General features: G+C 62.5%; 55 protein-coding genes and 3 pseudogenes (1 of these 58 only partly in view). 20 read left to right on the top strand and 38 right to left on the bottom strand.

The window, feature by feature from the left end; translation table 11 throughout:
- The 3 genes from MUU56_RS17445 to MUU56_RS17435 all read left to right on the top strand — a co-directional run.
- Positions 1 to 413, top strand: the 3' portion of a protein-coding gene (locus tag MUU56_RS17445; protein ID WP_244768557.1) for an ABC transporter permease. The gene continues 277 nt to the left of window position 1, outside the view; the window shows 413 of its 690 coding nt (coding positions 278–690); its start codon lies off the left edge, out of view; its stop codon occupies positions 411 to 413.
- Positions 410 to 1,102 carry an ABC transporter permease gene (locus tag MUU56_RS17440; RefSeq protein ID WP_244768556.1) on the top strand — a complete coding sequence of 231 codons (693 nt, stop codon included), beginning with the start codon at positions 410 to 412 and terminating at the stop codon, positions 1,100 to 1,102. The genes MUU56_RS17445 and MUU56_RS17440 overlap by 4 nt, the downstream gene beginning before the upstream one ends.
- A 75-nt stretch (positions 1,103 to 1,177) precedes the next feature.
- Complete coding sequence (locus MUU56_RS17435; RefSeq protein ID WP_244768555.1) at positions 1,178 to 2,140, top strand: arginase family protein; 963 nt, start codon at positions 1,178 to 1,180, stop codon at positions 2,138 to 2,140.
- A gap of 270 nt (positions 2,141 to 2,410) precedes the next feature.
- Here MUU56_RS17435 and MUU56_RS17430 read toward each other — a convergent pair whose 3' ends face one another.
- The 7 genes from MUU56_RS17430 to MUU56_RS17400 all read right to left on the bottom strand — a co-directional run bounded on the left by MUU56_RS17430 (position 2,411) and on the right by MUU56_RS17400 (position 11,089).
- Positions 2,411 to 3,601 carry a serine hydrolase domain-containing protein gene (locus tag MUU56_RS17430; protein ID WP_244768554.1) on the bottom strand — a complete coding sequence of 397 codons (1,191 nt, stop codon included), beginning with the start codon at positions 3,599 to 3,601 and terminating at the stop codon, positions 2,411 to 2,413.
- A gap of 36 nt (positions 3,602 to 3,637) precedes the next feature.
- Positions 3,638 to 4,567, bottom strand: coding sequence for a MurR/RpiR family transcriptional regulator (locus tag MUU56_RS17425; protein ID WP_244768553.1), 930 nt, complete (start codon positions 4,565 to 4,567; stop codon positions 3,638 to 3,640).
- Positions 4,568 to 4,579: 12 nt separating this feature from the next.
- Positions 4,580 to 6,031 carry an amidase gene (locus tag MUU56_RS17420; protein WP_244768552.1) on the bottom strand — a complete coding sequence of 484 codons (1,452 nt, stop codon included), beginning with the start codon at positions 6,029 to 6,031 and terminating at the stop codon, positions 4,580 to 4,582.
- Between the two features lie 4 nt (positions 6,032 to 6,035).
- Positions 6,036 to 7,682, bottom strand: coding sequence for a dipeptide ABC transporter ATP-binding protein (locus MUU56_RS17415; RefSeq protein ID WP_244768551.1), 1,647 nt, complete (start codon positions 7,680 to 7,682; stop codon positions 6,036 to 6,038).
- Positions 7,679 to 8,530 (bottom strand): ABC transporter permease, encoded by an 852-nt coding sequence (locus tag MUU56_RS17410; RefSeq protein WP_244768550.1) that lies wholly within the window; start codon positions 8,528 to 8,530, stop codon positions 7,679 to 7,681. Before MUU56_RS17410 ends, MUU56_RS17415 begins: the two co-directional genes overlap by 4 nt.
- Before the next feature lie 11 nt (positions 8,531 to 8,541).
- Complete coding sequence (locus tag MUU56_RS17405) at positions 8,542 to 9,480, bottom strand: ABC transporter permease (RefSeq protein WP_244768549.1); 939 nt, start codon at positions 9,478 to 9,480, stop codon at positions 8,542 to 8,544.
- A 61-nt stretch (positions 9,481 to 9,541) separates the two neighbouring features.
- Complete coding sequence (locus MUU56_RS17400; protein WP_244768548.1) at positions 9,542 to 11,089, bottom strand: ABC transporter substrate-binding protein; 1,548 nt, start codon at positions 11,087 to 11,089, stop codon at positions 9,542 to 9,544.
- 532 nt (positions 11,090 to 11,621) lie between these two features.
- Between MUU56_RS17400 and MUU56_RS32700 the strand changes: the two genes are divergently transcribed.
- On the top strand, positions 11,622 to 11,756 hold the full coding sequence (locus tag MUU56_RS32700; RefSeq protein ID WP_263194077.1) for a hypothetical protein: 135 nt from the start codon (positions 11,622 to 11,624) through the stop codon (positions 11,754 to 11,756).
- 84 nt (positions 11,757 to 11,840) lie between these two features.
- Here MUU56_RS32700 and MUU56_RS17395 read toward each other — a convergent pair whose 3' ends face one another.
- On the bottom strand, positions 11,841 to 12,155 hold the full coding sequence (locus MUU56_RS17395) for an HPP family protein (RefSeq protein WP_244768845.1): 315 nt from the start codon (positions 12,153 to 12,155) through the stop codon (positions 11,841 to 11,843).
- Positions 12,156 to 12,193: 38 nt separating this feature from the next.
- Entirely contained in the window at positions 12,194 to 12,553 is a 360-nt protein-coding gene (locus MUU56_RS17390) for a LysR family transcriptional regulator (protein ID WP_244768547.1), read from the bottom strand.
- 162 nt (positions 12,554 to 12,715) lie between these two features.
- Here MUU56_RS17390 and MUU56_RS17385 point away from each other — a divergent pair, with 162 nt between their 5' ends.
- Complete coding sequence (locus MUU56_RS17385; RefSeq protein WP_244768546.1) at positions 12,716 to 13,165, top strand: NUDIX hydrolase; 450 nt, start codon at positions 12,716 to 12,718, stop codon at positions 13,163 to 13,165.
- A gap of 86 nt (positions 13,166 to 13,251) precedes the next feature.
- Here MUU56_RS17385 and MUU56_RS17380 read toward each other — a convergent pair.
- The 9 genes and pseudogenes from MUU56_RS17380 to MUU56_RS17340 form a co-directional block, all read right to left on the bottom strand.
- Positions 13,252 to 13,572 (bottom strand): annotated as a pseudogene (locus MUU56_RS17380) (IS3 family transposase); the annotation flags it as partial.
- A 115-nt stretch (positions 13,573 to 13,687) separates the two neighbouring features.
- Positions 13,688 to 15,193: an aldehyde dehydrogenase family protein gene (locus tag MUU56_RS17375; protein WP_244768545.1), complete on the bottom strand. Its 1,506-nt coding sequence runs from the start codon at positions 15,191 to 15,193 to the stop codon at positions 13,688 to 13,690.
- A gap of 146 nt (positions 15,194 to 15,339) precedes the next feature.
- Positions 15,340 to 15,687, bottom strand: coding sequence for a cupin domain-containing protein (locus tag MUU56_RS17370; RefSeq protein WP_064333342.1), 348 nt, complete (start codon positions 15,685 to 15,687; stop codon positions 15,340 to 15,342).
- 29 nt (positions 15,688 to 15,716) lie between these two features.
- On the bottom strand, positions 15,717 to 16,079 hold the full coding sequence (locus tag MUU56_RS17365; RefSeq protein WP_244768544.1) for a cupin domain-containing protein: 363 nt from the start codon (positions 16,077 to 16,079) through the stop codon (positions 15,717 to 15,719).
- The gene (locus MUU56_RS17360; protein WP_244768543.1) at positions 16,072 to 17,364 is read right to left on the bottom strand and encodes a nucleotide disphospho-sugar-binding domain-containing protein; all 1,293 of its coding nucleotides are present in this window, start codon (positions 17,362 to 17,364) and stop codon (positions 16,072 to 16,074) included. The genes MUU56_RS17365 and MUU56_RS17360 overlap by 8 nt, the downstream gene beginning before the upstream one ends.
- Before the next feature lie 17 nt (positions 17,365 to 17,381).
- On the bottom strand, positions 17,382 to 18,428 hold the full coding sequence (locus MUU56_RS17355; protein ID WP_244768542.1) for an ABC transporter ATP-binding protein: 1,047 nt from the start codon (positions 18,426 to 18,428) through the stop codon (positions 17,382 to 17,384).
- On the bottom strand, positions 18,425 to 19,216 hold the full coding sequence (locus MUU56_RS17350) for an ABC transporter permease (RefSeq protein WP_244768541.1): 792 nt from the start codon (positions 19,214 to 19,216) through the stop codon (positions 18,425 to 18,427). The genes MUU56_RS17355 and MUU56_RS17350 overlap by 4 nt, the downstream gene beginning before the upstream one ends.
- Entirely contained in the window at positions 19,213 to 20,013 is an 801-nt protein-coding gene (locus MUU56_RS17345; protein WP_244768844.1) for an ABC transporter permease, read from the bottom strand. The genes MUU56_RS17350 and MUU56_RS17345 overlap by 4 nt, the downstream gene beginning before the upstream one ends.
- A gap of 174 nt (positions 20,014 to 20,187) precedes the next feature.
- The gene (locus tag MUU56_RS17340) at positions 20,188 to 21,246 is read right to left on the bottom strand and encodes a polyamine ABC transporter substrate-binding protein (RefSeq protein ID WP_244768540.1); all 1,059 of its coding nucleotides are present in this window, start codon (positions 21,244 to 21,246) and stop codon (positions 20,188 to 20,190) included.
- A gap of 204 nt (positions 21,247 to 21,450) precedes the next feature.
- On the opposite strand from MUU56_RS17340, the gene MUU56_RS17335 reads away from it, so the two are divergent.
- Both MUU56_RS17335 and MUU56_RS17330 read left to right on the top strand, forming a co-directional pair.
- Entirely contained in the window at positions 21,451 to 22,383 is a 933-nt protein-coding gene (locus tag MUU56_RS17335) for a GntR family transcriptional regulator (protein WP_244768539.1), read from the top strand.
- A gap of 6 nt (positions 22,384 to 22,389) precedes the next feature.
- Positions 22,390 to 23,691 (top strand): glycosyltransferase, encoded by a 1,302-nt coding sequence (locus MUU56_RS17330; RefSeq protein ID WP_244768538.1) that lies wholly within the window; start codon positions 22,390 to 22,392, stop codon positions 23,689 to 23,691.
- Here MUU56_RS17330 and MUU56_RS17325 read toward each other — a convergent pair.
- From MUU56_RS17325 to MUU56_RS17315, 4 genes are read right to left on the bottom strand one after another with little or no spacing between them, the layout of a single operon-like run.
- Positions 23,594 to 23,962 (bottom strand): shikimate kinase, encoded by a 369-nt coding sequence (locus MUU56_RS17325; protein ID WP_244768843.1) that lies wholly within the window; start codon positions 23,960 to 23,962, stop codon positions 23,594 to 23,596. The two genes, MUU56_RS17330 and MUU56_RS17325, sit on opposite strands and share 98 nt — an antisense overlap.
- Positions 23,962 to 24,603, bottom strand: a complete 642-nt coding sequence (locus MUU56_RS32695; protein WP_263194071.1) for a GntP family permease — start codon at positions 24,601 to 24,603, stop codon at positions 23,962 to 23,964. Before MUU56_RS32695 ends, MUU56_RS17325 begins: the two co-directional genes overlap by 1 nt.
- Positions 24,600 to 25,007 (bottom strand): GntT/GntP/DsdX family permease, encoded by a 408-nt coding sequence (locus tag MUU56_RS32690; RefSeq protein ID WP_263194068.1) that lies wholly within the window; start codon positions 25,005 to 25,007, stop codon positions 24,600 to 24,602. Before MUU56_RS32690 ends, MUU56_RS32695 begins: the two co-directional genes overlap by 4 nt.
- Before the next feature lie 35 nt (positions 25,008 to 25,042).
- Positions 25,043 to 25,555, bottom strand: a complete 513-nt coding sequence (locus MUU56_RS17315) for a mannitol dehydrogenase family protein (RefSeq protein WP_244768537.1) — start codon at positions 25,553 to 25,555, stop codon at positions 25,043 to 25,045.
- Between the two features lie 701 nt (positions 25,556 to 26,256).
- Here MUU56_RS17315 and MUU56_RS17310 point away from each other — a divergent pair.
- Positions 26,257 to 26,871 (top strand): annotated as a pseudogene (locus MUU56_RS17310) (arsenic resistance protein); the annotation flags it as partial.
- A gap of 2 nt (positions 26,872 to 26,873) precedes the next feature.
- Positions 26,874 to 27,204, top strand: a pseudogene (locus MUU56_RS17305) (ArsC/Spx/MgsR family protein).
- Between the two features lie 169 nt (positions 27,205 to 27,373).
- Here MUU56_RS17305 and MUU56_RS17300 read toward each other — a convergent pair.
- Positions 27,374 to 28,597 (bottom strand): metal-dependent hydrolase family protein, encoded by a 1,224-nt coding sequence (locus tag MUU56_RS17300; RefSeq protein ID WP_244768536.1) that lies wholly within the window; start codon positions 28,595 to 28,597, stop codon positions 27,374 to 27,376.
- Between the two features lie 8 nt (positions 28,598 to 28,605).
- A complete protein-coding gene (locus MUU56_RS17295) occupies positions 28,606 to 29,592 on the bottom strand; it encodes an amidohydrolase family protein (protein WP_244768535.1) in 987 nt (328 codons plus the stop codon).
- A gap of 115 nt (positions 29,593 to 29,707) precedes the next feature.
- Here MUU56_RS17295 and MUU56_RS17290 point away from each other — a divergent pair, with 115 nt between their 5' ends.
- The gene (locus tag MUU56_RS17290; protein WP_244768534.1) at positions 29,708 to 30,673 is read left to right on the top strand and encodes a LysR family transcriptional regulator; all 966 of its coding nucleotides are present in this window, start codon (positions 29,708 to 29,710) and stop codon (positions 30,671 to 30,673) included.
- Positions 30,674 to 30,798: 125 nt separating this feature from the next.
- Here the strand turns inward: MUU56_RS17290 and MUU56_RS17285 are convergent, their stop codons facing one another.
- The 11 genes from MUU56_RS17285 to MUU56_RS17235 all read right to left on the bottom strand — a co-directional run bounded on the left by MUU56_RS17285 (position 30,799) and on the right by MUU56_RS17235 (position 44,192).
- A complete protein-coding gene (locus MUU56_RS17285; protein ID WP_244768533.1) occupies positions 30,799 to 32,022 on the bottom strand; it encodes a sugar ABC transporter permease in 1,224 nt (407 codons plus the stop codon).
- The gene (locus MUU56_RS17280; protein WP_244768532.1) at positions 32,015 to 32,815 is read right to left on the bottom strand and encodes an ATP-binding cassette domain-containing protein; all 801 of its coding nucleotides are present in this window, start codon (positions 32,813 to 32,815) and stop codon (positions 32,015 to 32,017) included. Before MUU56_RS17280 ends, MUU56_RS17285 begins: the two co-directional genes overlap by 8 nt.
- 63 nt (positions 32,816 to 32,878) lie before the next feature.
- The gene (locus MUU56_RS17275) at positions 32,879 to 33,952 is read right to left on the bottom strand and encodes a sugar ABC transporter substrate-binding protein (protein ID WP_244768531.1); all 1,074 of its coding nucleotides are present in this window, start codon (positions 33,950 to 33,952) and stop codon (positions 32,879 to 32,881) included.
- A gap of 342 nt (positions 33,953 to 34,294) precedes the next feature.
- Entirely contained in the window at positions 34,295 to 35,902 is a 1,608-nt protein-coding gene (locus MUU56_RS32840; RefSeq protein WP_244768530.1) for a GMC family oxidoreductase, read from the bottom strand.
- Positions 35,903 to 36,171: 269 nt separating this feature from the next.
- Positions 36,172 to 36,831, bottom strand: a complete 660-nt coding sequence (locus MUU56_RS17265) for an HAD family hydrolase (RefSeq protein WP_244768529.1) — start codon at positions 36,829 to 36,831, stop codon at positions 36,172 to 36,174.
- A 2-nt stretch (positions 36,832 to 36,833) separates the two neighbouring features.
- Positions 36,834 to 38,279 (bottom strand): aspartate ammonia-lyase, encoded by a 1,446-nt coding sequence (locus tag MUU56_RS17260; protein WP_244768528.1) that lies wholly within the window; start codon positions 38,277 to 38,279, stop codon positions 36,834 to 36,836.
- A 119-nt stretch (positions 38,280 to 38,398) separates the two neighbouring features.
- A complete protein-coding gene (locus MUU56_RS17255; protein WP_244768527.1) occupies positions 38,399 to 39,880 on the bottom strand; it encodes an aldehyde dehydrogenase family protein in 1,482 nt (493 codons plus the stop codon).
- Between the two features lie 35 nt (positions 39,881 to 39,915).
- Complete coding sequence (locus tag MUU56_RS17250; RefSeq protein WP_244768526.1) at positions 39,916 to 41,001, bottom strand: ABC transporter ATP-binding protein; 1,086 nt, start codon at positions 40,999 to 41,001, stop codon at positions 39,916 to 39,918.
- Between the two features lie 12 nt (positions 41,002 to 41,013).
- Positions 41,014 to 41,853, bottom strand: a complete 840-nt coding sequence (locus MUU56_RS17245; protein WP_244768525.1) for a carbohydrate ABC transporter permease — start codon at positions 41,851 to 41,853, stop codon at positions 41,014 to 41,016.
- Positions 41,854 to 41,864: 11 nt separating this feature from the next.
- Positions 41,865 to 42,812 (bottom strand): carbohydrate ABC transporter permease, encoded by a 948-nt coding sequence (locus MUU56_RS17240; RefSeq protein WP_244768524.1) that lies wholly within the window; start codon positions 42,810 to 42,812, stop codon positions 41,865 to 41,867.
- Between the two features lie 60 nt (positions 42,813 to 42,872).
- Positions 42,873 to 44,192 (bottom strand): ABC transporter substrate-binding protein, encoded by a 1,320-nt coding sequence (locus MUU56_RS17235; RefSeq protein WP_244768523.1) that lies wholly within the window; start codon positions 44,190 to 44,192, stop codon positions 42,873 to 42,875.
- Between the two features lie 178 nt (positions 44,193 to 44,370).
- Here MUU56_RS17235 and MUU56_RS17230 point away from each other — a divergent pair, with 178 nt between their 5' ends.
- The 8 genes from MUU56_RS17230 (at position 44,371) to MUU56_RS17195 (ending at position 51,563) form a co-directional block, all read left to right on the top strand.
- A complete protein-coding gene (locus tag MUU56_RS17230) occupies positions 44,371 to 45,417 on the top strand; it encodes a LacI family DNA-binding transcriptional regulator (RefSeq protein ID WP_244768522.1) in 1,047 nt (348 codons plus the stop codon).
- 108 nt (positions 45,418 to 45,525) lie between these two features.
- Positions 45,526 to 46,560 carry a proline racemase family protein gene (locus MUU56_RS17225; RefSeq protein ID WP_244768521.1) on the top strand — a complete coding sequence of 345 codons (1,035 nt, stop codon included), beginning with the start codon at positions 45,526 to 45,528 and terminating at the stop codon, positions 46,558 to 46,560.
- Positions 46,561 to 46,569: 9 nt separating this feature from the next.
- The gene (locus MUU56_RS17220; RefSeq protein WP_244768520.1) at positions 46,570 to 48,315 is read left to right on the top strand and encodes a choline dehydrogenase; all 1,746 of its coding nucleotides are present in this window, start codon (positions 46,570 to 46,572) and stop codon (positions 48,313 to 48,315) included.
- Positions 48,316 to 48,326: 11 nt separating this feature from the next.
- The gene (locus MUU56_RS17215) at positions 48,327 to 48,842 is read left to right on the top strand and encodes a cupin domain-containing protein (protein WP_244768519.1); all 516 of its coding nucleotides are present in this window, start codon (positions 48,327 to 48,329) and stop codon (positions 48,840 to 48,842) included.
- A 48-nt stretch (positions 48,843 to 48,890) separates the two neighbouring features.
- Entirely contained in the window at positions 48,891 to 49,658 is a 768-nt protein-coding gene (locus tag MUU56_RS17210) for an alpha/beta fold hydrolase (RefSeq protein WP_244768518.1), read from the top strand.
- Positions 49,648 to 50,448 (top strand): aspartate dehydrogenase, encoded by an 801-nt coding sequence (locus MUU56_RS17205; protein WP_244768517.1) that lies wholly within the window; start codon positions 49,648 to 49,650, stop codon positions 50,446 to 50,448. Before MUU56_RS17210 ends, MUU56_RS17205 begins: the two co-directional genes overlap by 11 nt.
- A 9-nt stretch (positions 50,449 to 50,457) precedes the next feature.
- Positions 50,458 to 51,210: an SDR family oxidoreductase gene (locus MUU56_RS17200; protein WP_244768516.1), complete on the top strand. Its 753-nt coding sequence runs from the start codon at positions 50,458 to 50,460 to the stop codon at positions 51,208 to 51,210.
- 38 nt (positions 51,211 to 51,248) lie between these two features.
- Positions 51,249 to 51,563 (top strand): NIPSNAP family protein, encoded by a 315-nt coding sequence (locus MUU56_RS17195; protein WP_244768515.1) that lies wholly within the window; start codon positions 51,249 to 51,251, stop codon positions 51,561 to 51,563.
- Here MUU56_RS17195 and MUU56_RS32935 read toward each other — a convergent pair.
- Both MUU56_RS32935 and MUU56_RS17185 read right to left on the bottom strand, forming a co-directional pair.
- Positions 51,560 to 51,769, bottom strand: a complete 210-nt coding sequence (locus MUU56_RS32935) for a hypothetical protein (RefSeq protein WP_425314251.1) — start codon at positions 51,767 to 51,769, stop codon at positions 51,560 to 51,562. The genes MUU56_RS17195 and MUU56_RS32935 overlap by 4 nt on opposite strands.
- 368 nt (positions 51,770 to 52,137) lie before the next feature.
- Positions 52,138 to 52,863 (bottom strand): SDR family oxidoreductase, encoded by a 726-nt coding sequence (locus MUU56_RS17185; protein WP_244768513.1) that lies wholly within the window; start codon positions 52,861 to 52,863, stop codon positions 52,138 to 52,140.
- Positions 52,864 to 53,011: 148 nt separating this feature from the next.
- Here MUU56_RS17185 and MUU56_RS17180 point away from each other — a divergent pair, with 148 nt between their 5' ends.
- The gene (locus MUU56_RS17180) at positions 53,012 to 53,908 is read left to right on the top strand and encodes an AraC family transcriptional regulator (protein ID WP_244768512.1); all 897 of its coding nucleotides are present in this window, start codon (positions 53,012 to 53,014) and stop codon (positions 53,906 to 53,908) included.
- A 158-nt stretch (positions 53,909 to 54,066) separates the two neighbouring features.
- On the opposite strand, the gene MUU56_RS17175 is transcribed toward MUU56_RS17180, so the two are convergent.
- Complete coding sequence (locus MUU56_RS17175) at positions 54,067 to 54,819, bottom strand: SDR family oxidoreductase (protein WP_244768511.1); 753 nt, start codon at positions 54,817 to 54,819, stop codon at positions 54,067 to 54,069.
- A gap of 97 nt (positions 54,820 to 54,916) precedes the next feature.
- Here MUU56_RS17175 and MUU56_RS17170 point away from each other — a divergent pair, with 97 nt between their 5' ends.
- The gene (locus MUU56_RS17170) at positions 54,917 to 55,816 is read left to right on the top strand and encodes an AraC family transcriptional regulator (protein WP_244768842.1); all 900 of its coding nucleotides are present in this window, start codon (positions 54,917 to 54,919) and stop codon (positions 55,814 to 55,816) included.
- Positions 55,817 to 56,097: the final 281 nt, after the last annotated feature.

Raw genomic sequence — 56,097 nt, 5'->3', positions numbered from 1 at the left:
CGATTGTCGCCGGTATCGCGACGCTCGGGCTGATCTTCGGCGCCTACATGACCGAGACCTTCAAGACGGCCCTGCAGAACATTCCAAGAGGCCAGATCGAGGCCGCGATCGCCTATGGCCTCACGCGCCGCCGCATGTTCGCCTGCATCATCCTGCCGCAGCTCGTGCGCCTCGCCCTGCCCGGCTTCACCAACAACTGGCTGGTGCTTGCCAAGGCGACGGCACTGGTGTCGCTGATCGGCCTCCAGGACGTCATGTTCCGCGCGAAGGGCGCGGCGGAAGCGACCGGCATGCCCTTCACCTTCTATCTGGTCGCCGCCGGTTTCTACCTTCTCGTCACCATCCTCTCCCTCCTGCTTCTCGGGCTCGCCGCCCGCCGCTTCGAGATCGGCCTTCGGGAGCTCGCGCCGTGAACTGGACCGTCATCGCCGAAAACCTTCCCCTCTATGCCGAAGGGGCGAAGCTGACGCTGTTCCTCGCCTTCGCGTCGCTTGCGATCTCCTTCATGCTCGCCGTGCCGCTCGCCTTCCTGCGCAACAGCCGGGTTACGGCGGTACGCTATACGGTCCTCTTCTATACGCTGGTCTTCCGCGGCACGCCGCTTCTGGTACAGTTGTTCCTCGTCTATTTCGGCCTCGCCCAGTTCGAGCTGATCCGCACGAGCATCCTCTGGCCGTGGCTTTCGAGCCCGATGGTCTGCGTGCTCCTCACCTTCGTGCTCAACACGACCGCCTACACGACGGAAATCTTCGCAGGGGGACTGCGCCACATCCCCGTCGGCGAGATCGAGGCGGCGCGAGCCTACGGCATGTCGCGCCGCACGCAGGCCTTGCGCATCCTCATCCCCGCCATGCTCACCCGCTCCCTGCCGCTCTATGGCAACGAGATGATCATGATGCTGCACGCAACCTCGCTCGCCAGCACCGTGACGCTGCTGGAGACCACCGGCGTCGCGCGCATGATCACCCTCACCGACTACATCCAGTTCGAGCCCTACGTGACCGCCGCGGCGATCTATCTCGCCCTGACCTTCGTGCTGGTCTCGGGCTTCCAGGTCGTCCAGCGCCGCTGGGCCGGCTATCTCGAAAACCGGATCGGCTGAGCGCCACACGACGCCGGCCCGTCCTCTCATCCAGCCCGCTTCCCGGCCGAAGGCCGCAACACAGGAGGACCATCCATGAATGAAAAGCCCGACCTCGGCGCGCTCTTCGGCGCGGCGGCCGAGACCACGACCTTCCTCGGCCTTGCGGCCTGCCCGGACCTCGACGTACTCTCGGCGCCGGTGGCGCTGATCGGCGCGCCCTGTGCCACGCCCTATGCCTCGGTGGGCGCCTATTGCCGCAACGCGCCGGATGCGCTGCGCCGGGCCACCGGATCGCTGACGGCCAATGTCGACCGCCACGATTTCGATCACGGCGGCCCCGTCTTCCCCGTGCCGGACCTGCGGCCGGTCGATTGCGGCAACCTGCCCTTCGGCGAGGCCGACACCGCCGGCAATCGCGCGCGCATCGCCGAGGCTGTGTCGAAGGTGCTGGCCCGTGGCGCCGTGCCGGTGCTGCTGGGTGGCGACGATTCCATCCCGATCCCGATGATCGAGGCGATCGGCACTGCCGCCGGCGGGCGGAAGTTCACGATCCTGCAGATCGACGCCCATATCGACTGGCGCGAGGTGCACATGGGCGAGCGGCTGGGCCTGTCCTCCACCATGCGGCGGGCTTCCGAAATGCCGCATGTCGAGCGCATCGTCCAGGTCGGCGCACGCGGCATCGGCTCGGCGGCGACCGGCGACTACGAGGATGCGCTCGCCTGGGGCGTCAGCTTCGTGACTGCCTACGACCTGCACCGCAACGGCGTCGACGCTGTGCTCGATCTCATCCCCGAAGGCAGCGACATCATCATCTGCATCGATGCCGACGCGCTCGACCCCGCGCTCGTTCCGGGCGTCATCGGCCGCGCGCCGGGCGGCCTCAGCTATTATCAGGCCGTCGACCTCATCAAGGGGGCGGCAAAGCGCGGCCGCATCGCCGCCATGGATTTCGTGGAGTTCATGCCCGAGCGGGACGTCGACGGGATCGGCGCGCTCACCTTCGCCCGCCTGATCACCACGGCGCTCGGCGTCCTCGTCCGCCAGGCGGCTTAATCCCGCTGCGAGGCCTGCCAAGACATTCCGGCAGGCCTTGCGTCTCCTATGCCCGCGGGGTCGGGTGATGCCGGCCAGCGTGAGCGGACCAAGCCACCGGCGCGCTCCACGGCCGGAATGGCGAGCATGGCGAGCGCCATCGTCAATCTGCCGGTTGGTCACCCCAACGATGCTGCGGACCGAGCGCTCAAGTCTTATGGAACCCATGCGGCGCATGGGCTGCTGAATGCGCCCTCCGCAGCGCGATGGAGAACGTGACCTCCCCTTGGATTAGCCTGCCAGCTGCCGGCGAATGGCCCTGACGGCGGCAAGGGCTGTTCGGGTCCGTGCCGTGCTGACGAATTCCGGCCAGCTCGACAGGATGACCGCCGCGAAATCCGCTGCCGGGTCGATATAGATCAGCTGCCCGAAGACGCCGCGGGCCATATAGGCGCCGCGGGCGGTGTCCTCGATCCAGAACTGGTTGTGATAGGCGCCGGCGGGAAGGACGTCTTGATAGATGCCGTCGAAGAGCGCGGGATCGGCCTTGAAGCGTGTTCCCGCGATCCAGTCAGCCGGCACGATGCGCCTGCCGTCGATCTCCCCGCCACGCAGATGCAGCAGGGCGAAGCGCGCATAGTCGCGCAGCGTGGCGTTGAAGCCGCCGTCGCCGAGGGCGTAGCCGGCAGCGTCCACGGTGAAGCAGGCGTCCTCCTCCGCCCCCATCGGCGCCCACAATTCACGGCTGACGAGCTCGGCCAGCGGCGTGGCGGCCGCACGCTGCAGCACGAAGGAAAGGACGTCCGTCTCGATCGAGCGGTAGCGGAAGGAGGCGCCGTGCGGGCACTCCAGGTCTTTCAGCGAGAGGATCAGATCCCAGACGTGCAGCGGCCAGTCCGGGCTCTGGCGGTCCTTCCAGCCGCTAGCGGCATCCAGCAGCGCCATGTGGGAATCGAGCGCGGTATAGGTCTCGTCGAAGACCACGCCGCTGGTCATGTCCAGCACATGCTGGACGGTCGCGCCGCGATAGGCCGTCGCCTCCAGCTCCGGCAGGTAGTGCGTCAGCGGCGCGGCGGGATCGATAAGGCCCCGGCCGATCAGGATGCCCGCCACCGTGCCGACGACCGACTTGGCGACCGATTGCGACAGGTGCAGGGTGTGCGGCGCCATGCCGTTCAGGTAGCGCTCGGCGACGACCTTCCCGCCGTGGAGAACGAGGAGGCCGTCGGTAAAGCTCTCGGCGAGGAAGCCGGCGATGGTGCCCTGCCGCCCGTCCGCCTCGAAGGCAATGGCGTCGATATCCTGCGGATCGGCCGGCAGCACACTCGCCGGCCCCGCGCCGCGCCACACCCTTGCGGTCGGCAGCATCTCGCGGATGTGCTGGAATGTCCAGCGGTTCCAGGGCGCACGGTCCCAGTCCTGCCGGGGAATGAGGGGCTTGCCCGGTGCGAGGGGATCGCGGAACGGCGGCGTGACGGTCATGACGGATCTCGCTTTCGGTTGGGAACGGGCGCGCGTTCAATCGGTGCGGCGCAGGTAGCTGCCGCCGACGAACTCCCCGAACAGGCTGCCCATGTCGCTCATCATGGCGAAGTTGGCCTTTGCCTTCGGGCCGAGCCTGGTGGCGACGGCGTCGATCATCAGGTTGAGCACGACGCTGAGGCTTGCCGTGGAATCCCAGAAGGTCTTCACATGCGTATGGGCCTCGAAGGCGAAGCGCGTATAGGCGAAGGCCCAGTGGCTGAACTTGTCGGTGACGACGACGAGTGGCATCTCCATCGCCTTCAGCTTTTCCGCCAGCTTGATGCCGCGCGTGGCATAGGAGGCCGTATCGACGAAGACGACGGCGCTGTGCCTTGGATCCGCATTGAGGATCTCGCCGAACGTGCCTGAGGCATTGTCGATGAAGATGACGTTGGAACGGGCCCACAGCAGGCGGCTGGCGAAGTCCATCGCCAGCCCCTTCGAGGCCTGGAAGCCGACGACATAGACGGTGCGGGCCTTGACGAGCAGGTTCGCCGCCTCCTCCCAGACCTCGGTGGTGGTCAGCGCATAGGCCTTGACGATGGCGTCGAGCTCCAGCCGCAGGCTCTCCTGCAGCATCTGCTGGCGGCCCTCGCGCATCTGGAAGCGCGCCATGTAGTCGTCGATCTCGCTGTCCTTCTCGGCGACGGCGACGCGCAGCCGCTTCTTGAGGTCGCGCAGGTTCTCGAAGCCGAGGCCGCGCACGAAGCGCGTGACGGTCATCTCGCTGACGCCGACGGCCCGGGCGATACTGCTGCCGGTCTCGAACGGCAGGATCTGGATATTGTCGAGGATATAGGCGGCAAGGCTCTGTTCGGAGGGCGAGAAGCCGGCCATGCGGTCGCGCAGGATCGCCTCGATGTCGATCTTCTCCTCAACGCCGTTCGATCCTGCGGCATGCTTGCCGCCTCGTGCCTTCGCCACGGTCACAGTCCCCTAGAAATTGCCGGCATGCGTCGCCGGATGCCCCTGCCCCCAGATGCCGGGCGCCTCGCCTATGTCTTCCTCGATTTGCCGCGCCGCCGCAAGCAGCAGGTCTTCCCGGCCGAAGCGCGCCACGAGCTGGATGCCGATCGGCAGGCCGTCGCCGCTGCGCCCGAGCGGCAGGGAGATCGCGGGCTGCCCCGTCGCGTTGAAGAGCGCCGTGAACGTCTCCTTGGGCGCGAGGTCGTCGAAGACACCGTCCGCGTCGATGCCGGCCCGGTTGGGGTCGAAGGTGCCGATCGGCTCCGGCGCGATGGCGCTGGTCGGGGTCAGGAGCAGGTCATAGCCGGCAAGGAAGCGGCCGACCTGCCGCGTCACGCGGTCATAGACGGCAAGGGCCTCGATGAGTTCCGCGCCGCCGATGCCGCAGCCCCAGCGATAGAGGGCATGGACGCTCGGGCCGAGCGCGTCTTCCAGCCTCCGGCCCCTGTGGCGGGCCATGGCCGGCATGTGCGCGGCGGCATCCGCGGCCCAGATGACCTTCTGGGCGTGGAGGAAGGCGGGATAGTCGAAGTCGGGCGATGCCTCCTCGACATGATGGCCGAAAGACGCGAACCGCTCAGCCACCGATCGCGTCGCCGCGGCGACCTCCGGATCGAGCCGGACGCCGGACCAGGCTGTCGTGCACAGCGCGATCCGCAGCGCGCTCGGCGTGCGCTGCATGGCGTCCAGATAGGTTTGCGCGGGCGCGACGATCTCGTAGCCGTCGCCGGCATCGGGGCCGTGGCAGAGGTCGAGCAGCGCGGCGGTATCGCGCACGGAGCGGGTCAGCATGAAGGCCGTCGCCAGCCCGAGAAGCGGGGCATTGGCGTTCGGGGAGCCGGTGACCCGGCCGCGCGAGGGTTTCAGGCCGATCAGGCCGCAGAAGGCGGCGGGATTGCGGATCGATCCGCCGCCGTCGCTGCCCTGCGCGAAGGGCACGATGCCGGCCGCGACGGCGGCGGCCGCCCCGCCGCTCGACCCGGCGACGCCGCGCTGCAGGTTCCAGGGATTGCGCGTCGCCCCGTAGAGCGGCGATTCCGTCGCCGCCGGCACGCCGAACTCCGAACTCGTCGTGCGCCCGGCATTCACCAGTCCGCCGTTGCGCAGGCGCGTCCAGTAAACCGCGTCATGGGCGGCGCGGAACCCCTGCGCAAGGCGGCTGCCGAATTCCGCCGGCCGCCCCGCCTCGACCGGAAAGTCCTTGGTGAGGGTGGGAATGCCGCCGAAGGGCGTAGCGGACGCCGCCTCCGGCAGGCTTTCCAGCGCGTCCGGATAAAGCTCGATGACGGCGTTCAGCGCGGGATTGACGGCCGCGACGGCCGCCTCGACGCATCGGCCGAGCTGCCGCGGCGTGATCTCACCCCTGGCCAGCAGGCGGGCGAGGCTGGTGCCGTCGTGGGATACGTATTCGTCAAGTCGCATGGGTCTATACCGGTTGTGAGATCGTGCCTGTATGGGCGGGCAGCCGGGCAAGCGAGCCGACTAGCGCCTGCGTATAGGGATGCTGTGGCCTCGACAGCACCTGCTGCGCCACCCCCTGTTCCACGACGCGCCCGGCCTTGAAGACATAGACGCGCTGGCAAAGGCTGCTGACGACGGAGAGGTCGTGCGAGATGTAGATGAGCGTCAGCGACCGCTCGCGCTGCAGCCGCACCAGAAGCTCCAGGATTTGCGCCTGCGTCGTGACATCGAGCGCGGAGGTGATCTCGTCGGCGATGAGCAGCTGCGGCTTCAGCGAGAGCGCGCGGGCAAGGCCGACACGCTGGCATTGCCCGCCCGAGAGCTGGCGCGGCTTGCGGTCGTAGAGGCTCGCCGGCAGCTCCACCATCTCCAGCAGCGCCTCGGCCTCCTTCTGCGCCGTTTTCCGGTCGGCAAGGCCATGCCGCCAGATCGGCTCGGCAACCGCCTCGCCGATCGTCAGGCGCGGATTGAGGGAATCGTACGGGTTCTGGAACACCATCTGCACACGGCGGCGGAACGCCGTCAGCGCATCGCCGGAGAGCGCGCCGATATCCTGCCCGTCGAGGCGGATCGCCCCGCCGCCCGGTGTGTTCAGGCGGATGATCGAGCGGGCGAGCGTGCTCTTGCCGGAGCCGCTTTCGCCGACGATGCCGACCGTCTCGCCGGCGCCGATCTCAAGGTCGATCCCGTCGAGCGCCTTGAAGGCACCGCCACCGCCGAGCCCGCCGAGCAGGCCCCCGCCCGTGGAGAAGGACACCGAGAGCTTCTCCACGCTGAGCAGCGGCTTGCCGCCGTCCGGCCCGTCCGCCGTGCCGTAGGTCTTGCGGCCCGGCTGGGATTCGATCAGCAGCTTCGTATAGGGATGGCGCGGCCGGTTGATGACGTCGTCGATAGGCCCCTGCTCCACCACCTCGCCGTTGCGCATCACCACCACCTGGGAGCAGATGTCCGCGACCACGCCGAGATCGTGCGAGATCAGGATCATCGCCAGCCCGGTCCTGCGGTTGAGGTCCCTGAGCAGGTGCAGGATGCGGGCCTGCACCGTGACGTCGAGCGCGGTGGTCGGCTCGTCCGCGATCAGCAGCTTCGGCCGGCAGCCGATCGCCGCGGCGATCATCGCCCGCTGCTTCATGCCGCCGGAAAATTCATGCGGATAGGAGCGCGCGCGCTTTTCCGGCTCGCGGATACCGACATCGTCGAGCAGCGCGACGGCGCGCTTGAGGCCTTCGCGCCGGGTGATGCCGAGATGCCGGATCATCGGCGCCGCCACCTGCTCGCCGATGCGACGCAGCGGGTCGAGATGGGACGCCGGGTTCTGGAAGATCATGCCGATGTCGCGGCCGCGAATGGCGCACAGCTCGTCCTCGCCGAGCGCCAGCAGGTCTCGCCCCTCGAGTGTCACGCTGCCTTCGGCGCGGGCGGCGGCGGCCAGCAGGCGCATCACCGCGCGGCAGGTCACGGATTTGCCCGAGCCGCTTTCCCCGACGATGCCGAGGATTTCGCCCGGCCGGAGCGCGAACGAGACGTTCTTCACCGCCGCAAATTCGCCGAAGCTGACGGAGAGGTCCTTTACCTCCAGCAGCGGCGGCATGCCGTTCCTGAGCCCGCTCATGCCGTCACCCCCCTGCGCTGGAGCTGTCCCAGCCCGTCGCCGAGCAGGGCGAAGCCGAGGCCGAGGGAAATCGCGGCAAGGCCTGGGAAGAGGCAGATCCACCAGGCCTGCTGCACGAAGGCCTGCCCGTCGGCGATCATCACGCCCCATTCGGCAAGCGGCGGCTGTGCGCCCATGCCGAGGAAGCCGAAGCTGGCGCCGGCGAGCATGACCAGCACCGCATCGCTCACCGCATAGGCGATGACCGGGCCGATCGCATTGGGCAGCACATGATGGGCGAGGATGGCGGCCGGCGGATAACCGAGGCATCTGGCGGCCTGGATATATTCGCTTTCGCGGATCGTCAGCACCTGCGCGCGCACCAGCCGCGCATAGCTGACCCAGCCGACGAGCGTCAGCGCCAGGATGAAGTTCAGAAGGCCAGGCCCGAGCACGCCGACGATGGCCAGCACCAGCACAAAGAAGGGGAAGGCGACGGTCAGGTCGTAGATGCGCATGAACACGGTATCGACCAGCCCGCCGAAATAGCCGCTCAGAAGACCGATGGTCGTGCCGATGACAAGCGGCGGCAGCACCCCCGCCACGCACAGCAGCAGGTCGACGCGGCTTGCGAAGAGAACCCGCGAGAAGACGTCGCGGCCGACCTGGTCCGTGCCGAACCAATGGGCGGCGCTCGGTGGCGAAAGCATGTTCAGGATGTCGATGGCGTCGGGATCGTAGGGCGCGATCACCGGGGCCGCCAGCGCCAGCACCAGCCATCCGCCGAGGATGGAGAGCGCGACCAGCATGACGGGGGTGACCGTCCGGACGGACGGGGCGGCGATTGCCGGAGCGGGTGTGTCAGCCATGGGCGGTCTCCTCAAAGCCGGACGCGCGGATCGATGAAGGCGGTCAACAGGTCCACCGTCAGCGTGATCAGGACGGTCGAGACCGCGAAGACCAGCGTCAGGCCCTGCACGACGTAGTAGTCGCGGCCGAGCAGCGCGTTGACCATCAGCGTGCCGAGGCCAGGCACCGCATAGACGGTCTCGACGATAACGGCGCCGCCGATCATGAAGGCGACCATCACCCCGAGCAGGTTGAGCGTCGGCAGCACAGCATTGGGCAGCATGGTCTGCCAGAAGATCTGCCGCTCCGTCGCGCCCTGCGCCCGTGCGGCCGTGACGAAGTCGGCGGCGGTCTTCTCGATCAGGGCGGCGCGCAGGCTCTGCGTCAGCACCGGCACCAGCCAGATGGCGGTGGAGACCGCCGGCAGGAAGAGGTGGTGGAGATGCCCGGTGAAGCCGACGCCGTAGCCCGAAACGGGAAACCAGCCGAGGCTGACGCCGAAGAAACGCGACATCATGATGCCCAGCCAGAACACCGGGATGGTGAGGCCGGCAATGCCGACGAGGCGGATGATCTGGTCGGCGATGCCGCCCGGCCGGCGGGCGCCGAGGATGGCGAGCGCGACCGTCGGCGGGATGGCGAGGCAAAGGACATAGGCGGTCAGGAACAGCGTCGGCCACATGAACTGTTCGATGAGCTGGATGACCGGCCGCTGGAAGCGCAGCGACAGGCCGATATCCCCCGAGAGGAGATTGGCGAGATAGGTCAGGAACTGGCGCCAGAGCGGCAGGTCGAGCCCGTATTGCGAGCGGATCGCCGCCACGGTCTCGGCGCTCGCCCTTTCCCCGGCGAGAAGCCGCGCGGGATCGCCGGGGGCCATGTGCACGAGAAGGAAGGTCACGAGGCTGATGCCGGCGAGCACGCCGATAAGTTGCAGCAGGCGCCGCACAAGGAGCTGCAGAAGGGGCAATCCGGTTCTCCGCTTCGGGCGTGAAGGGCGCGCCCCGCTTGTAGGGCGCGCTTGAGACGGCTTACTGGCCGATGGACGTCTCTTCGAGCGTCCACTGCAGCGAAGGGGTCAGCTTGAGCCCTTCGATACGCCTGGAATAGGCGACCGCGTTCGGCGCGTAGTAGAGCGGGATCTGCGCCACCTCCTCGGTGGTGATCCTCTGGATCTCCTTGTAGACTTCCGCGCGCCTGGCCGGATCGGCCTCGCGGGTGCCCTCCTCCACGAGTTCATCCACCTTCGGGTTGGTGTAGAAGGTGTTGTAGGAATTCGAGCCGCAGGTGCCGCACACCGCCCAGCGGACGGCAAGGTCGGGATCGGGGGTCTCGTTGTACCACCAGTTGGCCGCCGCGTCGTAGTCGCCCTTGCCGGTGGCATCCCACCAGGCGCCGCCGTCGACATTGACGATCACAGGCTTCAGGCCGATGGCCTGCCACTGGGCCTGGATCAGCAGCGCCGTCTGCTGCGAGGGCGCATCGGCGGTCGCCAGGATCTTCACCTCGCGCCCCGCCATGCCGGAGGCGGCCAGCAGTTCCTTCGCCTTGGCGGGATCGTGGGGAATGCCCGGATAGTCCTTGTCGTGGAAATCGACGCTGCCCGGCAGCGTGGTGTTCGCCGGTTCGGCATAGCCGCGCGTGATGGCCGCGGCCATGGCCTTGTTGTCGATCGCCATGCCGGCCGCCTGCCGCGCCTCCAGGCTGGAGAAGGGCTCGCGCTTGTGGTTCAGCAGGGTCATGTAGATGGTGGTCGAGGGCTCGAGCCGCATGTCGATCGTCTCGGCCGTCTTCAGGTCGTCGACCTGCGCCCACGGCACGGCGCGGACTGCATCGATCTCGCCGGCCTTCAGCATGGCGATGCGGGTCTCGGGCGAGGCGATCTCGATCAATTCGACGGTGGCGTCCGATTTCGGATAGCCCTTGCGCCAGTAGTGCGGATTGGGTTCGAGCACGAGCCTCTCGTTCGGCTTCCACTGCTTGACGCCGTAGGGACCGGACGTGACCGGAACCGTGCCGAAGGCCTCCTCCTCGCCCCGTTTCTCCACGTCGGCCTTGGACACGATGCCCATGTTCCAGATTTCCGCATTGCCGAGGAACGGCGCGAAGGCCGACTTCAGCGTGACCACCACGGTCTTCGGATCGGCCGCCGTCACCGCTTCCACCGCGCTGAGCGGGGCCGGATAGGCCGAGCGCTTGTCGGTGCGGATGCGCTCGAGGCTGAAGGCCACGTCATCGGCCGTGATGGGCGAGCCGTCCGAGAACCGGGCGCCGCGAAGATGGAACGTATATGTCCTGCCGTCGTCGGAAATATCCCAGGTCTCGGCCAGCCCCGGTTCCAGCGCGCCGGTCTCCGGATTGCGCCGCAGGAGGCGCGAATAAAGCTGGCCATAGGTTTCGATATTGCCCGCCGCCGCCGACCGCATCGGGTCCAGCGTCGTCGTCTGGTAGGGCGAGGCGACGCGGATGACGTCAGCCGCCAGGGCCGGCGCAAAGCCGGCGAGGCCCGCCGCCAGGATCGTCATGCCGCCCAATGCCAGACCCTTGCCCCGCATGGAGGGCTTGCGCCAAAAACTCATTCTCTCTCCTCCCGAAATCCAACATCCCATCGGACACATCGCGGAGGCTATGTTAGATTATACACAAATGTCAATATCAATGTTATATATTCAACATCGATGGGAACGGCACCGACTGCCTGCCTTGCCGGTCATGCCGCGAGCCTCGCCTTGAAGAAGGGGCCTGGCTTCGGCATTTACGCGCGAACGGCATGCCGCCAGCCGGTGCTGAGGCAGTATTGCATTTCGCATGTCTATTTTAGATTTCCCTTATTTTTCGTGCGTGCTAGCTTGGAGGCAAGGATGCATCCGGCACGGACTTCCGTGGCCGGTCCGTCCCCGGACGCCGGCGTCCTGTAGCAATCGCAGCTATTTCTGACGGGAGGCAGCCATGATCGCATTCAATGTCGTGCGTTTCAAAGTCAAGTCCGGCATGGAGAACGCCTTTCTCGATGCGCACCGCAATGTCGCGACCGAGTGGGCAGGCCTGCGCCATGCCAGTATCGTTTAGACGGGCGAAGGGCGTTATTGCATCGTTGCGGAATGGGAGAGCATGGATGCTCTTGCCGCCAGCCGGCCTCAGATGATCGCTACGCTCGACGGCTTTCGCGATACCCTCGAAGACCTCGGCAGCGGCCTCGGCATCACCGATCCGGTCGCCGGTCCGGTTGTTCTTGCGCTGAAGTGATACGCCGCAGCATAGCGGGAACCCATAACAGGGGGCGCGGCGGTCTTGGACCGATCGACGGATCAGACCGCTTCCCGGCACCTTTCACGCCGGATAGGCGCGCTTTGAAACAAACCGGTGGTAGAGCCAGGCGAGAATGACAAGGCTTGCGGTCCCCGTGGCGATCGGCAGGAGCAGGAAGGGCCATCCCGCACCGGCGAGGATGACGACCAAGGGGTCGCCGCCGGCCGGCGGATGAAGCGTGCCGCTGAACTGCATAAGCGCGATGGCAAGGCCGACGCCGAACCCCATGGCGACAACGCCGTCGCCAAGGACGGTCAGGACCAGCAGGCCGACCAGCGCGGAGATCAGGTGCCCGCCGATCACGTTCCGCGGCCTAGCGAGCGGACTTTGCGGCAGGGCGAAGAGAAGGACGCAGCTTGCCCCGAAGGGGGCGATCAGGAGGAGCTGGCCGAGGTTTCCGTCAGCGCGGCGAGCAATGAGATCGCGAGCGCTCCCGGGATCACGCCGAGCCGCAGCGTCCCGGTCAAGCCGCCCTTCTTCCTGCCTCTCAGGTCATCGTGCAGGCTCTCGTAGTCAGCGAGGATCTGCCGCCCCCAGCGCAGGACCTTCTCGCCTTCGGCGGTCAGCGACAGGAAGCGGTGCCCCCGAACGATCAGGGAGAGGTTCAGATCTTCCTCGAGCTTGCGGATCGCTTGCGAGAGCGTGGGTTGCGTGACGCTGCACTGTTCTGCGGCGCGCCCGAAATGCTGTTCTTCGGCGAGCGTCACGAAAAACTTCAGATGCCTGATCAGCATGCCCTCATCCTGTCTCGATCTCCGGGAAGCCGGTCGGCATCGACATGGCTCTTCCCAATACATTATATTTTGTGAAATATAACGATTAGAGGATTTGCGGCCGGAGCGAAAGCGCCTTCGGGCGGCGGCGCGCCATCGTTGGAAGAGGAATATCGGGTCATCATGCAGGAAGAAATCCGCATCGCGGTCGCGCTCGTCACCCGGGAGAACGGCGACACGCTGCTCGTGCGCAAGCGCGGCGGGCCGCAGTTCATGCAGGCCGGCGGCAGGATCAGGGACGGCGAAGTGCCGAAGGCGACACTTGCCCGCCGGCTGCACGAGGAACTGGGCATCCTCATTCCGCCCTCGCGCATGGCGCCCTTCGGCTGCTTCGAGGCCGAGGCGGCCGACGAGACGGACCACCTGCTCGTCGCCTATGTCTTCAGGGTCCAGCTCGAAGACGAGGTCATCGCGCCGACGAGCGAGATCGACGAGGCGCGGTGGATGCCGATCCAGGACACGCCGACGCTGCCGCTCGCCCCGCTCACGCGCAACCACATCCTCACCCTGTTCTGGCAGATGCAGTTCGGCACCGACCTGCCGCACCAGCACGGCCGGGAGGCCGCAGCGTAAGCACCGCCCCGTCTCGAAGATCGGAACGTCCATGCCGACCCTTCCGCACCTGACTGAATAGCCCCGAGTTTCGTAGACACCCTGGGTTAGATCTTCTGCTGCTTTTCGAACTCGACGGGCGACAGCATCCCGTTCCTGACATGCTTTCGTTTCGGGTTGCAGAACATCTCGATGTAATCGAACACATCCTGACGCGCCTCATCACGAGAGCGATAGATCCTGCGGCCTATCCGTTCACGCTTCAGAAGGTTGAAGAAGCTCTCTGCGACTGCGTTGTCATGGCAGTTGCCGCGTCGGCTCATGGAATGAACCAGATAGTGGTGTTTGAGGAAGGATGCCCAGTCCATGCTGGTGAACTGGGAGCCCTGGTCCGAATGGACCAGCACCTGTTTTTTTGGCTTGCGTCGTCGATCGAGGCATGGACGAACTCCCGCCACGGCTGTTGGACTGGCCGGTGCGGTCGCCGGTGATGCAGTGCCCTCGGCGATGTGCCGAAGGATGCCGGCGAGCGAGGAATGAACCTCACACATGCTTGCGCCCCTCCGCGTCGAAGAACCAGTCGTCCGGATAGGGATACCACCAGCCCTGGATCACCGGTTTATGGTCGATGATGACCATTTTCGAGCGGCGGAAGGCATCGAGGCCGAGCTTTGAAAGCTCCCGTCCGAGGCCGGATTTCTTCCAGCCCCCGAAGGGCAACGCGTCGTTGTCGATCAGCGGGTTGTTGACCCAGACCATGCCGGCCTCAAGCCGATCCGCCGCCTCCATCGCTTCTTCGAGTGAGGTGGTAAAGACGGACGCGCCGAGGCCGAATTCGCTGTCGTTGGCCCGTTCGATCGCCTCGTTGAAATCCTTGACGCGCATGATAGCGGCGACAGGACCGAAACACTCTTCGTTCATGATCGCCATGTCGGGTGTGCAATTGACAAGGATGGTCGGCTCGTAGAACCAGCCGGTCGGCTCAGTGTCCGGGATCTTCCCGCCTAGCACCACCGTCGCTCCCGCGGCCTTGGCATCCTCGACCAGCCGGATGACCTTTGCGCGCGCCGCCTCGCTGACAAGCGGACCTATCTCAGCGCGCGTGAGACCGTTGCCGATGCGCAGACGCTTCGTCTCGGTAGCGAACTTTGCGACGAACGCGTCATGCACCGCATCGACGACGAAAAACCGCTCGGCCGAGGTGCAGACCTGGCCGGACATGTGAAAGGCGGCGGTGACGGCACCGGCCGCGGCTACATCGAGCGGCGCGTGGGCCGTGACGATCATCGGGTCCGAACCGCCCGCCTCGATGACAGCCGGCTTCATCTGCGCCGCGGCGGCCATCGCCACCGCCTTGCCGGCGGCAACTGAGCCAGTGAACGCGACGGCGTGAGTCTTCGGCGAGGCGATGAGCGCGCTGCTCAGCCCGACACCGCCCGGCAGGCAAGCGATCAGGCCATCCGGCAAGGCCTTGAAGACCCGCATGAATTCCAGCGTGGAGAGCGTCGTCGCGGGCGCCGGCTTGATGATGCACGCATTGCCCGCGGCGAGCGACGCGGCGACCGTCCAGCACATCAGGAGGATCGGGAAATTGAACGGCATGATATGCACGCTCACGCCGAGCGCCTCGTAGCGCGCATGTTGGAAGGAGCCGGCCTGCGTGGTGCCCGCCACCTTGCCGCCCTCGTCGCGCGCCATTTCCGCGAAATAGCGGAAGGCGCCCGCGCAGTTCGCCACCTCGCCGATCGCCTCCGGATAGGGCTTGCCCATCTCGCGCGACATCAGTTCAGCGCAGCGGCGCATGTCTGTTGCCTCGATGCGGTTGGCGATGCGGTGAAGGGTGGTCGCGCGTGTCTTCGCGTCGAGCCGTTTCCAGTCCCGCTGCGCCATGGTGGCGGCATCGAGCACGGCCTCCATGTCGTCGAGCGCGGTGTCGGCGATGGTGCCGACGGTGGCGAGCGTTGCGGGATCGATCACGGCATGGCGGGCGCCCTTGCTCGGGACATAGGCCGGGTGCCGGTAGAACACGGGTTCGGCGGGGTTGAACATGGCAATACTTCCTTGGTGTTCTGGAGAACCGGGCGACGGTCCCTCATCCGCCTGCCGGCCCCGTCTCCCCGCAGGCGGGGAGACGGGGCAAGCCGCAGCGTTTCGTCTCGCTCTCCCCGCTTTCGGGGTGAGGGGAAAATATGCCCTCAGCGGATCATGTAGACCTTCTTCACGGTCTCATGGACCGTGCATTCACCCTTCCAGTCCTTCGGGAAAAAGGCGGCGGTATCCGGCGTGATCTCGATCACCTCACCGCTTTCATGGACATAGGTGCAGCGGCCTTCGAGGAAGTGGCAGAACTCGTCGCTGGTGACGTGGCAGAACCACTTTCCCGGCGTGCAGATCCAGAGGCCGCTTTCGGATTCGCCGTTCGGGCCCTTGTAGATGACCTTGCCGGAGGTGCGGCTCTCGCCCTCGATCATGGTGGGAATCACGCCCCAGTCCTTGAGGTCGGTCTCTTCCAGCGGCTTGCGCATCAGGGGTGTCGCGGTCATGGGATATTTCCTTTCATTTTCTCTTTACGTCAGACCAGCATGTAGATGTTGCGCATGGTCTCGGTGACGGTGCATTCGCCGGTCCAGCCGCCGGGGAACATAACGACCGTGCCCGGTTCGACCACGATCACCTCGCCTTCGTCCGAGCGATACACAGCCCGGCCGGCCACGAAATGGCAGAATTCGTCCCGTGGGATGGACAGCCGCCAGCGGCCGGGCGTGCAGACCCAGATGCCGGATTCCGGCTGGTTGTTCGGCCCTTTGAAGACGAGACGGCCCGAGGAGTGAGACTGGCCCTCCAGGCTGTCCGGCTGGTCGCCCCAGTCGACGAGGTCGGAAAAGGTCGTCGCGTTATGGATGTGCGGGGCGGATGCTTTCGTCGTCTCAACCATTATAGGCGCCCGTCTTCACGAGGTCGTCGAGAATGCCCGCGGCCTTCTTCGGGCCATTGCGGGCCTGCATATGGGCGCTGGTGGCGGCAAGGCGCGTCTTCATGGTCGAATTGTTGAGGCAGGCGTCGAGTTTTGCCGCAAGGTCGGCATCCGTCCAGTCGTAACGCGGCATCTTGAAGCCGTGACCGGTCTCATCGACGCGCGTCGCATTGTCGTGACCATCCCAGACATAGGGCATGATGATCGCCGGCTTGCCGAAATAGAGGCACTCCGTGAACGAATTGTTGCCGCCGTGATGGATGACCGCATCGACCTGTGGGATGACCGAAGGCTGCGGGAACCAACTGTCGACGATGACGTTGCCGGGCAGGTTCTCGTACTGATCCTTGTAGTCGCCGACATTGACGAGCGCGCGATAGGGCAGCTTGCCGATGGTCGTGATCAGGCGCTTCAGGAGGTCCGTATCCCCTGCCCCCAGCGAGCCGAAGGAAATGTAGATCAGCGGCTTGTCGTTGTTCTCGGCAAAGGCCGGCACCTCGTAGGGCTTCTCCTTGCGAACGCAGCCCTCGAGATACTGGAACTGTTTCGGATCGAGCGGATGCTCGCGCTCGAACTTCACCGGCTCCGGATAGAGCAGCAGGTTCATGAAGGGCGAGGCTTCGAAAAACTGGCCGATCGGATAGGACGCCTCGTTATTCTCGGCAAGGAAACCGTTGAAATCGTCATGGATCGGCTTGATGACGTCGTTGAAATGGTCGCGATAGGCGGCGTGGCAGGCGAAATCCTTCTCACCGCAGCCGGAAAGATGCGGCGGGATTTTCGGATCCTCGATCTCGTTTTCCGAGCAGGAGATGATGCGCACCCAGGGCGTGCCGTATTGCTTGATCGCCGGGAAGAGGATGACGTTGTCGACGCAGATGAGGTCCGGCTTGATCTTCGCCAGCACGCCCGGCAGGTCTTTCTGCGCCCATTTTGCGCTGTCGACGATCGCCGTCCAGCAATCCTTCACGTAGTTGTCGACCTGGTCGTAGGGAGATCTACGAAAATTCGGGATGTGGCCGTTGATGAAATCCTCCCAGAACTTTGCCATCTGCTCCGGCGGCATTGGCTCGGAAAGGTTCACGGCATGTGCCTCGAAACCGTAGCCCTCATAGACCGATACGAAGCCGGGGTCGGAGAGGAAGACGGCCTTGTGGCCGAGCGCTTCGACGGCCTGCGCGATGCCGACCGAGTTCAGCGCCGGGCCAAAGGCCGCTTCCGGGAAGAATGCGATGGTCTTGGACATGGTATTCCCCTCTTTATTCATTGGAAGAGCCGGCATCTCGCCGGATCGATCTTGAGGCTCAGCGCATCGCCGATCTTCCAGTTGCCCGCCCCGCTCGCGGGAATGCGGACCTGAAGCGGCGTTGCACTCGCGGTCGTCTTGACGTGCAGCACGCGGTCGAGGCCGTGATAGGCGATATCGACGACGGCGCCGGACACCGGCAGGTCGCCGGGCGGGCCGATGGCGATGTTTTCCGGTCGCACGGCGAGCGTCGCGGAGCCGGCATTGCCCGATGCTTTCACCTGCAGACCTTCCGCGACGAAGAGACCGTCGACCCCGACCTTGCCATCGATGAAATTCATGACGCCGATGAAGTTGGCGACGAAGCGGTCGGCAGGGCGCTCATAGACGTCCTCCGGCGCGCCGACCTGCAAGAGGCGGCCGTCCTTGAGGATCGCCATGCGGTCGGCCATGACGAGCGCTTCCTCCTGGTCGTGCGTGACGATGATGAAGGTGATGCCCACCTCGTTCTGCATGCGCTTGAGTTCAAGCTGCATCTTCTCGCGCAGCTTCTTGTCGAGCGCGCCGAGCGGTTCGTCGAGCAACAGCACTTTCGGGCGCTTCACCAGTGCGCGGGCGAGCGCAACACGCTGCTTCTGGCCGCCGGAAAGCTGTTCGGGCTTGCGGTCGGCAAATTGCGTGAGGTCCGTCGTCGCCATGGTCTCGTCGACGCGGCGGCGGATTTCCGTCCTGGCGAGCCGCTCCATTTCGAGACCGTAGGAGAGGTTCTGCCTGACCGTCATATGCGGAAAGAGTGCATAGGACTGGAACATCAGGTTGAGCGGCCGCTTTTCCGGCGGCAACGGGGAAATATCCTTGCCCTCAAGCAGGATGCGGCCGGCATTCGGGCTCTCGAAGCCGGCGAGCATGCGCAGCAGCGTGGTCTTGCCGCAGCCGGAGGGGCCGAGCAGCGCGAAGAATTCGTTCTCGCGGATATCGAGCGTCACATCGTCGACGGCCGTCACCGGCCCGAACGCCTTGCCGACACCCTCGATGCGCAGGATCGGATTGCTGGATGCGTTCATGGGACCTGCTGCTGTCTGTTAAGCCATTGCGAGATCAGGAGCGCCGTCGCGCTGACGCCCATGACGATGGTGGCGAGTGCATTGACCTCGGGCGTGATGCCGAAGCGGATCATCGAATAGATCTGCATGGGGAGGGTGATGGACGAGCGCCCGGCGCCGGCCGTGAAGAAGGCGATGATGAACTCGTCGACAGAAAGCGTGAAGGCGAGCAGCGCACCGGCGACGATGGACGGCAGCAGCACCGGGAAGGTGACGCGCCAGAAGGTCGTCCAGCCCGACGCCCCGAGATCGCGCGAGGCCTCGACGATGGAAAAATCGAAATGCTTCAGCCGGGCGCGCACGACCGAGCAGACGAAGGCAAGGTCGAAGATGACATGGCTGATGACGATGGTGTGCAAGCCCATCGTCAGGCCGAGACGCGAGAAGAAGGTGAGCAGCGCCACGGCGAGCACGATATCGGGGATGACCATCGGCGCGAAGGCGAGCGCTTCGAGACCGCTGCTCTTGCGGCGGCGCGTCTCCATGCCGAGTGCTAAAAGCGTACCGAGTACGGTGGAGATGACGGTCGCGAAGACGGCGACGATGAACGTGTTGCCGGCGGCGCGCAGGATGTCCGTATTGGAAAGCAGCGCGCCATACCAGCGGGTGGAAAAGCCGGACCACGAGGTCGGCAGGCCGCTGTCGTTGAAGGACAGCAGCACCAGCACGGCGATCGGCAGATAGAGGAAGCCGAAGACCAAGAGCAGCACGATGCGCCCCGGCAACTTGCTGGAAAGCGTCGCGTTCATTGCGCCGCCTCCCCTTTGCGCTCGCCGCTGGCATGGGCCGTGGCGCGGGCCTGCAACAGGAGCAGCACGATCATGGTAAGGATCAGCGCCGCGCCGAGGGCTGCACCGAAGGGCCAGTCGTTCGCCGTCAGGAACTGGTCGTAAACGAGGTTGCCGACCATCTGGAACCGCCCGCCGCCGAGCAGCGCGGGCGTCACGAAATTGCCGATGGAGAGCACGAAGACAAAGACCCCGCCGGCCGCCACACCCGGCAGGGTCAGCGGCAGCGTGACGCGCAGGAAGGTGCGGACGGGGCCGGCGCCGAGATCGCGCGACGCCTCCATCAGCTCCGGGTTCAGCCGCGACAGCGTGGAGTAGATCGCGAGGATGACGAAGGGCAGGTAATTGTAGACGAGACCGGTGATGACGGCGCTCTCGGTATAGAGCATCGACAGTGGCTCGCCTGTGTAGCCAAGCGAGCGCAGCAGGTTGTTGGTCAGGCCCTCGCGGTTCAGCAGCACGATCCACGCATAGGTGCGGATCAGGTAGTTGCTCCAGAAGGGCAGCACGGCGAAGAACAGCAGGATCGGCTGCGACATCCTTGGCGCCCGCGAAATCGCGTAAGCCGCCGGATAGGCGATGAGGATCGCCGCTACTGTCGCCGTCAGGGCGATGCGCGCGGAATTGAGAAAGATCTTCGCATAGAGCGGATCGGCGACGCGGGCGAAATTTTCCAGTGTAAACGTGTATTCGACCCCGCCCCAGACGCCGCGCTCGAAGAAGGCATAGCTCAGCACCAGCAGGCACGGCACCACCATGAAGGCGACGAGCCAGGCGACGCCGGGCGCCGCGAGCAGGGTCGGTCTGGTGGCATTGAAGGACAAGGCTTTACTCCCGCGGGGGCCGTCACAGCATCGCGCATAAAGGATTGCAGGAAGAAAATTGCCCGTGGCGGCGGGCCGCCTTCCAGTCGCCACGGGAAGGGGCCGCGTTCAGTTCGCGGCCTTGATCTCGCTCACGATGCGCGAATAGTCCTTCTGCGCCGTCCCGAGGTCGCGCAGCAGCTCGTATTTGATGAGGTCCGCAGGCGCCATGGCCATATTCGGGTATTGCTCGGACAGCGCCTTGTCGAGGCTTTCCATCGCGGCCTTGTTCGGCACCTTGTAGAGGATGTTCTGCGCGGCCCAGGCGTGGTTCCTGGCGTCGAGGATGAAGTTGATGAACTTCATCGCCGCATCCTTCTTCTCCGAGCTTTTCAGGACGACGATCGTGTCGATCCAGAGGTCGGAGCCTTCCTTCGGCACGACGAACTTGATGTCCTTGTTTTCGCCGATGCCGTAGTTGCACCAGCCGTCCCAGGCATGCACCAGCGAGGCCTCGCCGGAAACGAGCTTGGAATAGAAGGTCGTGTCGTCATAGGCGAGCAGCGTCTTCTTCGCCTCGATGAGCAGGGCCTTCACCTCTTCGAGCCTGGCCGGATCCTTCTCGTTGACGGAAAACCCCTTGGCGAGCTCGCCCGCCGCCATCAGCCAGCGGTCGGTGGCGAGCATCGTCGTCTTGCCCTTCAGCGCATCCACCGGCTGGAGCAGGTTCAGCCAGCTGTCTGGCGTACCCTCCACGAGGTCGGAGCGGTAACAGAGGCCCGTCGAGCCCCAGGTATAGGGCACGGAAAACGTGTTGCCCGGATCATAGGCGAGTGTCGTGGCTTCCGGATAGAGATTGGCGAGGTTCGGCACGGCGGCCTTGTCGATCGGCTCGGCAAGGGCTTGCCCGTTGAGGATTTCGGCGAAGGGCGAGGAGACGAAAACGACGTCGTAGCCCTTGCCGCCGCTCGCCATCAACTTGCCCATCACCTCTTCGTTGGTGGCGTGGTTGACCACCTCGATCTCCAGCCCGGTCGCGGCCTTGAATTGTTCGGCGATGTCAGGGGCCATGTAGCCATCCCAGTTCGAGATGACGAGATCGGCGGCGGAAGCCGCGCCCGTCGCAAGGCATGCGGCGACAAGCGCCGCGGCCGCGCAGGTCGCAGTCAGTCGGTTCTTCACGGTCACGGAAGACTCCCTTGTTTTACGTTGTTCCAACCTCTTCGACGGGCGCGCCGGTTCTCCGGTCTCATTCCCTGTCGAATGGAAGTATTATTTATAAAAAAAATACGTCAATAGGGTCGATGCATTTTTGCGGTCCGCCCATTTCCGGGCTTGCGCGACGAAAGCTCAAAGGGCAGCATGCACGGCGATGGAGGGCAGAGGCGAGCCATGACACCGGAGCCGAAACGGACCAATTTCCGCCATGTCGAACTGGCGCAAAAAATACTGGATGTCGCCGGCGAGCGTGGCATGGCGCCCGGCGAGCGGCTGGCCGAACAGGCGCTCGCCTCGCTCTGCAACGTCTCGAGAACCCCGATCCGCAAGGCTTTGCAGATTCTTGCCGAGCGAGAGCTTGTGACGGCGGATGCTGAGGGCGGCTATCTGCTCGCCGTCGATCCTGCCGCCATTGCCCGCCTCGAAGACACGGCGGAAGGCGATGGCGAGAGTGAAATCTATGCCGCGATCCTGCGCGACCTCGCCGCCGGACGCATTGCCGAAAGCCAGACCGTCGCCGCGCTGCAGCGCCGCTATGAGGTCTCACGCCAGACGGTACAAAATGCGTTTGTGAAACTGGCAGAGGAAAATCTGGCCGAACGCGGTTCCGGCCAGCAATGGCTGCTGAAGCACTTCGCCATCAGTGGCGATGCGGCGGCGAAAAGCTACGAGTTCCGCCTTGCGACCGAACCGCTCGCGCTGACCCTGCCGGAGTTCAAGCGCGATATTCCGGCGATGACGGCGCTGCGCCAGTCCATGCTGATCCTGCGCGGGATGAACGAGACGAATTTCGACCGCAAACTTTTCGACCGCACGGACTACGATTTCCACCTGTTGATCGCGCGCTCCTGCGGCAATCCCTTCATGGCAGAGACGCTTACCAACCATCACCGCCGCCGCCGCGCCAGCCCGCCGGCCGGCCATGTCAACGCCTTCCGGCTGATGCAGTCCAACCTAGAGCATATCCAGATTCTCGAGCAGATCGAACGCGGCCAGATGGAGCTTGCGGCCGATCTCATGCGTGTGCATATACAGCTCTCCCAATCGCAGCGCCCACGGCTGGCCGGCCGTGGCGTTCCTCCCGCCTTCAAGCTCGTCGTGCGTTGATCCTCCATGGCGCCAGCAAAGACCATCGCCCTCTTTCCGGAAGCAAGCTACGGCGCAGCGCTGAATTGTGTGGGTATCGCCCAGGAACTGAGGCGCATGGGCCACCGCCCCGTTTTCATTTGTCATCCCGGTTTCAGCGGCGTCTTTACTGAATACGGCTTTGGCGAATACCAGCTCGGCGACGATACGTCCGCACCTGCGACCGACTGGAACGATTTCATCGAGCGCCATCAGGACGCCTTTCGCCAGAGTCCGTTCGACCAACTGCAAAGCTATGTCGGCCCGACCTGGGATGCGATCGTCGATACGGCGATCCGGGTGGAAGAGCCGCTCAGGCAACTTGTGGCCCGGCTGAAGCCGGATGTGATCGTGCTCGATAATGTCGTGATGTTTCCGGCGATCGCCAATGCCGGCGTACCTTGGGTCCGCGTCGTCTCCTGCGCCGAAACCGAAATTCCCGATCCGCTCATGCCGCCCTATCTCTCCGGCTGCAGCGAAACGCCGGGCGAGGAATGGGAGCGGTTTTCCGCGCGATACCGCGAGGTGACGGCTTCTGCCCACCGACGGTTTTCCGCTTTTCTCGGCCAGTCGGGCTTGCGTCCACCGCCAACGTCAGTTTTTCTCGAGCCGTCGCCCTATCTCAACCTGCTGCTAGCGCCGAAAATCATTCGCCGCAAGCGCCGTAACGTGCTGGATGAGGAGCTTTTCGTCTTCCTCGACGGTTGCGTGCGGCATGAGGCGCCCTATGTCTCGCCCCGCTTCGCCAGCCATAATGAAGCGCCGCTGGCGCTCATCAGCTTCGGCTCGCTCGGCGCCATGGACGTGGCAATGATCAAGCGGATGATCGAGACCTTCTCGAAACTGCCCTACCGTTTTCTCATCAACGCCGGCCACTGGCGCGACGATTATCGCGACGTGCCGGACAATGTCTTCATCGACGACTGGTTTCCGCAGCCTTCCGTGGTCGAACAGGCAAGCCTGTTCATCCACCACGGCGGCAACAACTCCTTCTGCGAGGCGCTTTATTTCGGCACGCCATCGATCATCATGCCCTATTGCTGGGATGGTCACGACAATGCCCGCCGCGCCGAAGAAACCGGCGTCGGCCTGCACCTCGACCGCTATGGCTGGAGCGAGAACGAGCTGGCAAGCGCCATCACCAGCCTGATGGATGATGCGGCGATGCGGGCGAGGCTAAAGGACAATGCGATCAGCATGCAGAAGGCAGCCGGCGTGAAGCGCGCGGCCGAAGCGATCCTGAAGGTGGCGACCACGATGCCAAGCACGGGACTATCGGTAAAAGCATAAACCCGAGAAATGATCCCGCGGCAAATTTGAGGATTGCGATTCCAACGCACCGCCGACCCGGCACAACCCGGCCGGCCGCCTCATCCCTGGCGATCTCCGCCGCCAGCGCCTTCAGCCATGGAGTACGATCGTTGGCGTCGAGCGGAATGACGGCCGACATCTTGGCCACGTTCTCCGGAGGATGGAAGCTGTCGCCCTCGATGAAACGCCAGCCGAGCCTTTCGGCAAGCGTTTCCCCGACAGTGGTCTTGCCGCTGCCGGAAACGCCCATCACCACGATATGATGCAGCATCCGACAAGGGCAAAGGCGAAGCCGATGACGCCGAGCAGGGTTTCCATCACGGTCCAGGTCTGGAGCGTGGTTCGTTCGTCCATCTGGAGGAAGCGACCGACCAGCCAGAAGCCGGAATCGTTCAAGTGGCTCAGCACCGTCGCGCCGCAGGCGATGGCGATGATGAGGAAACACAGGTCGAAGGAGCTCAGCCCCGTCGTCGCGGTGACGATGCGTGCGAGAAGGCCCGCCGTCGTGGTCAACGCCACGGTGGCCGAGCCTTGCGCCACGCGCAGCGCCGTGGAAATGAGGAAGGCGGCGACGATCAGCGGCATGCAGGCCGCCTCCAGGCTGCCGGCGAGTGCCTGGCCGATGCCGCTTGCACGCAGCACGCCGCCGAACATGCCACCGGCCCCGGTCACGAGGATGATGCCGCAGACCGGGCCGAGAGCCCCGTCCATCAGCTTTTCCATGTCCTTGAGCGTGCGCTGGCCGCCGAGCGTCCACATGCCGACGAGGACGGTGATGAGCAATGCGACCGGCGTCTGCCCGGCCATGCGCAGAATGTTCACCCACAGAGCGTCGCCGTCGATCGCCTTGGCGGTCGCCAGCGTGCCAAGGCCGGTGTTGAGGAAGATCACACGAGCGGCAGCAACAGCACAAGCATCACCGTGCCGAAGGACGGCGGTTCGCGGCGGTCATGCGCCGCCTCGCTGAGCGATCCGAGAAGTTCCGGGATTGGCAGTTCGAAGCGCTTGCCGGCCCACAGACCGAAGAGGTAGCTGCCCAGATACCAGATCGGCAGAGCGACGGCGAGGCCGACCAGCACCAGAAGGCCGATATCAGCCCCCAGCAGATGGGGTGGCAGGAAAGCGTGCATAATCGCGGAGGCACCCGCCGCCGGCAGTGCATAAAGCAGCACTGAGCCGCCGAAACGATGGGCGACGCTGAAGATGATCGGCAGCATCACCACGAGACCGGCGTCGAATGCGAAAGGCGCGCGATCATGGCCGAACTGCCCGATCAGCCGGTCGGCAAGCTCCATCGCGCCGGCTGATGTCGACCGTACAGACAACCCAGTCAGTTCATTGCCGCCTCGTGTGCAATGGCGGCATCCACTCCTTCGGCAAGAATGGCCGCGAGTATCTGATCGACAGAGGCACGCCAAGCCGGTGTCTGCGCAAGTTCATGCCGAACGAAGCCCGGCAGGCCATTCAATGCCCCGGAAATACCGGAAGCGGTTTTTGGTATCTCGGCCAATGCCGCACGGATTTCGGCCTCACGTGGGTCCCGCAGCGCATAGGTCTCGCCGTTGTCCTTTTCTACCAGGCAATAGCGCATCCACATGGCAGTCGCGAAGGCGAAGGGCCTGACGTCATATCCTGCCTGCAGGGTGGCCAGCACGGGTTGGAAGATGCGCTGCGGCAGCGTCTGTGTGCCATCCATTGCGATCTGGAAAGTCTCATGGGCAATGGTGGGATTGCGGAAGCATTCCGTCAGCGCCGCCGCATAGTCATCGACATCGAGCCCCGGCAAGGGCGGTAAAACTGCGGCAGCCGCCTTAAGATGGCGAACGACGAGGGCAGCGAGCAAGAGGCGTTCATAACGTCGCGGACATACGATGACCAGACAGGAACCCGCTATAGGCCAGCATCGAAAGGCTGCCGGGCTTCGTGGACGATGTGAGGAAGACCCGCGTTCCGGCGACGAACGTCACCTTCACCAGCAAGCCGAAGAACGGCAAGGTCTCCGTCGTCGCGTTTACACGCTCAAGGCCAGCCTCAAGGGCAAGGACCGGTTCTGCACCCGCAACACGACACCTAAGGTGAGGCCAGGTCGAAAATGCCGAACGGCAGCACGCGACCACATCGGGGTGTTGTGATCGCCCACCACCATGATGTCCAAAGGCGGCATTTCCGGATCAGCGGCGATTGACGCCACAGTATCGAACACGCCCATCCAGATTGAAGGCGCCCCATTTGCCGCACAGTTCCCGCGACATGGCGCCGGATGTCGAGCCATAATGGTTGTTGACCCTATGTGTCAGCTTGAAACGGCGGCCGGCAGCGGCGCGCAACTTGTCCTCCAGAAGTGCCCACTCACCCGGATCGACAGAGGGCCCCATGCCCTTAACAAGCACGAGAAGCACATTTCGATCGTTCGCTATGATCGTTTCCGATGTGAGTTTCGCCTACTGCAGCGCGCTTTAGAAGGTCGCAGGCATGCCCGGATTGTAGCTTTTCGTCGCGTAGTCGAGAAGGATGAGCGCATTGACGGCGAAGAGGGCTGGGATGTTCACGCTGTCGCAGGTGGCGCTGAACGATGCGATCATGGTCATCGCCTTCGCGTCGATCGCCGGCTTGCTGCTCGGACTCTCCGCCATCACCGTGCCGTAGGACACGCTTGTCCTCTCGGTTGCCCTCTATATCGTCGTACCCGTCATCATTGCGTAGCTCATCCGCCGCCGGAACGACGCGCGCACTCGATGGCATTCTCGCAAAGCTCCAGCCCATTTCGTTGTTAGCGCTCCTTGCGACGCTGGTTCTGCTCTTCGCCTTCCAGCTGAGGAGATTATCGCCCAGCCCGCCGTCATCGGCTTGCTCGCCGTGCCGATCCTGGTTCAGGTCTACCTGAACTCCGGGCTCGCCTATCTTCTCAATCGGATGACCGGCGAACGGCACTGCGTTGCCGGCCCCTCGGCGCTGATCGGCGCCAGCAACTTCTTCGAACTCGCTGTCGCCGCCGCCATCAGCCTGTTCGGCTTCCAGTCGGGCGCCGCGCTCGCGACCGTGGTGGGCGTGCTGATCGAGGTACCGGTGATGCTCTCGGTCGTCTGGACCGTGAACTGCTCCAAGAACTGGTACGAGGCCCCCGCCGTTTCCCGAACCGCCGTTACCGAAAGGCACTGACCATGGACGTCACCATCTACCACAACCCCGCCTGCGGGACGTCCCGCAACACGCGGTGCTGATCCGCGCCGCCGGGATCGAACCTATCGTTATCGAGTACCTGCAGCATCCGCCGAAGCGCGAGCAGCTTGCAACGATGATCGCGGATGCCGGCCTGACGGTTCGTGAGGCCATCCGCGAGAAGGGTACACCCTATGCCGAGCTCGGTCAGGACAACCCGGACCTGACCGACAGCCAGTTGCTCGACGCGATCATCGCGACGCCGGCCCTCATCAATTCTTCAAGGAGGATGGCGAACAGGTTATCGACCAGGAAGGAAAGCGCGTTGCCTGATACGTTCCCCGCATTACAGAATGAGAATCTACGCTCGACCGATCTCGATGCCCTGCGCCCCGCGTTCTCGGCACACAAGTCGCCCATCCTCATCCTCTACGGTTCCCTGCGCGAGGTTTCCTATAGTCGCCTGCTCGCATCCGAGGTCCGTCGGCTAACCCCGGACACCTTACAGGATGTTTCGGTAGATATCTCCATCCTTCATGATCAATGAAAGCTTGGAGGAATCTTGAAGAAGACCGAGGTCCTCCACAGGATTGCCGTCGACGACAAGAAGGTCCGCGCGTAGACCAGCGCGAACCCTCCCGATCTGATCTTCCATCTTGAAGAGTTCCGCCGCGTAACTGGTCGCCGACCGGATGACCTCGATCGCCGGGAGCACCTCGCCGCGAATCTTGAACTCCATGGATTGGTGACGATGGATCGGGCCGATAAGGTCGGTGCCGTAGACCATCTTTACGCCGTGGCGCCGGGCGACCTCCAACTGGTTCGACCCGATATCCAGAACATACTTGATTTTCGCGTGGAGTTCGGGCGGCATCCCGATTTCCAGGCCCTCCTCCCACATCGTCGTATATGCGACGAGCGTCGGCACTAGGATGGCGTTCCGCTCCTTCATCAATATGGCCGTCTCGTCGTCGAGGAAGTTGCCGTGCTCGATCGAGCGTACGCCGTTCCTGACGGCGTGCTGGATACAGCGCGCTGTATAGGCGTGGGCCATGACGTATTTGCCCGCATTCTCCGCTTCCTCCACGGCGGCGCGGATCTCCTCACCCGAAAACTGAACAAAGTGAATCGGGTCGGTATAGGAGGCGATTCCTCCGCCCACCATCAGCTTCACCTGACTGGCGCCCCGGCGAATTTCGTCGCGAGCGGCAAGGCGCACCGCATCCACGCCGTCGGCAACCCGACCAAGGCTCGGGACATAATAATGGCTGTCGAATTCCGTTTCGCCGGCACCCCGCATATCGCCGTGACCGCCGGTCTGCGAGATCGCCTTGCCGCTGTAGAGGATACGCGGGCTCGGAATGAGTTTTTCCTCGACCGCGCGGGCAAGGCCGAAATCCGCGCCGCCTGCGTCGCGGACCGTTGTGAAGCCTCGCATCAACATGCCCTCCAGAATGGGCATAGCTCTCAGCGCGGTGTAGAATGGGGACCATTTGGTAAGTTGCAGAAAGCTGTTGATCGGAACGATCACATGAACGTGGGCGTCGCAAAGGCCCGGCATCAGGACCTTTCCTCTTACGTCGATCACGTTAGCATCCGAGACGGTCAACCTGGATTCGCCGATTTCGGAAATTCTCCCTTCATCGACAAGGACGTCGCGCTCTTCCTGCAGCGTTCCTGCGTCCACATCAAGGATCGACGCGTTCTTGAAAAGAGTCCGGCTCATTGTCGCATTCACTTTCTGATGACATCTGGCAAAACTGGTCGGTAGGATTTGATGGCCGTGCGGCTGAACATTGCCTCTCGCTCCGGTTCGGAAAGCAAATGCACGCATTCCGCGTAGTCGTGGTAAATGTCCTTGAAAGAACGGAAAAGCTTATCGACGGGAAAGTTGCTCGCGAACATCAGGCGGGGCGGACCGAAAAGATCGACGAGCTCGGCGATCAAAGGTCTGACATCCTTCACTGTCCATTTCGGCTTCAACATGCCGAAGCCGGAAATCTTGACGGAAACGTTGTGACAGGCTGAAAGAGTTCGCATTCCCGCCTTCCAGCCTGAAAAATCGCCGGTTATCAATCCATCCGGCATACCCGCCTGGTTGACGATGATCGGGGTTCCGGTATGGGTTCTCGCGATCGACGCGAGGTCTTCCATCTGATGCGGATAGACCTGGGCGTCGAAGGAAAGGGCGTAGTCGGCGAGCTTGCCGAAATTGCGCAGCCACCTTTCATCTCTAAGGTAGTTACTTCTATCGACGTAACTCAGCCGGCGGTCCGGATGCCACGCCACGATGTGACGGATGCCCCTCAACAGGGGCGATGCCGCCATGTGGGCCTCTATAAGTTCGACGGCCTTCGGGTTGTCGAGCGCGACCTGGCCGACGATGGCGTTGGGGAAGCCGCTCTTCTCGTGAATTTCCTGGACGAACCGCGTTTCGCCGACCGGATTCCACGGATCAAATCCACCATCGAGATGCACCGTGCCGATCAAGTCGAAATCCCAGGTGTCTGCGAGGTAGTCCTTCGCCAGATAGTTTTTCCGGATGGGCGCCGGGTCGCCGACGATTGATGCAGTGCCCGGGTCCATCCACGGATATCGGTGCTGTTTCAGGTCCCAGAGATGATGATGCGGATCGAAAATTCTGAGCCGATATGACTTCGCCTCATCCACGTTTCCTGCTGGAAGGCCGTGCACCCCCGCCTTTTCGCTTCTCATATCCATCGCACTCGTCCAACCACGAACTGTCCGTTCGTGAGCCATTTTGCGTTGCCGGGCTTGATTGACAATACGAACGAAGTCGTGTCTCCATGACGAAAAGTCATAAGGCGGAAAGACGATGAAGCGTGCAGGAACGGATAGTTCCACACCGATCGATGCCATCGAGCGCGAGGGTAACCTGCCGTCGCTGACAGGGCTCAGGGCATTCATCCTAGCGGCACAATACAAAAGCTTTTCCCGGGCGGCGGAAGAGCTCGGCATTACGCAAAGCGGTGTGAGCCGCGCGGTGCGTTCCATCGAAGAGATCACCGATACACCGCTGTTCGAGCGTACCGGTCACGGGCTCGTGCTTACCGAATCCGGCGCGGCGTATTTCGAGGAGGTTTCCACTCTTCTCAGCGAGCTCGGCGCCGCAACGCTAAGGCTGGCGACCTACAAGAGCGCTCACGAATCCCTGAACATCGCAACGCTCCCTAGCCTCGGGAGCCGCTGGCTGGCCCCCCGCCTGATAAGGTTCCTCAGGCAGAACCCGACGATCGACATCTCGGTGACGGGCAGAATCGGTCATTTCGAATTCGAGGGAAGCAACATCGACGCGGCGATCCACTACGGCAGCGAAGCCTGGCCGGGCAGCCTGTCGGAACTGATCATGGACGAGGTCCTCGTGCCGATGTGCACGCCCGTTCTGATCAGAAAGGGCGTGGTGCCAAATGCCCGACTCCTGTTCGAACTCACGCTGATCCAGCACACGCACAGGCCGACCGCTTGGCGCGAGTGGTTCAAGGATGTCGGGATCGATCATCCCCAACCGAACCAGGGGCCGCGTTTCGAGCAATACCAGATGGGGATCGAGGCAGCGATCTCAGGCCTCGGTGCAATCCTGATGCCGCCTTTCATGGTCATCGACGAGCTCACGTCCGGGCGCTTGGTCCTGCTTCACAGCGTCCCGGTGCCCACGCCCTGGCGCTACTACCTGGTCTATCCAAAGGGAAAGCGCAGTAAGCCCGGTGTGCAAAAGTTCCGCACGTTCCTCAGAGCCGAAGCCAAGCGAACAGCCGAGCAAACCTTACAGTTGATGCGTTAGGAGGGCGGCGCGCCTGGACACCGCTTCGCCGACAAGAAAGGGGCCGCCTTTTGCACCCCTTTTTCGGGCGTGTGGCGACCCCAGCGTCAAGATGCGGCTTGGGGAGCACGCCGCATCCATGAAAGTCAACGCCCCCTGTTGGCTTTACGGGACAAATAGGCGTCAAGGATGACGGCCAGAGTCAGGATCGCGCCCTGCACCTCAAGGCGTGTCTGGGTCGAGGCGTTGATGAGGAGCATGCCGTTCGAGACGCTGCCGATCACCAGCGCGCCGGTCAGAGCGGCCCAGACCGATCCCCTGCCCCCGAAGAGGCTGACGCCGCCGATGACCGCGGCGGCGATCGCCTCGAGAAGGAGTGTCGTGTCGGCGGAATCGGGTGATACGCCGAGAACCCGCCCCGCCGCAATCATGCCGCCGAGCGCCGCGAAAATTCCTGTCAGCGTAAACGCCGTCACCCGCAGAAACTTGACCGAGATACCCGCGCGGCGGGCGGCTTCCGCATTCGCGCCGATGGCGTACAGGTAGACGCCAAAGCGGGTCTGGGTCGTCACGTAGGCGAAGAAACCGAGCAATCCGAGCAGGAACGCGACGAGAAGCGGAACGCCTCTGTATGAACTGAAGACGGCAATGACAACGGTACCGACGATTGCGAGCGAGACGGCCGGAGCGACGACGGACCACAGGAACGACGCGGGAAGCGCGTTGCGCTTCTTGGCGGCGTAAGACTGCAGACTGAAGACGAGGCCAAGCGCTATGACGACGGCGAGCAGAGCCACGCTGACGAGACCCGGAAGATAAATCGTCGCGACCTTCCCGAGAGGCTGACCGACCAGTGAAATCAGGTTCGAGCTGGCGGGCAGGAGATCGAGGAGGATGCCCTGGAGGATAAGAGACGTGCCGAGCGTCACGATGAAAGCAGGCGCTCGAAAATAGGTGATCACCAGCCCTTGTACACAGCCAATCGCCGCACCGATCAAGAGACCGACGGCGACGGCCGTCACGGTGTCGAACCCTTGGTTGACCGCCATTCCAGCCGTAATCGCGGCCGATACCGCGCCGGTCGCGGCGACGGACAGGTCGATCTCACCGATGACCAGCACGAACATGAGGCCAAGCGCCACGATGCCGGTCGTCACGATCTGCAGCGAAAGGTTCGACAAGTTCCTTGGGCTGAGGAATAGGGGGTTCGCCCACGCGAAGTAGGCCCAGATGAGGACGAGCGCGAGAAGAACGGGCAGCATACGATACCGCGTCGCCAGTGCTCCCAAGACAGCGTCAAGCTTCATTTTCGGTGTTTCCTGAGGGGCGGGATTGGCGAACGTGGTAAAGGCGGATAACTGCTTAGACATGGGACACCCCCTCACGACGCGAAAGTGCAGCCATTTCCTCGTTGCTGATCATCCCGGTGATGGCGCCGACCAACTCTTCACGGGTGTAGCTCCCGCGGCTGACTTCCGCCACCTTGTTGCCAAGTCGCAAGACCACGACCCGATCGGCGACCTGCTGGACATCGCCCAGATCATGGCTGATCACGATGACCGCCCGTCCCTGAGCGCGAAGTCGCTCGATCAGGTTCAGAACCTGCTTGCGCTGCGCAACGCCGAGCGCGGCCGTGGGCTCGTCGAGGAGCACGACACGGGGGTCGGTCAGGATCGAACGGCAGATCGCCACTGATTGACGCTGCCCTCCCGACAGCGAGTTCGCCGGCACGTTGATGTCGCGGATCTTTACGTCGAGGTTGGCCAGCACCTCTTTCGCGCGCGCTTCCATGCCTGCACGGTCAAGCCGCCGCCCTTTGTACCACGGGTGATAGTATTCGCGGCCGAGGAAGAGGTTCTGTACCGTGTCGAGATTGTCGCAGATGGCGAGGTCTTGGTAGACCGTCTGGATACCCGCCGCGTTCGCGTCATGTGGGCTTTTCAGTGAGAGCGCCGCTCCTGACACAAGGATTTCGCCCTCGTCGGGGGACTGGATGCCGGAGATCGTCTTGACCAGCGTACTCTTGCCCGCGCCGTTGTCGCCGACCAGAGCGACGACTTCACCCGGCCATATGCTGAGCGATACCCTGGTGAGGGCAGCGACCCCTCCGAAACGTATCGAGACGTTTCGGACCTCCAAGATCGGAGGTTCGTTCTTGTTCATGACTAGGACCCCATTATGCGTTTTTGAGGAGCCGCCTTATCGACAGCTCCTAGTCTGTCCGGTTCAGTTCTTGCAGAAGTCGGCATCTTTTCCGATGCCGCCACACAGCTCTTCCTTCGTGAAAAGTCCGGCGTCGATCACGGTTTCCTGCACATTATCCGTGGTGATGAACACATTCGGTTCAAGCCGGGCGGGGACGCCGCCCTCGGTGAAGTTGTTGGGCCAGTTCCCGTTGACGATGCCCGCCGGAGCTTCCTCGCCCTTGACCTTGGAAACGATCAGTTGGATGGCTGCATCGGCCATTTGCTTGTAAGGCGGCGCCATGTCGGCGGCCTGCCAGCCAAGAAGCACGCGCTGAATACCCTCGAGGGTGGCATCGTATCCACCGTAAACCTTGACCTTGCCGACGAGATCCTGCGCGCTCAATGCGGCGATAACGCCACCGCCGGTGTCGTCGTTCATGACGACCACGCCGTCCACCTCGTTGTTGGTCTTGGTCAGGCACTGCTCCATGTTTTTCTGCGCGTTCGCAGCCAGATACAGTAGCGCATCGGCTTGGCAGACGACTTCGACAGTGCCATTGTCGATGAGTGGCTTGAGGTATTTGTCAAAGCCCTTCATCTGCTCCGGGTAGAAGGCGAACTTGGGGTCACCCAGCATGTAGGCGAGCCGGACAGGACGATGATCCGGCAGGTTCTCGGCCAGGTATTTACCCTGAGCCTCACCGATGTCGCTGAAGGGGACGGAGACGTGGTAGGAGACCGGTCCCGGACCCGGGTCGTGCGCGTAGGTCACGACGTGGACGCCATCGGCTTCGGCCCTCGCCAGGATGCTTGCGGAACGGGGTGGGTCGACGGACACTAGGATGATGCCCAGCGCGCCGCTCGCCAGGGCGGATTCGGCCTGGGACACCTGCTGCTGCATGTCGTCGTTCGCGTTCAGAACCTTGAGCTCCACGCCGGGGGCATAGGTTTTCATCGCTTCGGTCATGTTCGGAATGTCGAACTTCGCCCAGCGATTGGTCGTGACGTTCGGGACCAGGAGGTAGACCGTGCCGGACGGCTCGGCGGCCTTCGCGGGGACGGAGCTGAAGAGCGCGGCAGCCGACAGCAGAGCGGCGGAGATAGTTCTTTTCATCGGTTCATTCCCCTTTGACAATCAATACGACCTTCGGCCGCGGAAGACATGGATTTCGTGATTGTTCTTATTGCCTGGCGAGGTACGTCTTGCGACGTATCGCTTCCTCCGTTTCATCAGGTGGGAGCAGGCTATTGCGGCTCCAACGCCCGCTCAAGATAACCGCGGTCATTCCGTCATGACTTTTTCTCATATGAATCCGCCGCTCGATTTCCCTGTAGACCACAGCAATTCTCATGCCCATTCAATTTGCGTCGGCGGCCAAACGGCGGCGGCCCCGACAACGGAAACGTCGTCGCGGCCTACCCGATCATTTCTTCCGATCTTCGCTGCGGTGCGTGACTATGTAGCGAGCATCATGTCTGCGGCCTTTTCGGCGATCATTATGGTCGCGGCGTTCGTGTTCCCGCTTACCATCGTCGGCATGATCGACGCATCGGCAACGCGCAGTTTCGAGATGCCATGAACGCGCAGCTTCTCGTCGACGACAGCCATCGCGTCCTGCCCCATCTTTGCGGTGCCGCACGTATGGTGACCGATACCCGATGTGCTGCGGATGTAGGCGTCGAGCTCGACGTCCGACCTGACATCCGCGCCGGGGGTCAGTTCCGGCCCACGGTAGGGTTCGAAGGCTTCTTGCGCGAAAATCTTCCGGGTTACGCGGATGGCCTCGCGGGTGATCGCCATGTCGTACTCGGACGAGAGGAAATTCGGATCGAACACCGGAGCGTCCCTGGGGTCGGCGGACTCCAGCCACATTTTCCCGCGGCTTTCGGGCCGGTTCGGCCACACATGCACGACGTAGGAGTGCCCTTCCAGCTTATCCGCCCAGGGCATCCAGATCTTGAGGCCCTGCCCCGGATAGTACGGGATGAATACAGCCTGGCACTCGGGAGCCTCGACGCCGTGTTGCATGCTGAAGAAGCCTCCCGCTTCCAAGGGACTCTGCGAGACCTGCCCCCTCCTGAAGACCAGGCTGTTCACCATCGCCAGGGTCAGCGTGTGGATGCGTAGCGAGGATGCCATCGAAACGGGCCTCGTTGAGCTGTGGGCCACCGACACGTTCACATGGTCCTGCAGGTTGGCGCCGACGCCCGGAAGATGCCTCGCCGGAGAGATGCCGAGCTTGCCCAGCGCCTCCTGATCCCCGATCCCTGAAAGCATCAGGATCTTGGGGGAATTGAATGACCCGGCGGCCAGGACGATCTCGCGGTTCGCCCGCACGCGATGGGTCGTTCCGCCCTTTTCATACTCGACGGCCACGGCCTCGCCGTTCTCAACGATCACCTTGTGGACGTTCGCGTTCACCTCGACCTTGAGGTTCGGCCGGCTCATGGCGGGGCGGAGGAACGTCTTCGCCGTCGTCTGGCGGCGTCCGTCGGCGATATTGAAGTCGTAAACTCCGAATCCCTCCTGAGAAGCGCCGTTGAAATCGTTGTTCAGCGGATAGCCGGCCTGCTGGCAAGCCTTCAGGTAGGCCATGGTCAATTCACTGACCATCGGCGGCTTGGAGACCGGCATCGGGCCACGCGTGCTGTGGAAGGCGTTGTCGCCCCCGAAATACTTCTCGGATTTCCTGAAGTAAGGGAGAACGTCTTCGAACGACCAGCCCGGATTCCCGAGCTGCCGCCAGGTGTCGAAATCAGAGGGATTGCCCCGAATGTACTGTGCGCCATTGAAGATGAAGGAGCCGCCGAGCATCTTCCCCCGCGGAAAGCACTGGGTCCGCCCATTCATGTTCTTCTGTGGTACACAGTTGTACGCCCAGTTGTTGCGCTTGAACGAGAACAGCTTGGCAGCGAGAAACGGAAGATCATACGAGATTTCGCGACCTGAGCCGCCCGCTTCGAGAAGCAGGACACGATCGCTCCGCGCGCTGAGCCGATTGGCCAGAACGCTCCCGGCGGACCCGCCGCCGACGACCACGAAATCGAAATTCTCACTGTTCACGACGACTGACTCCGCGTTCCCGATTTTTTGTCTACCTTGCCGAAACCAGGCCTCCCATCAAGTCACGCCTACTCGTTTGTCCATGACTTTGAGTCATATGGTGCTTCAGTGTCAGGATGCGGCAGGAGGCGGGTAGCCGCCCTCTGTCCGATCTGGAGGTCCGGAATTCGCGCCATGAACGCACCGGTCGCGATTGCAAGCAGGAAAAACGCCAGATATGGCCTTTGGTGGGCTGCGATCATGGGGGATGGACTCTTTGCTGAAGCTCGTCACCGCGCCAGACGGGCGGCGAACTCGAACCCGGTGAGATCGGGGGCCTTCTGCACATCGACGGGGAAAAGGTCAACCACATCGGGTGCGACGATCGCCAGAAACGGGATGCCAATCTTACGGGCCGCGTGAAACTCGGTGGGTGAATCCCCGACAGCGAGGCACTCCGTGGCTTCGGCGCCCTCCAGCAGCATCACGTTCCGAAACTCGGCGTACTTCGACTTGGGCGACCCCGACACGGTTCGGAAATACCGCGACAAGCCACGCCGTTCGATTACCAGCTTGAGATCATCCTCCGGCATTCCCGAGACGACGTACATCGGAATTTCGTTTTCAAGACGGGCGAGAAGAGCCTCAGCGCCGGGGATAAACGCGCAATTGAGCATGCCCTCGTCGATGATCTCCGCGAAACGGACACAGAGATTTTCAACTCTCGCTTCATCGCCGGGTCGGCCGAACACCTCGCGCTCGAAATACTCGAACTTTTGACGTCGGCCAATTCCGCCATGCTGTTCCTGGTACTTGATGACTTCAGCGATCTTTTCCGGATCTTCGCAACCGTACACCTGCGCAAACGCCGCGGTCTTCAAGCGTGCGGAATCAAGAATGACGCCGTCGAAGTCGAAGATGATGGTCTTGAAGCGGTCGAGATAAAGCATGCCTATTTTCCATTTGTCGGCTGATTGCGGAAGCGCGAGGGGCGCGTCAGCGCCTTCGTATCGAGAACCTGCTCGAGCAGGTCTGCCGACAAGGTGTTGCTCTCGTCGAGCAATTCCCTCATGGTGCGGCCGCTCCGGAGAATTTCCTTCGCCATCTCGGATACCTTCTCGTACCCGATCAGCGACGTCAACGCAGTTGCGAGCGCCGTGCCCGCATCGAGATGCTGCCTGCACCGCGCCTCGTTCGCCGTGATTCCGACAACACACTTTTCCCTGAGGGTTCTCACCGCATTGGTCAACAACGTGATGGACTGCAGCAGATTGAAGACGATGACGGGTTCGAAGGCGTTGAGCTGGAGCTGACCTGCTTCTGCCGCCAGGGTTACGACGAGGTCGGCTCCAATCACCTGGAAAGCAACCTGATTGACCACTTCGGGAATGACGGGGTTGACTTTGCCCGGCATGATCGACGAGCCGGGCTGCATCGGCGGCAGGTTGATTTCGCCGAAGCCCCCGCGCGGCCCGCTCGAAAGCAGCCTGAGGTCGTTCGAAATCTTGGAAAGCTTCACCGCCGTCCGCTTGATGGTGCCGGAAAAGAGAACAAAGGCCCCTGTATCCCAGCAAGCCTCGACAAAGTCCGATGCGGGAACGACATCGACCGACGACACTTCCGCGAGTTTTTTTATGGCAAGAGCCGCGTAGCAAGGATCGGCGGTAATGCCCGTTCCGATCGCCGTACCGCCCAGATTGATCTCCTTGAGAAGCCTGGCCGCCTCCTCGAGCCGAAGGATGTCCTCTCTCAACGTCACGGCGAAGGCCGTGAACTCCTGTCCCAACGTCATCGGCACGGCATCCTGCAGCTGCGTGCGCCCGAGCTTGAGGATGTCGGCGAATTCCGCTGCTTTCGCTTCGAAAGTGTCCGCGATGCCGGCCAGCTCGTTCGACAGGCTGTTGTAGCTGAGGAGGAGTGCCAGACGGATCGCCGTGGGATAGACGTCGTTTGTGGACTGCGAGAGGTTCACGTCGTTGTTCGGGTGGATGACGTCGAAGCTTCCCTTGGGAAGCCCGAGATGTTCCAGGGCGAGGTTCGCCACCACCTCGTTTACGTTCATGTTCGTCGATGTCCCGGCCCCGCCCTGGAAAACGTCGAGGACGAATTGGTCCGCAAGCTTGCCGCCAGCGATGTCGTCACAGGCGGCGACGATCGCGTCCGCCTTCTTCCTGTCAAGGTCGCCGAGTTCCAGATTTGCCAAGGCTGCCGCCTTCTTCACGAAGGCCAGCGCCCGGATGAAGACCGCATAGTGCCCGATCGGAATGCCCGAAATCTGGAAATTGGAGAAAGCCCTTGCCGTTTGGGCGGCGTAATAGGCGTCGGCATCGACGTCGATTTCGCCAAGGGAGTCGTGCTCACGGCGCGTGGCGACAGTAAGGGGCAGCATGTCGGGCATTTCCAAGAACCTTCTACAAGCTTGCTGGAAGAAAAATGGGCTGGCGGTGGATCGAAGCCACCACCAGCCCACGGCTGCCTTGGGAGGAGCAACGCTTTAGACGACCGTCCGCCGCATGGTCAGACCGTGTGAGGCAATGCGTAGCCGCGTTTGCCCAGCTTGATGAATGTCGACTTCACCTCGGTGAACTCAAGCAGGCCATCCATGCCGTTCTCGCGGCCAAGGCCGCTTTCCTTGAAGCCGCCAAACGGCATCTGAACCGAGGTTTCGAGGAACGTGTTGACGTAGACCGTGCCGCTCTTGAGTGCGCGCGAGACCTGGATCGCCTTGTCGATGTCCTTCGTCCAGACGCCGTTGCCGAGTCCGTAATTGGTGTCGTTCGCAAGCTTGATCGCTTCCTCCGCGGTCTTGAAAGTGGTGACGGCAAGAACCGGTCCGAAAATCTCTTCGCGGAAGATGGTCATTTCCGGCGTAACGCCGGAGAAGATGGTCGGAGCGACGAAGTAGCCCTTGCCGAGACCGTCGCCGGTCAGGCGCTCGCCGCCGATCTCCAGTTTCGCGCCTTGCTCGACGCCCGTCCTGATGTAGCCGAGTACCTTTTCCATGTGCTGCTCGTGGATGAGCGCACCGACATCCGCCTGTTCGTCGTCCGGCAGGCCGATACGGATTTTCCTCGAGCGCTCGACAAGCTGCCTGATGAAATCGTCGGCAATGGACTCCTCGATCAGCAGGCGGGTCCCCTGAACGCACTCTTCACCCTGGTTGAGAATGTAACCGAATGCGATGCCGTCGATGGCCGAGTCGACGTCGGCGTCGGCGAAGACGATGTTCGCCGCCTTGCCACCAAGCTCCAGGCCGACGCGTTTCATCTGCTCGGCGCAACGCTGCGCGATGCGCTTGCCGACCACGGTCGAACCCGTGAAGGAAATCATGTCGACACCGGGGTGGCCCGTGAGAGCCTCGCCAACGGTGCGGCCGGAGCCCGTCACGACATTGATCACGCCGTCCGGAATGCCGGCCTCCTTGGCGAGCGCAGCGACCTCAAGCGTCGTGCCCGCGGTCAGCTCCGACGGCTTGATGACGACCGTGCAGCCGGCCGCCAGCGCGAAGGGAAGCTTCTGGAAGAGCGTGACGAGCGGGAAATTCCACGGCGTGATCATGCCGATGACGCCGCGAGGTTCACGGCTCACCAGACCAAGGTTCGCGTCCCCGATATTGTTCACGAGGTCGCCCGGAATCTGGTAGGCGAGAGCGGCGGCGTAACGCCCAAGCTCGATGGACCATTCCGTCTCGCCCTTCGCGAGGCGGATGGGCTTGCCGACTTCCTCCGCCTCGATTGTCGCCAGCCTGTCGGTGTCGCGCACGATCAGCTCAAGCCAGCGGGTGATGGCCTTGGCACGCTCCGAGCCGGGAATGCCGGACCAGACCGACCGGTTGTCGAAGGCTGCGCGCGCTGCCGCGACGGCCGCATCAACCTCCTCTTTACCACCTTCCGCGAAACGGGCGAGCGACGCACCGTGAGCAGGCGACGTCCGCTCGACCATATTGGCTGTCTTGAGCCACCTGCCATTGATCCACAATCCATATTCTCTAACGGTCATCAGTATTTCCTTTCAGTTCAGTCCGGCGGTGGCGGTCAGTGGCGCACCACGGCGTCGTCGTTGGCCACAACACGCAGCAAGTCGGAGGGAGCGACAACCCCGATCGTGTCTCCCGCCTTCGCCGTGGTCCTGTCGGTGACGATGACGAAGCGGACGTCACCTACGCTGACATAGATGTTGGTCGTCTGCCCGAGCGGCTCGACCAGTTCGACGAGCGCGTCGGTCGCGCCTTGTGCGCCAGCTTTCGCGACGACCAGATGCTCCGGCCGGATACCCAGGAGCAGACCACCCTTGCCGTCAACGATCTGCGCCGCGAACGCACGCTCTTCCTCGCAAAGCGAATGGGCAAAGTTCGGAAGGATGCAGGTAACGGTGCCACCGGCCTTGATCTGCGCGGGGAACAGGTTCATCGGCGGCGACCCGATGAATTCCGCGACGAAGCGTGTCTTCGGACGGTCGTAGACTTCGAGCGGCGACGCCACCTGGACCATGTTGCCCTTGCTCATGACCGCGATGCGGTCCGCCATCGCCATCGCCTCGATCTGGTCGTGCGTGACGTAGATCGTGGTGATGCCGAGGTTCGTGACAAGCTTCTTGATTTCCGTGCGCATCACGGCGCGCAGCTTTGCGTCGAGGTTGGACAACGGCTCATCCATGAGAAATACCTTGGGGTTCCGAACGAGCGCCCGCGCGAGCGAAACGCGCTGACGCTGGCCTCCCGAAAGCTGGGACGGCTTGCGCTGGAGCAGTTCGCCAAGCCCGAGCTTCTCAGCGGTGTCCTCCACCTTGCGCGCACGCTCGCGAACGTCGAGCTTGCGGATCTTCAGGGGAAACTCGATGTTCTTGAAGACCGTCATGTTCGGGTAGAGACCATAGTCCTGGAACGCCATGGCGATATCGCGGTGGCGGGGCTCGGCATAGGTCATGTCGGCGCCATCGATGCTGATGCGACCGGCTGTAGGAAGCTCCAGGCCGGCGACCATGCGCAGGGTCGTGGTCTTTCCGCAACCCGAAGGACCGAGCATCACGAAGAACTCGCCGTCCTTGATGTCGACGGAAACGCCGTTGACGACCTTCAGCGCACCGAACTGCTTGTATACGGTATCGATATTGATTGCCATTTCGAGAATTCCTTACCCTTTGACCGCGCCGAGCGTGAGGCCGCGGACGAGGTAGCGTTGCATCAGAAGAACGAGGACGACGACGGGAAGCGACATCATCACGCCGGCTGCCGAAGCGAGACCCCAAGCGATGGCCTTGGGCTTGATCGCGTTGGCGGCGATGACGGGAAGCGTCTTGGCTTCCTGCGACGTCAGCATGCTGGCAAGCAGGAACTCGTTCCAGGCGAACATGAAGACGATGACCATCGTCGCGGCGAGGCCCGGCAGCAAAAGCGGAAGCGTGACACGCCAGAAGGTCTCGAAGCGGCTGCAACCGTCGATCATCGCGGCCTCCTCGATGGACTGCGGAATATCCTGGATAAAGACGCGCATCACCCAGACGACAAAGGGCAGGCCGGAGAGGGCGTAAGCCGCGATCAGCAGCCAGGGCGTGTCGAAAATCCCCAGTTGGCGGGCGATGATGAACATCGGAATGACGCTCACGATCGGCGGCAGCATGCGGATCGACAGGATTTCGAAGGCCAGGAATTCCTTGCCCTTGACGTCGAAGCGGGCGAGCGCGTAGGCCGCCATCGTTCCCGCCGCCATCGCGATGCAGGTGGCAAGGCCGACGATCAGCGCGCTGTTTATGAGCGCCTGCCAGGCGTTCAGCTCGGTGAAGAGCTGCGCATAGTTCACCAGCGTTGGCGTGAAGCTCCAGACCGGAGGATAGGCCGAGATGTCGACCTCGCTCTTGAAGGAGGAAGTCACCATCCAGAAAATCGGAAACGCGAAGAAAAGCGCGGCGGCGATCGCAAGTGCATAGGCAGCCAGCGCGCTGGCGCTGCTCTTGAGAATTCGGCTGTTCGACATGGGCGGTCTCCTCAGCGGTTTTCTTTGTCGGCGACCAGCTTCAGGAATCCGGTGAGGTTCACGAAGACGAGGACGACGACGAGCACGATGACAAGGGCGATCCACGAGAGCGCCGAGCCGTAACCCAGATCGAAGATGCGGAAGTTCACCCGCTGGAGATAGACGCTGAGGAGATCGGTCGCAAAGTCCGGGCCGCCGCGCGTGATGATGTAGACGGTGTCGTAGGTGCGGAAGGCGTCCACGATGCGAAGAAGGGTCGCAATGACGATCACCGGCTTCAGCATCGGGAGGGTCACGTTCATGAACGTGGCGAGGTGCCCTGCCCCATCGATCGCAGCGGCTTCGAAGGGGCTCTTGGGGAGAGAACGTAGACCTGCGAAGATGATGATGAACATGAACGGCGTCCACTGCCAGACGTCGACGAGAACCACCGAGGCGAGCGCGCTTGAGGGTGAACTGGCCCAGGACAGATGGCCCACACCGATCAGCGAGAGCAGATAGTTCAGAACGCCAAGATCAGGCATCATCATCGTGCGCCACGTGATGCCAACGGCGATCGGCGTGATCAACATTGGAATGAGCAGGAAGGTGCGCAGGACCACGAAGCCGAGACGGTTCTGGTTGAACAGCAGCGCAAGGAACACAGCCAATGTCAAGGATAGCGCAACGCTGATCGCCGTGAAGGCGAGGGTCAGGCCGACGGAGTACCAGAACTGGCCATCGCCGAAGGCACGGGCGTAGTTCGCGAACCCGATAAACGCGTAGGACGTGCCGAATGTCGGATTGTAATTGGTCAGCGATATGTAGAGCGAATGCAGCAGCGGATAGAGACCGACGATCGTCATGATGATCATCGTCGGCGCGAGTAGAAGCGTAGGAACGCTCTTCTCGCCCGCGCGGACTGCCTTCGTCGCCCCCAGCTGCAAGGCCGGCGCGCCGATGATGCCACTTTTGGCCATCTTCAAGTTCCCCAGTGGAGGCGGGCATGGCCGGCAGCCATGCCCGTGACACGCTTTCGATCAGGTGCGGATGACGGAAGCCAGCGCAGCTTCGGCATCTTCCATCGCCTGCTGTGGCGTCTTGCGGCCGTTCACGCCCGCAAGGATGTTTTCATAGAACACGCGCTGCACTTCGACCGCGTTGGTCAGCCGGTACGGCGGGATCGAAACCGGGGTCGTGCCGCGTGCCGGGAAGTCACGGAAAGCCTGCAGCATCGGTACCTTCGCGACGATTTCAGGGTTGTCGATATCCGCCTGGAGGCAGAGCGACGATTCGCCATTCTCGCGGAACAGCTCGTAGGCCTGGCCTTCACTCATCCACTTGAGGAACTTGTAGGCCTCTGCCTTGTTTTCCGATGCGGCATTGATGAGGATCGACCAGCCGCCGACCATCTGCTGTTCGAACTTCTCCGTCGGCGAGACGGTATAGCCGAACTTGCCCTTGAACGGACCGTCTTCGATGCCCACGATGACGTCCGACCAGGTGATCATCATCGCAGCCTTGCCCTGCTGCATGATGGAGGAGCCTTCGGCATAGTCGAAGCCTTCGACGCCCTTTGGCGTGAAGGGCAGCACTTCGCGGAGGCGCTCGATCGCTCGGGCGCCCTGGCCCTCGGAATTGAACACCACCTTGTTGTTCTCGTCGAGAACGCCGTCGTCATGCGGTGCGATCTTGGTCATGCCCATCAGGCGGCTTCCCCAGTCGCCGCTCATATGCGCGTCCTGGCCGCCGAGGAGCAGGACATTGCCTGCGACGTCATCCGAATGCAGCTTCTCGGCCGCGTCGCGGTATTCGTCCCAGTTCGTTGGCACCTTGGTGATGCCCGCCTTTTCGAACAGGTCCTTGCGATAGACGAAGACCGGGGTCGTCATGACGAGCGGCAGGCCCCACCGCTTGCCGTCATACTCCGTGTAGGTCGTCGAGGCGGGCGCAAGCTTGCCCACGCCGATTTCCGGCAGCGGTGCATCTTCGGCGCGGATATCGTCGAATGCGCTCGCCCAGCCGTTACGCAGCGGCTGCCGGATCCAGAGGTTGTCAGTTGTGAAGATGTCGAACGTGCTGGAGCCTTGGCTGAGTTCGATAAGCAGCTTCTCGTAATGCGCTTCATACGGGTTTCCCTCACCCGTGATCTGCGCATCGGCATATGCCTTCGCGACGCTGCCCGTGAGAGCGCCGGCCCAGGCCGTGTTGCTGTTCAGGATGTTCAATGTGCTCGCGGCCCATGCGCGGGTCGCTGGAGACAGCGCCGTGGCCGCGGCACCGACGGCAAGCATCTTGAGCAGGGTTCTGCGCTTGAGTTCGGGTGAGAAAGGTCCGTGCATCGTTTTTAGGCTCCCCAATTTATCGATTGCGCGACGTGGCCGCTTTCATACGGCTTAGTAAACGTTTACCAGAATGCATTTGTCAATTTCGTTGTCAATCCAGATTCTGGTGGGGTGATTGAAATTTGAAAGAATATATCCATTATGCATGAGTAGCGGACAAGGACTTCGGTCACCCAGGAGCAGTAGAAAATCCATGAAAAACAAGCGTCAGACCGGGCGTGGCGTGACGGTTCACGATGTGGCGAAGCTGGCAAACGTTTCCATCGCCACAGTCTCTCGAGTGCTCAACAAGCCCGACAATGTGAATAAGGAAATGTCTGAGCGGGTACTGAAAGCAGCGGCCCAGCTTGGGTACACAACCAACTCCGCCGGGAAAGCCTTGCGCCTGGCCCGAACGCGCACGATCGGCACTCTCTTGCCGCGGCTCGACGATCCGATTTTTTCCGAATTGGCCCACGGCATCCAAGAAACGCTTTTCGCGCAAGATTATGCGGGATTTCTTCAGACATCAGGCTACGACAATAGAAAGATTTTTGATGCCGCATTTAGATTGTTCAACCGCGGCGCTGAAGGTCTACTTGTCTTCGGACGGGTTGATGATGAACGTTTGCTGGAATTCATCGAGAAAAATCCGATTCCTGTGCTTCAGGTATACTCATACCTTGAGGGCCATCCCCTCCCCTCTGTTGGAATCGATAATGCAAGATGCACGCAGAAAATCGCGGAACTCATGCTCCGGTTCGGACACAAGGACATCGCGCTGATTTCCGGCCCAACCCAAGGCAATGACAGGCAGCAGTCGCGACTGAGTGCATATGAGCAGATGATGCGCGACCACGACCTGAATACGGTCGTGCAGGTCGTTCAGCCCGGATACACCATCAATGACGGCGGCCTGGCGTTTCGCAGAATTATTGAGCAAAATCCAAAAGTTACGGCGGTGATGTGCAACACTGGCCTTTTGGCATGCGGGGTTCTCTCCGAGTGCCGAAAGCTCGGGATCGATGTTCCTCGCCAGCTGTCCGTGAGCGGCTTTGAAGACATGAGCTTCGCGCCCCTTCTTTACCAGCCGCTGACGACCCTCTCGGTCCCTGTTGGAGACATGGGGCGCTACGCTGCACGCGCAATGATCGCAAGCCTTGAGCAAGGGGAAAGCCTGACCTCCATGCAGTTCGAGACCAGCTTGATCCTACGCGATTCCATCACCGTGCCACCGAAGGCGTCCGACCGCGCGGCATGATACCGAGAAAACGTTTATTGACCATTCGCGAGAAAACGTTTACAAGCCAGTCCCGTGAACATGAGCCAACTTGTCCCGGCTCGATATGCATCATGGGGATGGCGAGGGATGCGCTTCAGCAAAATGGTCAATGTCGTCGGCGCTCACGCAGCGGGCGAGCTGAATGAAGTCATAACGGGCGGCATTCTTCCGGTTCCCGGCAAGACGATCTTCGAGAAGATGCAGTACCTTGAGAAGCACGGCGATGAACTTCGTCAGTTTCTCCTCCATGAACCGCGCGGCAAGGTCTCCCAGTGCGTGAACCTTGTGCTGCCGGCCACCCATCCGGATGCCGACGCAGGCTTCATCATCATGGAGTCGGAATATTACGTCCCGATGTCCGGCACGAACACCATCTGCACCGCTACCGTTCTTCTCGAAACGGGCATGGTGCCGATGATCGAGCCAGTGACGACACTCACGCTCGAGGCGCCGGCAGGCCTGGTGCGTGTCACGGCGCAATGCCGTGACGGCAAATGTGAAAGCATTACGTTCGACAACGTACCCGCCTTCACCATGGCGCTCGACAGGACGATCGAGGTTCCCGGCCTGGGCTCGATGGTCGTCGATGTCGCCTATGGCGGCATGATCTACGTCCTCGTCGATGCCCAAAAGTTGGGCTACGGCATCACGCAGGACGAGGCCGCCGAACTGGTCGATGTCGGCGAGAAGATCAAGCTGGCAGCTGCCGAGCAGATACCGGCCGTCCATCCGGAAAACCCGGAAATCCACACCATCAACCAGACGCTGTTCGCTGGTCCGCTCCGCAACGAGAACGGCGTGAAGCGGGCGAAGAACACAGTGATCGTATCCCCCGGCAGGCATGACCGGTCGCCCTGCGGAACGGGCACGAGCGCGCGGCTTGCCGTGATGCACGCCAAGGGGCAGATCGGCGTCGGCGAGAAGTTCGTGCACGAATCCATCATCGGCACCGAGTTCATCGGCGAAATTCTCGGAACGACGACCGTGGCGGGGCAGACCGCCGTACGGCCGGCGATCACGGGCTCGGCCTGGATCACCGCTTTCCACCAATACGTCCTGGATCCGCGCGACCCGTTCCCGACCGGTTACAAGCTGGGCGACACCTGGAAAACGCCAACCTGAGGATAGCAAATGCCATTCTCGCAGGAACTCACGCGGGCGACCGTCGAACTACGACAGATACGCTCAGGCAACCACAAGACCACGACGGCATTCGGCATGAGCAAGATTTCAAAAACGCCCTCCAGAGGCACCTACGACTATATCATCATCGGCTCCGGCTCCGCCGGCAGCGTTCTGGCAGGCCGTCTGTCCGAAGACGGCAAGCACCGGGTGCTTCTGCTCGAAGCAGGCCCCTCGGATCAGCACATTCACATCCGGATGCCCGCTGCGCTGCCGCTTCCGCTGGCCAACGATCGCTTCAACTGGTTCTATACTTCCGAGCCTGAGCCGTATCTCAACAGCAGGACCGTGCTTGAAGCGCGGGGCCGCGTTCTCGGTGGCTCGTCCTCGATCAACGGCATGAACTGGGTTCGCGGCAATCCCTGGGACTACGACAACTGGGAGGCACTCGGCCTCAAGGGCTGGAGCTACAAGGATGTCCTTCCCTACTTCCGTAAAGCGGAAACGTCAGACAAGGGCTCGAACAAGTACCGCGGCGGCAAAGGCCCGATGATCATCGAGACCTGCAAGGCCAACAGCCCCTTGTACAGGGCGTTCCTGAAAGCCGGCGAGCAGGCGGGACACCCCTATATCGAGGACCATAATGCGCATCGCCAGGAAGGTGTCCACATCACCCAGCGCAATATCGGCCACGGTATCCGCTGGAGCACCTCGCAGGCCTACATTCACGCGCAGCCGAAACGGGACAATCTCGACGTCGTCGTCAGCGCGAAAGTCACCAGGATCGAGTTCAAGGGCAACCGGGCCGTCGCCGTCAAGGCGACCATTTCCGGCAAGGCGTACTCGATCAATGTGGACAGGGAAGTTCTTCTCGCCGCTGGCGCGCTCAACTCGCCGCAGCTCCTGATGCTGAGCGGTATCGGCGACGCCGAGGAGCTGCGCAAGCTGTCCATTCCGGTCATCAAGGATTTGCCGGGTGTCGGACGCGGCCTGAAGGATCACGTCGCCGCCCCCGTCCAGTACCGCGCGACCAAGCCCGTCTCGGTCGTCGGCCAGCTCACCACCTTCGGCAAGCTCAAGCTCGGCTTGCAGTGGATTCTGGCCAAGACGGGCCTGGGCGCCACAAACTTCTTCGAGGTCGGCGGTTTCTTCCGCACCGATCCGAAGTTCACGGTTCCGAACGTGCAGCTGGAATTCGTTCCGCTCATCGGCGAGATGCAGCATGGTTCTGTCAATCTGGAGAATGGCTTCCAATATTTCCTGAGCCTGATGCGCCCCAAAAGCGAAGGCCGCGTCTGGCTTGCGAGCGCCGATCCGAACGTCGCACCAAAATTCGTCTTCAACTTCCTTCAGGACGAGGAAGACCGGAAGCAGGCGATCGCGGCCATCAAGGAAATCCGCCGCATCGTCGCCCAGCCGGCCTGGGACGACATTCGCGGCGAAGAAGTCACGCCGGGCAAGCATGTCCAGTCGGATGAAGAACTGCTCGAATTCCTCAAGAAGGAAGCGGGCACCAACTACCATCCCTGTTGCAGCTGCCGCATGGGCACGGACGACATGTCCGTGGTGGACACCCATGCCAAGGTCCACGGTTTCGAGAACCTCCGCGTCATCGACGCGTCGATCATGCCCGCCATCGTCAGCGGCAATCTGAACGCCCCCGTCATTATGATGGCTGAAAAACTCGCGGACGACATCCTCGGCAGAAAGCTGCCGCAGGAAGTCGCCGATTATTATCAGCCGGAAGTCGCGTAAGGAGACATTCCATGGAAAACAAAGCAGAAGAAACCCCGGCCAAGGGTGATTTGCTGATCCTCAAGCCCGAAGAGGGCAAGAACTTCTGGCAGCCGGTTCCCGCCAACGGCCATATCTCCGTCAGGATTTCTCCCGACTTCGTCGGTGTGGAGACACCGTTCAGCCTTGGAACGCAAACCCTGCCGCCACAGGGTTACGTGCGCGAGCACGCGCATCCGGTACATGACGAAGTTCTGCATTTCATCTCCGGCCGTGGCAAGGCCGTTGTCGAGGGCGTCGAATACCCTGCGGAACCCGGCGTGACGATCTTCGTCGGCCGCAACCGGAAACACATGTTCATCAACACGTCTGAGGACCAGGACCTGCATTGGCTCTGGTTCATTCAGCCGAACGGCCTCGAACACTTCTTCGAGGAGATCGGCCGCCCGATGCAGCCGAGCGAGGCAGCGCCGGAGCCGTTCGCACGGCCTGAAAACGTACTCGAGATCGAGCAGCGCACGGCGTTCGTCGCAGCCGACAAGCTCTAAGCCTAGAGAACGAAAATGCCCACATTATTGGCATCCGATGGATGCCGGGTGACGTATGACGTCTCCGGCAAAGGCCAAGCTTTGCTGCTCATTCCCGGTCTTGGTGGAGCGGCAAGCTTCTGGAACGACATCGTTCCGCTTCTTGTCGATCGCTACAAGGTCATCTCATTTGATCATCGGGGAACCGGGCGAAGCGACAGGCCTCTTGGCAAGTATTCGGTATCGAGGATTGCCCAGGACGCCGTGGAAATTCTCCGCGCGGAAAACGTGGACACAGCCCATATCGTCGGCCACTCTACGGGCGGCCTGGTGGCGCAGTTCATCGCTCTCGACGCACCGGCACTGGTGAGATCGCTGGTCATCAGCGGCAGTTGGGAGAAGCCGGACGCACGCTTCGTCGCCATGTTCGAAGCCCGTCTGGCCGTGTTGAGGGCTGCGGGGCCGATCGAATACCAGAAGCTGACCCATGCGATCGGCTTTCCTTCAAGCTTCCTCGAAGCGAACACGGCCCTGCTCGACCGAGCCATTGAAAACGCTGCGGACGCGCTTTCACCCCCGGAAGTCGCCGCCGCGCGGATCGAGATGCTTCTTGCAGACGAACGTAGCGGCGACCTTCAGCGGATCGCCGCTCGCACGCTCATCATCGGCGCGACCGACGACGCCCTCATTCCCTTTGCCCACAGCCAAACGCTCGCCGCCATGATTCCCGGCGCGCGGCTCGCCGTGATCGATGGGGCGCACTTCTTCCCTCGGGTTCATCCCGAGCGGTACGCCAAAACCGTTCGAGAATTTCTGGAGGAAACAGATGAACAATGACATCAAGAAAGTCGCCGTCATCGGCTTTGGCGCGATGGCGCGGAGTCTCGAGCATTCCTTGCGCGCCTCCGGAAGCGGCATCGAAGTTTCCGCCACTCTCGTACCGCACGACCTGACCGTCGATCACGACGGTGTGGAGGTCTTTCACGATGTCGCCGCGCTCATTGAATGGGGCCCCTCGGTGGTCGTGGAATGCGCCAGTCACCAGGCGGTCAAGACGTCCGTCCCTTCCCTCCTTCGCGCAGGCATCGACGTTATCGTCGTCTCGATCGGCAGCCTCGGCGATACCGAGCTGCTTTTCTCGCTGGAGAAAGCTGCCGAGGAAGGCGGAAGCCGCCTGACCGTCGCCTCCGGCGCGATCGGCGGCCTCGACGTGCTGCGCTCGGCGAAGATCGCGGGCCTGGAAAGCGTCGTCTATACGGGCACCAAGCCGCCGGCCGCTTGGAGGGGAACGCCGGCGGAGGGGAGCGTCGACCTTGCCAGTCTCCAGGAGAGGACCATCATTTTCGAGGGCAATGCGGCGGAAGCCTCGTTGCAATATCCGAAGAACGCCAATGTCACGGCTGCGGTCGCTCTTGCCGGGATCGGCTTTGCCGACACCAGGGTAACGCTGGTGGCCGATCCGCATGCCGGCGGCAACACCCACAAGGTCAATGCCGCCGGCGCCTTCGGCAAATTCGAGATCTCGCTCGAAAACAAGCCGCTTCCCGACAATCCCAAAACCTCCTGGCTCGCGGCCCTGAGCGTCGAGCAGGCCCTGCATCGTCATTTTCAAAGAATAGAACTGTGAGGTCACATCATGCGTCTTGAAAATAAAATCGCAATCGTCACCGGAGCGGGCGCTGGTATCGGCGCGGCCACCGCCGAAATCTTTGCCCGTGAAGGTGCGAAAGTCGTTGTCGCCGACTTCAACGGCGATGCCGCGAAGTCCATCGCTGACAAGATCGGTGAGAGCGCAGTGAGTATCAAAGTCGATGTCCGTGACAGCAACGAAGTGAAGGCGATGGTGGAACTCGCCGTCTCGACGTTCGGCGGTCTCGATATCATCGTCAACAATGCCGGGCGCGGCATGATCGGCACCGTCGAGACGACGGCTGAGGACGACTGGGACGACATCGTTGCCGTCAATCTCAAGGGCGTCTATCTCTGCTCAAAATACGCGGTGCCAGCCCTTCGAGCCCGCGGCGGCGGCAGCATCGTCAACACAGCCTCCAACATCGTCACCTTCGGCATCAAGGATCGCGCCGCCTATGTCGCGGCCAAGGGCGGTGTCGCCGCGCTTACCCGCGCAATGGCACTCGATCATGCTATCGACAAGATCCGCGTTAACTCCGTTGCCCCCGGCGTCATCTGGTCGAACTATTACGACAAGATGCTGAAGGAAGTCCCCGATCCGGACGCATTCGTGAACGGCCTCAAGGCACGCTCGCCGATGGCTGAACTCGGCCAACCCGAGGATATCGCAATGGCGATCCTGTATCTCGCAAGTGACGAATCCAAATTCGCGACCGGATCGATGATGACCGTCGACGGTGGCGCCTCGGCCTGGTGAGTAGAAACAACGACACAAGCTCATTCACGGAACAGATCATGCTTCTTGAAGAACGGGACTATCGGATTCGCGCGGGGTTCCTTGGCGAATTCGTTGAAAATTATATGAAACTTGGACTGCCGATCCAGCGCGCTCACCTCGGTGAACCTATTGGTTTCTTCACGTCCGATATCGGCGAGCTCAACCATTTTGTCTCCATGTGGAGGTGGACGGACCTTCCCGAACGGACGTCCAAGAGGGCGCACATGCTGGCTGACCCCGGCTGGGCGCCGTATCTGGCGAGCATCAAAGGGCTCATCGATACCCAGACGATCCGGATTTTGACGCCGACATCCTTTTCTCCCATGTCCTAAACAACCGATGAAAAGGTCCTCTCCCATTCGGGCGCATTGGCGGCGTTGGCGGCCGCGAACAAGGCGGCACAGGACATGGCCGTTCCCCAGTGCATCTTCATCGTCGATTGCAGCGGTGAAACGATTGCAAGCATCCGAATGGACGGCGCAAAATATTTGAGTATGCATACGGCGTGCGCCAAGGCTTGAACCACGGCATCGATCAACGGACCCACCGGCTCCATGGCCTTTGAATTTGGCACATCTGCCGGAGTTGCATCCCAGGGCGGCGTTACGCCATTGCCGGGCGGCCTGCCGATCCGGTTTCACACTGACATCGGCTACGACGCGGTGACTATCGCCGAAATCCGCGCATAGGCAGCGGCGAGGTCACGCATGTCGGCGGTGGCTGCCATTCTGCTTCCGGACTCCGGCTCTGACGGCACCGGCCGAACGGCAGGTTCCGATTGGCAACGGAAGCACTACGAACGGCGAAAATGCGGTCGAAAGCCGCCGGACAGTAATGCGCCCCAATAGCGGCTTTCGGGGAACCGCACGAGTCACCGAAAGCCGCTATGATCAGGTTGTCGCAGGCCTACATATTGGCGGAGGTGGGCCGCACGATGACCTCGTTCACATCGACGCCGTCCGGCTGCTCAAGCGCATAGCGGATGGCGCGGGCGATCGCGTCCGGAGTGAGCGACTTCTGTCGCCAATCCTTGAGCGCTGCGGCGACCTGCGGATCGCTGATGTCGTCGCCGAGTTCGGTCGCGGTCACGCCCGGAGAGATGATTGTGGAACGGATGTCATCATGCTCCTGCCGCAACCCCTCGGTGATCGCCCACACCGCATATTTCGTTCCGCAGTAGACCGCTGCCGTCGGCAGGACGAGATGCGCGCCGACCGAGGCGACATTCACCACATGGCCGTTCCCCTTCGCCACGAAGCGCGGCAGCACCGCGGCGATCCCGTTGAGCACGCCGTGGATGTTGACGTCAATCATCCGCTTCCACTCTTCCCGCTTGAGCGCGGCAAGCGGCGACAGCGGCATCACGCCGGCATTGTTGACAAGCACGTCGATGCCTCCGAACCGCTGTTCGGCGGCGTCGACGAACGCCTCGAAGCTCGCCGCGTCGGTGACGTCGAGCTCGCGCCATGCGACGCGCTCGCCGAGCTCTCTGGCAAGGGCCTTCAGCCGCTCGGCCCGGCGTGCACCGATGAACAGCCTAGCCCCGGCTCCCGCCAGTTCGCGCACCGTCGCTTCGCCTATGCCGCTGGAGGCGCCGGTGATGAGCACAATCTTTTCGTTGACTACCGTCATTGTCGTTCCTTTCGCTTGGGATAACGGGCATCATTCTGGTGCGGCCAGAGCACATGGCGGTAGCGCGATCGCCCGAACTCCTTGCACGATCCTCCAACAATGGCACAAGAGGCTTGCGGTCTTGCCGGTCATGGTCGATCAATGTCGCATGAAGATGATCGCCAAACTCGCACAGCTGATCATGCGCCATGCTCCGGAGACGGGCATGTGCGGCACCCCCATGCGCCGGCTGTCGCTGATACGAACCAATGAGCCGAGCGCGCCCGTGCCGGCTGTCTACGAAGCCTCGCTTTGTCTGATCGCCCAGGGGGCAAAACGTGTGTCGCTGGGCGAGCACAGCGTGGTCTACGACGCCTCGCGCTATCTGCTCGTCTCGGTCGACCTGCCGCTGGTCGGTCATGTGCTTGAGGCAAGCCCGGAGATGCCGTATCTCTGCTGCAAGATCGATCTCGACCTGGCGGCGCTCGCCGATCTCTTGGTCGACGAACGCAACACGGCACCTCGGCACGATCTTCCGGTTTTGGCGGTCTATCCGGGCGATCCTGACCTGATCGATGCCGCCTGCCGGCTGGTCGGGCTGCTCGATCGCCCCCATGACATCGCCGTGCTGGCGCCGCTGGTCGAGCGCGAGATCCTCTATCGGCTGCTCACCGGGCCGCACGGGCCTCTGCTCCGCCACATGGCGTCCGCCGACAGCCGACTGAATCAGATCAACCGCGCCATCGCCACGATCCGCAAGGGGTTTCAGGGCCAGTTGAGGATCGACGAGATCGCGGCCTCGGCGGGCATGAGCCCCTCGTCGCTTCACCAGCATTTCAAGGCGATCACGCGGATGACCCCGCTGGAATATCAGAAGCAGTTGCGCCTGCAGGAAGCGCGGCGCCTGATGCTGGCGAGCGGCGTGAGCGCCGGGTCGGCCGGATTTGCCGTCGGCTATGACAGCCCGTCACAATTCAGCCGCGAGTATCGCCGCCTGTTCGGCGCGCCGCCGCGCCAGGACATCGCCCGGCTCCAGACCGCTCAAGACTACGTCGGAGCGGTCTGAGGGTTGTGTCGGGTGGTTACCAGAGAACTGCAGCTTTGCACCAATTGCGGATGTCGTAACCGAAAAAGCGTCAACCCTTCGCCAGAAGACGGCATATTCTCCTTGATTTATTGGTTGAAGCGGAAATTATGCCATCGCTTTGGCTATCGCAGGTCCTGTTACAAACCTGCCTCGGCCATCCAAAGCTCCGCGTCCGCACCACCGGGAATACGCAGTGGGGCAGATGGATCGCTGGCGGCTCGCCAAACCGCCTCTGCTACGTCAGGCGCATGGGTCATGGGACCTGTATCTTCCTGCACACTCTTTACGAATTGCTGGAGAAGCGGCGCATAGTCCGGGTCGTCCATGCCACGCAGATGCGGACGGGCATTGGCGCCAAAGCGCGTTTCCGGTGAACGGCCCGGCAGAACGATATGGACGCGCACACCAAATGGCTCCATTTCAACCGCCAATGACTCGGTGAAGGCGTTCACCGCCGCCTTGCTCGCGCGGTAGACCCCGACGACCGGCAATGTCTTGACCGTTACCGTGGAAGTGACGTTGATGACGACTCCGGCCCGGCGCCGCCGCATTTGCGGCACGACAGCCTGAACCATCGCCAGTGTTCCGATCGTATTGGTCTGAAACAGCGCCTGCACCGTTTCCGGTGCTGTCAATTCGACCGGAGCAGGCGCGCCGAAGCCGGCATTGTTGACCAGAACGTCGATGTGGCCTGCCGCCTCTACTGCCTGCGTGATGCTTGTCGAATCGGTGACATCGAGCGCAAGCACACGCAGGCGCTTGGAGGCCGGCAGCAAATCTTCGTTGGGTGTTCGCATCGTCGCGATCACGTCCCAGCCTCTTTCGAGGAACAGTTTTGCGGTTTCCAGACCGAAGCCGGACGAGCAACCGGTGATCAATATCGTAGGCATCAACATCTCCATACAAAAGGAACGATCCTATCGTAATGACCAGACAAAGGACATAATATAGGCTATAGTCCGCATTTCTTTAGCGTCAGTCCTGATGATGGCCGTCGATCCTCTTGCCGAAATCGTCACTCTGCTACAGCCTGCCGCCCGCTTCTCGAAGCTGGTGGAATGTGTAGGCTCATGGCGAATTCATCGTGAGGCGACAGGCGAACCTTTCTATTGCGCGATTCTGGAGGGGAGTTGCCGCGTTACGTTCGGCGGCCATCAGTCATTCATCCTCCGGGCAGGCGACTTTGTCCTTGCGCCGGCGATGCGGAACCTGGTCAACGAGAGCATCGATGCGCCGGCCGATCTGTCCGCCATGATCCCGACACAGGTCGGCGAAGGGCATTTCCGGGTCGGACGGCGTAACGGTCCTGCCGATCTGCGCATGCGGATCGGCCATTGCAGCTTCGGCGCACCGGATTCAGCCCTGCTTGTCTCACTGTTGCCGGATGTGGTTCTCGTTCGCGATCGGCCCCGGCTTGCCACTCTGATGCAGTTGGTTGATGAGGAAACGCGTGAGCAGCGCGCGGCACGCGAGATCGTGCTGGAACGGCTTCTCGAGGTGTTGTTGATCGAGGCACTACGATCCGGAACGGAAACCACATCCGCGCCCGGCCTGAGCCACGGCTTGGGTGACGAACGCCTGGCGGCCGCCCTTCATGCGATGCATGCTCGCCCAGAACATTCCTGGACTGGCACCGATCTTGCGAACGAAGCAGCACTGTCCCGTTCGGCTTTCTTTGCGCGTTTCAACCGCATCGTCGGCCTCCCCCCGATGGAGTATCTGCTGGCTTGGCGCATGGCGCTCGCAAAGCAGCTGTTGCGGAACAGGAACCTCGCAATCGATCAGGTGGCGGAACGCGTGGGCTATGGGTCGGCAAGCACCTTTAGCGTTGCATTTGCGCGGCATGCCGGAATGCCGCCGGCTCGATATGCGCGCACGGCAGGCTAAGAAGCGATGACGGACGTAATCGCCAAATGGCACCGAAGGATCGCTCTGTCAGGCCAATATGGGAATGGCAGGAGTGGGCCAGTTCGCGTCGGATCATTGATCTGAGATCTTGAACGGCTCGTCGGGGGCGGAAAGCCGAAAGGCAGCTTTCGAAGAACAATCTTCGAAAGCGGATCATCAACCGGACGGTGGCTGTGGCAAGCTCTAGGTGTTTGATCCCACGGTTTGATGGTGTGATCCTTTCTGCAGAATGGAAGGAAGCACTATGGGACAAGTTCGTC

The organism is Shinella yambaruensis (assembly GCF_022899355.1).
Taxonomy (GTDB): Bacteria; Pseudomonadota; Alphaproteobacteria; order Rhizobiales; family Rhizobiaceae; genus Shinella; species Shinella yambaruensis.
This window is presented reverse-complemented; position numbering and strand designations above follow the sequence as displayed.

Coding starts and splice junctions, on each gene's coding strand:
- MUU56_RS17435 (WP_244768555.1), top strand. CDS start 1,178: ATGAATGAAAAGCCCGACCTCGGCGCGCTCTTCGGCGCGGCGGCCGAG.
- MUU56_RS17430 (WP_244768554.1), bottom strand. CDS start 3,601: ATGACCGTCACGCCGCCGTTCCGCGATCCCCTCGCACCGGGCAAGCCC.
- MUU56_RS17420 (WP_244768552.1), bottom strand. CDS start 6,031: ATGCGACTTGACGAATACGTATCCCACGACGGCACCAGCCTCGCCCGC.
- MUU56_RS17415 (WP_244768551.1), bottom strand. CDS start 7,682: ATGAGCGGGCTCAGGAACGGCATGCCGCCGCTGCTGGAGGTAAAGGAC.
- MUU56_RS17410 (WP_244768550.1), bottom strand. CDS start 8,530: ATGGCTGACACACCCGCTCCGGCAATCGCCGCCCCGTCCGTCCGGACG.
- MUU56_RS17400 (WP_244768548.1), bottom strand. CDS start 11,089: ATGAGTTTTTGGCGCAAGCCCTCCATGCGGGGCAAGGGTCTGGCATTG.
- MUU56_RS32700 (WP_263194077.1), top strand. CDS start 11,622: ATGGATGCTCTTGCCGCCAGCCGGCCTCAGATGATCGCTACGCTCGAC.
- MUU56_RS17390 (WP_244768547.1), bottom strand. CDS start 12,553: ATGCTGATCAGGCATCTGAAGTTTTTCGTGACGCTCGCCGAAGAACAG.
- MUU56_RS17385 (WP_244768546.1), top strand. CDS start 12,716: ATGCAGGAAGAAATCCGCATCGCGGTCGCGCTCGTCACCCGGGAGAAC.
- MUU56_RS17375 (WP_244768545.1), bottom strand. CDS start 15,193: ATGTTCAACCCCGCCGAACCCGTGTTCTACCGGCACCCGGCCTATGTC.
- MUU56_RS17370 (WP_064333342.1), bottom strand. CDS start 15,687: ATGACCGCGACACCCCTGATGCGCAAGCCGCTGGAAGAGACCGACCTC.
- MUU56_RS17365 (WP_244768544.1), bottom strand. CDS start 16,079: ATGGTTGAGACGACGAAAGCATCCGCCCCGCACATCCATAACGCGACG.
- MUU56_RS17360 (WP_244768543.1), bottom strand. CDS start 17,364: ATGTCCAAGACCATCGCATTCTTCCCGGAAGCGGCCTTTGGCCCGGCG.
- MUU56_RS17355 (WP_244768542.1), bottom strand. CDS start 18,428: ATGAACGCATCCAGCAATCCGATCCTGCGCATCGAGGGTGTCGGCAAG.
- MUU56_RS17350 (WP_244768541.1), bottom strand. CDS start 19,216: ATGAACGCGACGCTTTCCAGCAAGTTGCCGGGGCGCATCGTGCTGCTC.
- MUU56_RS17345 (WP_244768844.1), bottom strand. CDS start 20,013: ATGGTGGTGCCGTGCCTGCTGGTGCTGAGCTATGCCTTCTTCGAGCGC.
- MUU56_RS17335 (WP_244768539.1), top strand. CDS start 21,451: ATGACACCGGAGCCGAAACGGACCAATTTCCGCCATGTCGAACTGGCG.
- MUU56_RS17330 (WP_244768538.1), top strand. CDS start 22,390: ATGGCGCCAGCAAAGACCATCGCCCTCTTTCCGGAAGCAAGCTACGGC.
- MUU56_RS17325 (WP_244768843.1), bottom strand. CDS start 23,962: ATGGGCGTTTCCGGCAGCGGCAAGACCACTGTCGGGGAAACGCTTGCC.
- MUU56_RS32690 (WP_263194068.1), bottom strand. CDS start 25,007: ATGGAGCTTGCCGACCGGCTGATCGGGCAGTTCGGCCATGATCGCGCG.
- MUU56_RS17300 (WP_244768536.1), bottom strand. CDS start 28,597: ATGAGCCGGACTCTTTTCAAGAACGCGTCGATCCTTGATGTGGACGCA.
- MUU56_RS17295 (WP_244768535.1), bottom strand. CDS start 29,592: ATGGATATGAGAAGCGAAAAGGCGGGGGTGCACGGCCTTCCAGCAGGA.
- MUU56_RS17290 (WP_244768534.1), top strand. CDS start 29,708: ATGAAGCGTGCAGGAACGGATAGTTCCACACCGATCGATGCCATCGAG.
- MUU56_RS17285 (WP_244768533.1), bottom strand. CDS start 32,022: ATGTCTAAGCAGTTATCCGCCTTTACCACGTTCGCCAATCCCGCCCCT.
- MUU56_RS17280 (WP_244768532.1), bottom strand. CDS start 32,815: ATGAACAAGAACGAACCTCCGATCTTGGAGGTCCGAAACGTCTCGATA.
- MUU56_RS17275 (WP_244768531.1), bottom strand. CDS start 33,952: ATGAAAAGAACTATCTCCGCCGCTCTGCTGTCGGCTGCCGCGCTCTTC.
- MUU56_RS17265 (WP_244768529.1), bottom strand. CDS start 36,831: ATGCTTTATCTCGACCGCTTCAAGACCATCATCTTCGACTTCGACGGC.
- MUU56_RS17260 (WP_244768528.1), bottom strand. CDS start 38,279: ATGCCCGACATGCTGCCCCTTACTGTCGCCACGCGCCGTGAGCACGAC.
- MUU56_RS17255 (WP_244768527.1), bottom strand. CDS start 39,880: ATGACCGTTAGAGAATATGGATTGTGGATCAATGGCAGGTGGCTCAAG.
- MUU56_RS17250 (WP_244768526.1), bottom strand. CDS start 41,001: ATGGCAATCAATATCGATACCGTATACAAGCAGTTCGGTGCGCTGAAG.
- MUU56_RS17245 (WP_244768525.1), bottom strand. CDS start 41,853: ATGTCGAACAGCCGAATTCTCAAGAGCAGCGCCAGCGCGCTGGCTGCC.
- MUU56_RS17240 (WP_244768524.1), bottom strand. CDS start 42,812: ATGGCCAAAAGTGGCATCATCGGCGCGCCGGCCTTGCAGCTGGGGGCG.
- MUU56_RS17230 (WP_244768522.1), top strand. CDS start 44,371: ATGAAAAACAAGCGTCAGACCGGGCGTGGCGTGACGGTTCACGATGTG.
- MUU56_RS17225 (WP_244768521.1), top strand. CDS start 45,526: ATGCGCTTCAGCAAAATGGTCAATGTCGTCGGCGCTCACGCAGCGGGC.
- MUU56_RS17220 (WP_244768520.1), top strand. CDS start 46,570: ATGCCATTCTCGCAGGAACTCACGCGGGCGACCGTCGAACTACGACAG.
- MUU56_RS17215 (WP_244768519.1), top strand. CDS start 48,327: ATGGAAAACAAAGCAGAAGAAACCCCGGCCAAGGGTGATTTGCTGATC.
- MUU56_RS17205 (WP_244768517.1), top strand. CDS start 49,648: ATGAACAATGACATCAAGAAAGTCGCCGTCATCGGCTTTGGCGCGATG.
- MUU56_RS17200 (WP_244768516.1), top strand. CDS start 50,458: ATGCGTCTTGAAAATAAAATCGCAATCGTCACCGGAGCGGGCGCTGGT.
- MUU56_RS17195 (WP_244768515.1), top strand. CDS start 51,249: ATGCTTCTTGAAGAACGGGACTATCGGATTCGCGCGGGGTTCCTTGGC.
- MUU56_RS17185 (WP_244768513.1), bottom strand. CDS start 52,863: ATGACGGTAGTCAACGAAAAGATTGTGCTCATCACCGGCGCCTCCAGC.
- MUU56_RS17180 (WP_244768512.1), top strand. CDS start 53,012: ATGAAGATGATCGCCAAACTCGCACAGCTGATCATGCGCCATGCTCCG.
- MUU56_RS17175 (WP_244768511.1), bottom strand. CDS start 54,819: ATGCCTACGATATTGATCACCGGTTGCTCGTCCGGCTTCGGTCTGGAA.
- MUU56_RS17170 (WP_244768842.1), top strand. CDS start 54,917: ATGGCCGTCGATCCTCTTGCCGAAATCGTCACTCTGCTACAGCCTGCC.